General features: G+C 63.7%; 42 protein-coding genes and 5 tRNA genes (2 of these 47 cut by a window edge). 17 read left to right on the plus strand and 30 right to left on the minus strand.

The features are described from left to right. The 9 genes from S6FBBBH3_RS09100 to tig all read right to left on the minus strand — a co-directional run. Nucleotides 1-924: the 5' portion of a SurA N-terminal domain-containing protein gene (locus tag S6FBBBH3_RS09100; protein ID WP_120177447.1), read on the minus strand. The gene continues 978 nt to the left of window position 1, outside the view; the window shows 924 of its 1,902 coding nt (coding positions 1-924); the start codon lies at nucleotides 922-924; its stop codon lies beyond the left edge, outside the window. A 137-nt stretch (nucleotides 925-1,061) separates the two neighbouring features. Continuing rightward, nucleotides 1,062-1,138 (minus strand) — tRNA-Asp (locus S6FBBBH3_RS09105). Between the two features lie 108 nt (nucleotides 1,139-1,246). Then, nucleotides 1,247-1,323 (minus strand) — tRNA-Asp (locus S6FBBBH3_RS09110). Nucleotides 1,324-1,524: 201 nt separating this feature from the next. Beyond that, nucleotides 1,525-1,601, minus strand: a tRNA-Asp gene (locus S6FBBBH3_RS09115). Nucleotides 1,602-1,709: 108 nt separating this feature from the next. After that, nucleotides 1,710-1,785: transfer RNA gene (locus S6FBBBH3_RS09120), tRNA-Val, on the minus strand. 241 nt (nucleotides 1,786-2,026) lie between these two features. Beyond that, nucleotides 2,027-4,516 (minus strand): endopeptidase La, encoded by a 2,490-nt coding sequence (gene lon, locus S6FBBBH3_RS09125; RefSeq protein WP_232008779.1) that lies wholly within the window; start codon nucleotides 4,514-4,516, stop codon nucleotides 2,027-2,029. 185 nt (nucleotides 4,517-4,701) lie between these two features. Continuing rightward, nucleotides 4,702-6,027, minus strand: a complete 1,326-nt coding sequence (gene clpX, locus S6FBBBH3_RS09130; RefSeq protein WP_120177448.1) for an ATP-dependent Clp protease ATP-binding subunit ClpX — start codon at nucleotides 6,025-6,027, stop codon at nucleotides 4,702-4,704. Nucleotides 6,028-6,046: 19 nt separating this feature from the next. Next, on the minus strand, nucleotides 6,047-6,631 hold the full coding sequence (gene clpP / locus S6FBBBH3_RS09135; RefSeq protein WP_120177449.1) for an ATP-dependent Clp endopeptidase proteolytic subunit ClpP: 585 nt from the start codon (nucleotides 6,629-6,631) through the stop codon (nucleotides 6,047-6,049). A gap of 384 nt (nucleotides 6,632-7,015) precedes the next feature. Further along, nucleotides 7,016-8,347, minus strand: coding sequence for a trigger factor (gene tig, locus S6FBBBH3_RS09140; RefSeq protein ID WP_120177450.1), 1,332 nt, complete (start codon nucleotides 8,345-8,347; stop codon nucleotides 7,016-7,018). Between the two features lie 488 nt (nucleotides 8,348-8,835). Between tig and S6FBBBH3_RS09145 the strand changes: the two genes are divergently transcribed. From S6FBBBH3_RS09145 to S6FBBBH3_RS09155, 3 genes are all read left to right on the plus strand, one after another. Further along, on the plus strand, nucleotides 8,836-9,396 hold the full coding sequence (locus S6FBBBH3_RS09145) for a hypothetical protein (RefSeq protein WP_120177451.1): 561 nt from the start codon (nucleotides 8,836-8,838) through the stop codon (nucleotides 9,394-9,396). A 66-nt stretch (nucleotides 9,397-9,462) separates the two neighbouring features. After that, nucleotides 9,463-9,547, plus strand: a tRNA-Leu gene (locus S6FBBBH3_RS09150). A 202-nt stretch (nucleotides 9,548-9,749) separates the two neighbouring features. Beyond that, entirely contained in the window at nucleotides 9,750-10,241 is a 492-nt protein-coding gene (locus S6FBBBH3_RS09155) for a Panacea domain-containing protein (protein WP_120177452.1), read from the plus strand. Between the two features lie 732 nt (nucleotides 10,242-10,973). Here the strand turns inward: S6FBBBH3_RS09155 and S6FBBBH3_RS09160 are convergent. The 6 genes from S6FBBBH3_RS09160 to S6FBBBH3_RS11385 form a co-directional block, all read right to left on the minus strand. Then, nucleotides 10,974-12,041, minus strand: coding sequence for an urease accessory protein UreE (locus S6FBBBH3_RS09160; RefSeq protein WP_232008780.1), 1,068 nt, complete (start codon nucleotides 12,039-12,041; stop codon nucleotides 10,974-10,976). Nucleotides 12,042-12,193: 152 nt separating this feature from the next. Next, entirely contained in the window at nucleotides 12,194-13,723 is a 1,530-nt protein-coding gene (purF, locus tag S6FBBBH3_RS09165) for an amidophosphoribosyltransferase (protein ID WP_120177453.1), read from the minus strand. A gap of 190 nt (nucleotides 13,724-13,913) precedes the next feature. Then, entirely contained in the window at nucleotides 13,914-14,456 is a 543-nt protein-coding gene (locus S6FBBBH3_RS09170) for a CvpA family protein (RefSeq protein WP_120177454.1), read from the minus strand. A gap of 293 nt (nucleotides 14,457-14,749) precedes the next feature. Continuing rightward, nucleotides 14,750-16,261: an SPOR domain-containing protein gene (locus S6FBBBH3_RS09175; RefSeq protein ID WP_120177455.1), complete on the minus strand. Its 1,512-nt coding sequence runs from the start codon at nucleotides 16,259-16,261 to the stop codon at nucleotides 14,750-14,752. 146 nt (nucleotides 16,262-16,407) lie between these two features. After that, a complete protein-coding gene (gene folC / locus S6FBBBH3_RS09180) occupies nucleotides 16,408-17,724 on the minus strand; it encodes a bifunctional tetrahydrofolate synthase/dihydrofolate synthase (protein WP_120177456.1) in 1,317 nt (438 codons plus the stop codon). A 250-nt stretch (nucleotides 17,725-17,974) separates the two neighbouring features. Beyond that, nucleotides 17,975-18,232, minus strand: a complete 258-nt coding sequence (locus S6FBBBH3_RS11385) for a hypothetical protein (protein ID WP_331813069.1) — start codon at nucleotides 18,230-18,232, stop codon at nucleotides 17,975-17,977. Nucleotides 18,233-18,276: 44 nt separating this feature from the next. Between S6FBBBH3_RS11385 and S6FBBBH3_RS09185 the strand changes: the two genes are divergently transcribed. Together S6FBBBH3_RS09185 and S6FBBBH3_RS09190 are read left to right on the plus strand one after the other, a co-directional pair. After that, on the plus strand, nucleotides 18,277-19,287 hold the full coding sequence (locus S6FBBBH3_RS09185) for an amidohydrolase (RefSeq protein ID WP_331813074.1): 1,011 nt from the start codon (nucleotides 18,277-18,279) through the stop codon (nucleotides 19,285-19,287). Between the two features lie 135 nt (nucleotides 19,288-19,422). Then, nucleotides 19,423-23,313, plus strand: a complete 3,891-nt coding sequence (locus S6FBBBH3_RS09190; protein WP_120177457.1) for a DEAD/DEAH box helicase — start codon at nucleotides 19,423-19,425, stop codon at nucleotides 23,311-23,313. A 131-nt stretch (nucleotides 23,314-23,444) separates the two neighbouring features. Here S6FBBBH3_RS09190 and accD read toward each other — a convergent pair whose 3' ends face one another. From accD to S6FBBBH3_RS09230, 8 genes are all read right to left on the minus strand, one after another. Beyond that, nucleotides 23,445-24,320 (minus strand): acetyl-CoA carboxylase, carboxyltransferase subunit beta, encoded by an 876-nt coding sequence (accD, locus tag S6FBBBH3_RS09195; RefSeq protein ID WP_120177458.1) that lies wholly within the window; start codon nucleotides 24,318-24,320, stop codon nucleotides 23,445-23,447. A gap of 103 nt (nucleotides 24,321-24,423) precedes the next feature. Continuing rightward, nucleotides 24,424-25,224, minus strand: a complete 801-nt coding sequence (gene truA / locus S6FBBBH3_RS09200; RefSeq protein ID WP_232008781.1) for a tRNA pseudouridine(38-40) synthase TruA — start codon at nucleotides 25,222-25,224, stop codon at nucleotides 24,424-24,426. A gap of 14 nt (nucleotides 25,225-25,238) precedes the next feature. Further along, nucleotides 25,239-27,887, minus strand: a complete 2,649-nt coding sequence (locus S6FBBBH3_RS09205; protein ID WP_120177460.1) for a FimV/HubP-related protein — start codon at nucleotides 27,885-27,887, stop codon at nucleotides 25,239-25,241. A gap of 542 nt (nucleotides 27,888-28,429) precedes the next feature. Beyond that, a complete protein-coding gene (locus S6FBBBH3_RS09210; RefSeq protein WP_120177461.1) occupies nucleotides 28,430-29,530 on the minus strand; it encodes an adenosine deaminase family protein in 1,101 nt (366 codons plus the stop codon). A gap of 217 nt (nucleotides 29,531-29,747) precedes the next feature. Next, nucleotides 29,748-30,578, minus strand: coding sequence for a formate/nitrite transporter family protein (locus S6FBBBH3_RS09215; RefSeq protein ID WP_120177462.1), 831 nt, complete (start codon nucleotides 30,576-30,578; stop codon nucleotides 29,748-29,750). A 354-nt stretch (nucleotides 30,579-30,932) separates the two neighbouring features. After that, nucleotides 30,933-32,270 (minus strand): 30S ribosomal protein S12 methylthiotransferase RimO, encoded by a 1,338-nt coding sequence (rimO, locus tag S6FBBBH3_RS09220; protein WP_120177463.1) that lies wholly within the window; start codon nucleotides 32,268-32,270, stop codon nucleotides 30,933-30,935. A gap of 80 nt (nucleotides 32,271-32,350) precedes the next feature. Further along, nucleotides 32,351-33,205 (minus strand): peptidoglycan editing factor PgeF, encoded by an 855-nt coding sequence (gene pgeF / locus S6FBBBH3_RS09225; protein WP_120177464.1) that lies wholly within the window; start codon nucleotides 33,203-33,205, stop codon nucleotides 32,351-32,353. Nucleotides 33,206-33,224: 19 nt separating this feature from the next. Then, on the minus strand, nucleotides 33,225-34,313 hold the full coding sequence (locus tag S6FBBBH3_RS09230) for an RluA family pseudouridine synthase (RefSeq protein ID WP_120177465.1): 1,089 nt from the start codon (nucleotides 34,311-34,313) through the stop codon (nucleotides 33,225-33,227). Here S6FBBBH3_RS09230 and S6FBBBH3_RS09235 point away from each other — a divergent pair. Then, entirely contained in the window at nucleotides 34,312-35,100 is a 789-nt protein-coding gene (locus tag S6FBBBH3_RS09235; protein ID WP_120177466.1) for an outer membrane protein assembly factor BamD, read from the plus strand. The two genes, S6FBBBH3_RS09230 and S6FBBBH3_RS09235, sit on opposite strands and share 2 nt — an antisense overlap. Before the next feature lie 345 nt (nucleotides 35,101-35,445). Here S6FBBBH3_RS09235 and S6FBBBH3_RS09240 read toward each other — a convergent pair whose 3' ends face one another. Both S6FBBBH3_RS09240 and S6FBBBH3_RS09245 read right to left on the minus strand, forming a co-directional pair. After that, nucleotides 35,446-36,762 (minus strand): MFS transporter, encoded by a 1,317-nt coding sequence (locus S6FBBBH3_RS09240; RefSeq protein WP_120177467.1) that lies wholly within the window; start codon nucleotides 36,760-36,762, stop codon nucleotides 35,446-35,448. Beyond that, entirely contained in the window at nucleotides 36,759-37,724 is a 966-nt protein-coding gene (locus S6FBBBH3_RS09245; RefSeq protein WP_120177468.1) for a histone deacetylase family protein, read from the minus strand. The genes S6FBBBH3_RS09240 and S6FBBBH3_RS09245 overlap by 4 nt, the downstream gene beginning before the upstream one ends. A 375-nt stretch (nucleotides 37,725-38,099) precedes the next feature. On the opposite strand from S6FBBBH3_RS09245, the gene S6FBBBH3_RS09250 reads away from it, so the two are divergent. Beyond that, nucleotides 38,100-39,272: a lytic murein transglycosylase gene (locus S6FBBBH3_RS09250; RefSeq protein WP_120177469.1), complete on the plus strand. Its 1,173-nt coding sequence runs from the start codon at nucleotides 38,100-38,102 to the stop codon at nucleotides 39,270-39,272. A 439-nt stretch (nucleotides 39,273-39,711) separates the two neighbouring features. Further along, nucleotides 39,712-40,743 (plus strand): DMT family transporter, encoded by a 1,032-nt coding sequence (locus tag S6FBBBH3_RS09255; RefSeq protein ID WP_120177470.1) that lies wholly within the window; start codon nucleotides 39,712-39,714, stop codon nucleotides 40,741-40,743. Between the two features lie 89 nt (nucleotides 40,744-40,832). On the opposite strand, the gene S6FBBBH3_RS09260 is transcribed toward S6FBBBH3_RS09255, so the two are convergent. Continuing rightward, complete coding sequence (locus tag S6FBBBH3_RS09260) at nucleotides 40,833-41,531, minus strand: fumarylacetoacetate hydrolase family protein (RefSeq protein ID WP_120177888.1); 699 nt, start codon at nucleotides 41,529-41,531, stop codon at nucleotides 40,833-40,835. 198 nt (nucleotides 41,532-41,729) lie between these two features. Here S6FBBBH3_RS09260 and pssA point away from each other — a divergent pair, with 198 nt between their 5' ends. Then, entirely contained in the window at nucleotides 41,730-42,587 is an 858-nt protein-coding gene (gene pssA, locus S6FBBBH3_RS09265; RefSeq protein ID WP_120177471.1) for a CDP-diacylglycerol--serine O-phosphatidyltransferase, read from the plus strand. Nucleotides 42,588-43,061: 474 nt separating this feature from the next. Here the strand turns inward: pssA and S6FBBBH3_RS09275 are convergent, their stop codons facing one another. The 3 genes from S6FBBBH3_RS09275 to S6FBBBH3_RS09285 form a co-directional block, all read right to left on the minus strand. Further along, a complete protein-coding gene (locus S6FBBBH3_RS09275) occupies nucleotides 43,062-43,709 on the minus strand; it encodes a phosphatidylserine decarboxylase (RefSeq protein WP_120177473.1) in 648 nt (215 codons plus the stop codon). 234 nt (nucleotides 43,710-43,943) lie between these two features. Further along, entirely contained in the window at nucleotides 43,944-44,666 is a 723-nt protein-coding gene (locus S6FBBBH3_RS09280) for a TIGR00266 family protein (protein ID WP_120177474.1), read from the minus strand. Between the two features lie 39 nt (nucleotides 44,667-44,705). Then, nucleotides 44,706-45,467: an SIMPL domain-containing protein gene (locus S6FBBBH3_RS09285; RefSeq protein ID WP_120177475.1), complete on the minus strand. Its 762-nt coding sequence runs from the start codon at nucleotides 45,465-45,467 to the stop codon at nucleotides 44,706-44,708. Between the two features lie 325 nt (nucleotides 45,468-45,792). Here S6FBBBH3_RS09285 and S6FBBBH3_RS09290 point away from each other — a divergent pair, with 325 nt between their 5' ends. The 8 genes from S6FBBBH3_RS09290 (at nucleotide 45,793) to rlmD (ending at nucleotide 55,580) form a co-directional block, all read left to right on the plus strand. Next, nucleotides 45,793-47,127, plus strand: coding sequence for a sodium-dependent transporter (locus S6FBBBH3_RS09290; protein WP_120177476.1), 1,335 nt, complete (start codon nucleotides 45,793-45,795; stop codon nucleotides 47,125-47,127). A gap of 141 nt (nucleotides 47,128-47,268) precedes the next feature. Continuing rightward, complete coding sequence (locus tag S6FBBBH3_RS09295; RefSeq protein WP_120177477.1) at nucleotides 47,269-48,606, plus strand: sodium-dependent transporter; 1,338 nt, start codon at nucleotides 47,269-47,271, stop codon at nucleotides 48,604-48,606. A gap of 163 nt (nucleotides 48,607-48,769) precedes the next feature. Continuing rightward, nucleotides 48,770-50,134, plus strand: coding sequence for a sodium-dependent transporter (locus S6FBBBH3_RS09300; protein WP_120177478.1), 1,365 nt, complete (start codon nucleotides 48,770-48,772; stop codon nucleotides 50,132-50,134). 312 nt (nucleotides 50,135-50,446) lie between these two features. Beyond that, nucleotides 50,447-51,784: a sodium-dependent transporter gene (locus S6FBBBH3_RS09305; protein WP_120177479.1), complete on the plus strand. Its 1,338-nt coding sequence runs from the start codon at nucleotides 50,447-50,449 to the stop codon at nucleotides 51,782-51,784. Between the two features lie 201 nt (nucleotides 51,785-51,985). Next, nucleotides 51,986-52,657 carry a LysE family transporter gene (locus S6FBBBH3_RS09310; protein ID WP_120177480.1) on the plus strand — a complete coding sequence of 224 codons (672 nt, stop codon included), beginning with the start codon at nucleotides 51,986-51,988 and terminating at the stop codon, nucleotides 52,655-52,657. 1 nt (nucleotide 52,658) lies between these two features. Beyond that, nucleotides 52,659-53,150 carry a hypothetical protein gene (locus S6FBBBH3_RS09315; RefSeq protein ID WP_120177481.1) on the plus strand — a complete coding sequence of 164 codons (492 nt, stop codon included), beginning with the start codon at nucleotides 52,659-52,661 and terminating at the stop codon, nucleotides 53,148-53,150. 124 nt (nucleotides 53,151-53,274) lie between these two features. Continuing rightward, nucleotides 53,275-54,087, plus strand: a complete 813-nt coding sequence (locus S6FBBBH3_RS09320) for a 4Fe-4S binding protein (protein WP_120177482.1) — start codon at nucleotides 53,275-53,277, stop codon at nucleotides 54,085-54,087. Nucleotides 54,088-54,101: 14 nt separating this feature from the next. Continuing rightward, nucleotides 54,102-55,580, plus strand: coding sequence for a 23S rRNA (uracil(1939)-C(5))-methyltransferase RlmD (gene rlmD / locus S6FBBBH3_RS09325; RefSeq protein ID WP_120177483.1), 1,479 nt, complete (start codon nucleotides 54,102-54,104; stop codon nucleotides 55,578-55,580). 90 nt (nucleotides 55,581-55,670) lie between these two features. Here the strand turns inward: rlmD and S6FBBBH3_RS09330 are convergent, their stop codons facing one another. Next, a protein-coding gene (locus S6FBBBH3_RS09330; protein ID WP_232008782.1) for an ATP-dependent DNA helicase crosses the window boundary here: on the minus strand, nucleotides 55,671-57,671 show its 3' portion. It continues 135 nt past the right edge of the window; only the last 2,001 of its 2,136 coding nucleotides appear in the window; the start codon falls outside the window, past its right edge — the gene reads right to left on this strand; it ends in the stop codon at nucleotides 55,671-55,673.

Consider the following 57,671-nt stretch of genomic DNA (forward strand, 5'->3'; position numbering starts at 1 on the left):
ATTGGCCTTGGCGAGTTCGGCGAACTTCGAGGGATCGGCCTTCGCTTCGGCAAGGAGCTTTTCGGCCGTCTTCAAGGCGGCCGCCTTGTCGTCGCCGAATTCGATCAGGATGTGGCTCGCTCGACGTTCTTCGGGCACGACCCAGCGGTTCTTGTTCTGCTCGTAGTAAGCCTTGATCTCGTCGGGATTGGGCTTCTGGTCGCGGAAGTTTTCGGGCGAGAATTCGACGTACTGAATCTTCACGTGTTCGGGCGCCATGAATTCGTCGCGGTGCGCGTCGTAATAGGCCTTCGATTCTTCGTCCTTGACGACGAGGGTATCGAGGTAGTCGGTGGCGTTCACGATGAAGGTCTGCACTTCGCGCTCTTCGGTAAGCACGTTGTGGAGTTCGCGAACGAGCGCCTTCGGCACGGGATAGGTGCCCGCAACGCCCGAAAGGAGCACTTCTTTCGACAGGTCGCGGCGGATTTCGGCGACGAACTGCGCGTCGCTCTTACCCTGGCTCTGGAGGAACCGTTCGTAGAGTTCCGTGGAGAACTTGCCGTCGACCTGAAGGGCCGCGGCGTTCTTGATGAGGTTGACGGCATCGGCTTCGGAGACGTCGACGTACTCGGCCGCAACCGTCTGCGTCACGGCGGACTCGTCCATCAGAGCGCGCACGATCGCTTCACGCGCTTCGGGCGACTCGAGCATGTTGGCGCGGAAGTTTTCCCCGAGCTGCTGGCGGAAACGCTCGAGCTGCTCGCGCTTGGCGCGGTCGAAGTCCTCGGGCGTGATCGAGGCGTCGCCCACCTTGGCGATCGAGTTGTCGGCCTGAGTCATGCGGTTGTACGAGTAGATCCCCGTCACCACGAAACTCGGAATGATCAGCACCATGGCGATGAACATCAGCCAGCGCTTGTGATTGCGAAATGCCTGAAGCATGAGTCACCCTATAGATCCCGTTTCGTCTCGCGAGGGCGAAACGGCGTCGATGATTGCGTTCTTTTTTTTCGGCCGTGCGCGTCGTACGGGCAAGAAAAAAGGCGAACCCTTCGGTTCGCCTTTCCTCAAGAATTCGTTGGCGGAGTGGACGGGACTCGAACCCGCGACCCCCGGCGTGACAGGCCGGTATTCTAACCAACTGAACTACCACTCCACGCTGTGCGCGTTTGGCAGGCTTAAACCTAAGTTCGACATTTTAGCGAACTTTGCTCGATTTCGTGGATCCGTTTGTTCACAAGGGTTTCAAACCCTCGGAAGTAGTTGGCGGAGTGGACGGGACTCGAACCCGCGACCCCCGGCGTGACAGGCCGGTATTCTAACCAACTGAACTACCACTCCATTCCACTGAGCTTTGTTTCAGCCTAGAGGACGAATTATACCGATTTCGAAAAGTTTGTCAAGTCGTCTCAACAACTTTTTTATTCGGTTCTCAAAGCAGCTCTCGTCCGGGAACGTCTTTGATGCTGTCTCGTTTCCGAGGCATATAAAAGCCGTTTAACGGGCTTTTATATGCCGACCCTTTCGGATCGACGGCGGCGTTGGCGGAGTGGACGGGACTCGAACCCGCGACCCCCGGCGTGACAGGCCGGTATTCTAACCAACTGAACTACCACTCCGCAGCACGTTTTCTTTGGCGTAATCGCCGAAGAGAAGACGAATTATACGGGAACTTCGGAGATTGTCAAGAGTCGTTGAAAATTTTTTTATCGTCTCCCGATCGATTGTGGTGGGCGCTGAGAGTCTCGAACTCCCGACCTTCGCCGTGTAAAGGCGTTGCTCTACCAACTGAGCTAAGCGCCCGTCTCCGACACCGATCGACTCGGAATCGTTCCGGTTCCGCGAGTCGGAGAAGTCCGAATCGCAGAGCGGGGAACTTTACCATAACCCGATCGAATTTGCCAAACCCGACACTCGAAAAAAAATCGGAGCGGCCCCGAGGGGTCGCTCCGATGATTTCGACGCGGAATAGTTCGCTGCGGGACCGGTTCATCGAAGGGCCCTCGGGCCCTCAGGCCATCGGGCGAGGCGGTCCCCGCTGCCTTTACGCGGGCTGCGCCGACGCGGGAGCGGATTCGACGCTCGCGGGGGCGGGCGGAACCGCACCCTGAGCCTCGGGCTTCTTGTCGGTCGCCGCGGCCGTCGCGTTCGCCGCGAGCGGTTCGGGCATCCGCACGAGCGCTTCCTTCAGCACGTCGTCGATTGTCTTCACGTAGACGACCTTCAGATCCTTCAGCACGTCTTCGCCGATTTCCTTCATGTCCTTGCGGTTTTCGTCGGGGACGAGCACCGTGCGAACGCCGCCGCGGGCGGCCGCGAGGAGCTTTTCCTTCAGGCCGCCGATGGCGGTAACGCGACCGCGCAGGGTGATTTCACCCGTCATGGCGACGTCGCTGCGCACGGGGATGCCCGTGAGCGAGGACACCATGGCAGTCGTGATCGCCGCACCGGCCGAAGGACCGTCCTTCGGGGTCGCGCCTTCGGGGAAGTGCACGTGCCAGTCGGTCGAGTAGAAGACGTCGCTCGGGATGCCGAACGAGGCCGCACGCGAACGCACGACGGAGCGCGCCGCTTCGACGCTTTCCTTCATGACGTCGCCGAGGCTGCCCGTACGGATCACGTTGCCCTTGCCCGGGAACGTGACGACTTCGACGTTCAGAATGTCGCCGCCCACGCTCGACCACGCAAGACCGTTCACGTACCCCACGGCGGGAGCGCGTTCGGCTTCGGTGATATCGTACTGACGGATGCCGAGGTACTTCTCGACCGCCTTGTCGTCGACGACGATCGGCAGTTCGGGCTTCCCTTCCTTCTTTTCGAGTTCCTCAAGGAGGATCTTGCGAAGGATGCGACCGATCGTACGTTCGAGCTGGCGCACGCCCGCTTCGCGCGTGTAGTAGCGGATCACCTCAAGGATCGCCGAGCGCTCGATGCGCACTTCGTCCTCTTTGATGCCGCAGGCGCGCATCTGCTTGCCGACGAGGTGCTGTTCGGCAATGTGCACCTTCTCGTCTTCCGTGTAGCCTTCGAGGTCGATCACTTCCATACGATCGAGCAACGCCGGCGGAATGTTGTACGAATTCGAGGTCGCCACGAAGAAGACGTCCGAGAGGTCGAACGGCAGCTCGACGTAGTGGTCTTCGAACGAATTGTTCTGTTCGGGGTCGAGCACTTCGAGAAGCGCCGAATTGGGGTCGCCGCGCACGCCGCCCGAAATCTTGTCGATTTCGTCAAGGAGGAAGAGCGGATTGCGAACGCCCGCCTTCATGAGGTGCTTGATGACCTGCCCCGGCATCGCGCCCACGTACGTACGGCGATGACCGCGGATTTCCGCTTCGTCGGCGATGCCGCCGAGCGCCATGCGAACGTAGTTGCGGTTCGTCGCGCGCGCGATCGAACGACCGAGCGAGGTTTTGCCCACACCCGGACCGCCCACGAGGCAGAGAATCGGCGCCTTCATCTTGTCCTGGCGCTTCTGAACGGCCAGGTACTCGAGAATGCGTTCCTTCACCTTCTTGAGACCCCAGTGGTCCTCGTCGAGGACCTGACGGGCGTGCTCGATGTCGGAGTTGACTTCGCACTTCTTCGTCCACGGCAAGTCGAGAAGCGTGTCGACGTAGCCGCGCACCACGGCCGCTTCGGCCGCCGTGGGCGACATGCCCTTCAGACGACGCACTTCTTCGAGCGCCGCCTTTTGCACCTCGGCGGGGAGCTTTGCTTCGCGCACCTTCTTTTCGAGCGCGGCCGTGTCGTCGGGACCGTCCTCGTCCTCGGACATGCCGAGTTCCTTGCGGATGGCCTTCATCTGCTCGTTGAGGTAGTACTCGCGCTGATTGCGGTCCATCTGATCCTTGACGCGCATCTGGATGCGGCGGTCGATCTGACCGCTTTGCTGCAGGCGCTGCATGAGCTCAAGCAACATGTCGAAGCGCTTGAAGGGATCGATTTCGCGAATGAAGGCGATGCGCTCCTCGGTCGAGAGCGGAAGCACGGCCGCTGCGAGGTCGCAGCAGAGCACGGGATCCGACTCTTTCTCGATGGCTTCGAACACTTCGGCCGGAACCTTGCGGTCGCCCGAGAGGAAGTGGCGCACGCCGCTCACGAGCGACACGCGGAAGGGCGCGAGCTCGTTTTCGGGGGCGTCGAGCGTCGGAATGTCCTCAACGACCGCTTCGTAGTAATCCTTGTCGGGATCTTCCGAACCGGGGAGGACAAGGGACTTGAGCGAGCAGCGCGTCAAACCGCGCACGAGCCCCTTCACGGAGCCGTCGGGCAGGCGCAGAAGCTGCGTGATTTCACCCACGACGCCCACGTCCCAAAGGTCTTCGGCCTTCGGTTCGTCGACTTCTTTCTGGCGTTGCGTGAGCAGGACCACCTTGGCGTCCGTTTCCTTCAGCGCGGCCTGAGCGGCCGACACCGAAACCGGTCGCGACATGAAGACGGTGGTCATCGTATTGGGCCCCACCACCATGTCGCGAAGCGGCACCACGGGCAGACGCTGCGGTGTTCCCGGGGAATTGAACTTGTTGGTCAAAGTTGTAGTTCCTAAAGAATTCTGTCGGTACGTCTTATATGGGGACGGCTCCGCGGGTTTTCAATGCGAAACCGCCCGCACGACGAAATCGGCGCCGATGGGGCGAAGCCCGGCCTCCGAAAGCCGGGCGTCGGGCGCAGGCCAGTCCCCGCGAAAGGTCGCCCCGGGCGTCCGGTCGGGCACCGTCAGGCGGAAGGCGCCTGCGTGCCGCGACGGAAGATTTCGGGCTTCGCCGTCTTGCGAACGGCGTCCTTCGTCACGATCACGCGCTCGACGGGCTCTTCGGAGCCGGGGAGTTCGAACATCGTATCGAGAAGGATGTCCTCCAGAATCGAGCGAAGACCGCGGGCGCCGGTCTTGCGTTCGATCGCGCGGCGGGCGATTTCCTGCAAGGCGTCGGCCGTGAATTCGAGCTCGATCCCTTCCATCTTGAAGAGCGCCTGGAACTGACGCACGATGGCGTTTTTGGGCTCCGTCAGGATGCGGATGAGGGCCTGTTCGTCGAGGCTGTTGAGGCACGTGATGACGGGCAGACGGCCGACGAGTTCGGGGATCAGGCCGAAACGCACGAAGTCCGAGGCTTCGACCTTCGAGAAGATGTCGGTCGCTTCGCGTTCGCGCTTCCCGTGCACGGTACCGCCGAAGCCGATCGTGCTCTTTTGCGTGCGCTGCTCGATGATGCGTTCCATCCCGTCGAAGGCGCCCCCGCAGATGAAGAGAATCTGCGTCGTGTCGACTTCGATCATCGGGCGGTTCGGGTGCTTGCGCCCGCCCGCTTCGGGCATGCGCGCCACCGTCCCTTCGATGAGTTTCAGAAGCGCCTGCTGCACGCCCTCGCCCGAGACGTCGCGCGTGATCGAGGGGTTCTCGCTCTTGCGGGCGATCTTGTCGATTTCGTCGAGGTAGATGATGCCGCGCTGAGCCTTTTCGATGTCGCCGTCCGCGGCCTGAACGAGGCGCGCGACGATGTTTTCGACGTCTTCGCCCACGTAACCGGCTTCGGTGAGGGTCGTCGCGTCCGCGATCGCAAAGGGCACGTCAAGCGCGCGCGCCAGCGTCTGCGCGAGGAGCGTCTTCCCGGAGCCCGTCGGCCCCACGACGAGAACGTTCGACTTCTGAAGTTCGACTTCGCGGTCCTTTGCGGCCGCGTCGCCCTTTTCGTCGAGCGCCTTCAGACGCTTGTAGTGGTTGTAGACCGCAACGGAGAGCGTGCGCTTCGCGTGCTCCTGACCGATCACGTACTTTTCGAGGTGTTCGTAAAGTTCCTTCGGGGTCGGGAGCTTCTTGGGTTCGGCCGCGGGCGTCTCGGGCGTTTCGGCCCCGGCCCCGGCTTCGGGCGCGGAAGCGGCCGCCGCTTCGCCCGCCGACTTCGCGCGCGATTCGACGACCTTCATCATGTTGCGCACGCAACGGTCGCAGAGGTACGTGTCGGGACCGACACCGAGAAGCGTTTGGCAGGCACTCTTCGGGCGACCGCAGCACGAGCACGTCAGTTCTTTCTTGCTATCCATGGTGAACCGGGCGTCCTTCTTACGGACGCTTCGTCAAAATTTCGTCGATGAGGCCGTATTCGAGCGCTTCCTGGGCCGACATGAAGTTGTCGCGGTCCGTGTCGCGCACGAGATCTTCGTAGCTCTTTCCGGTGAATTCGGCCATGAGCTCGTTCATCTGGCGCTTGATGAGAAGCAGCTGGCGGGCGCGGATTTCCACGTCGCTCGCCTGGCCTTCGGCGCCGCCGAGCGGCTGGTGAATCATGATGCGCGAATGCGGCAGCGCGTAGCGCTTGCCCTTTTCGCCCGCCGCAAGGAGGAAGGCCCCCATCGAAGCGGCCATCCCGAGGCAGATCGTATTGACCTTGGGACGAATGAAGCGCATCGTGTCGAAAATCGCCATCCCGGCGGACACCGACCCGCCGGGGCTGTTGATGTAGAGCGAAATGTCCTTGTCGGGATCTTCGCTTTCAAGGAAAAGGAGCTGCGCGACGATGAGCGACGCCGACTGATCGTTCACGTCCGTGTTGAGAAAGACGATGCGGTCGCGCAGAAGGCGCGAGTAAATGTCGAAGCTGCGTTCGCCGCGGCCGGAATTTTCAATAACGATGGGTACGAGTGACATCGCGACCTCTGTTGATTCTTGGGGGTGTGCGACACGAGCCCCGAAGGCTCGGTTTCGCTCCTCGTTTGTTCGGAAAAGGCGCCGCGCATCCGCCCGAGGGCGGTTCGGGGCGCAAAGTGCGTCCATTATCGCGGAGAATTCGTTCCTCTGCTCGGTGGGGCGTTCGGCTTCGACGCGTTCCGTACGAATGCGCGAAGAAAGCGGCACGATCGTGTGCTCCCTTCGGTCCGCGCTCGGCGCGTTCGAGCGACTTTTTCAAAACGACAAAGGAGAGGTCCCCGCAGCGGGAAGCCTCTCCTCTTCGCTCCGAATCTTCGGGGCCGGGCGAACCCGAGCCCGAAGTCGGCAGGCGCACCCCGCCCGAAAGCGGGGCGTCCGAGAGCCTTAGAACTGGCTCTTCATCACGTCTTCGAAAGCGACCTGCTTCGTTTCGGTCTTGGCGTGAGCGAGAACCCATTCAACGAGCTTTTCTTCGAAGATCTGCGCGCCGAAGTTCTGGCGGGCGTTGGCGTTCTTCAGAGCGAAGTCGACGAATTCGGCCGGGTTTTCGTAGGAAACGGCGAAACGTTCGGCACGGGCCTTGATTTCTTCGTCCGTCACTTCGAACTTGGCTTCTTCCTGGACCTTGTCGGCGAAGAGACCGAGGCGGATGCGACGTTCGGCCTGTTCCTTGAAGAGGTCGGCGGGCGGGAGGCTCTTCATCTTCTTGACGTCGAGACCGCGGGCTTCGAGGTCGCGCAGGCTCTGCTGCAGGAGGTTCTGTTCTTCGTTGGCGACGAGGTCGGCGGGCAGACGGAAGGTGAGGACCTTCGCGACGGCTTCCATCACGCGAGCCTTCGTTTCGTTTTCGACGCGAGCCGAAACTTCACGGGCGAGGTTCGTCTTGATTTCGGCGCGCAGCGCTTCGACGCCGCCTTCGACGCCGAGGGACTTCGCGAATTCTTCGTCAACTTCCGGGTACTTCGGTTCGGCGACTTCGGTCACCTTGACTTCGAATTCGGCGGTCTTGCCGTTGAGGCTCTGGAGACCGTAGTTTTCCGGGAAGGTGAGCGGGAAGGTCTTTTCTTCGCCGGCCTTCATGCCCTTGACGGCTTCTTCGAATTCGGGGAGCATGCGGCCTTCGCCGAGAACGAAGACGTGGCCTTCGGCCGTGCCGCCCTGGAAGGCGGTGCCGTCGATCTTGCCGACGAAGTCGAGCGTGACGCGGTCTTCGTCCTGAGCGGCGCGATCACAGGCGGTGTATTCGGCACGCTGCTTGATCATCGTCTTGATCGTGGCGTCGACGGATTCGTCCGTCACTTCGCATTCGAACTTGGTGAGTTCAACCTGCGAGAGGTCGGGCAGATCGAATTCGGGGAAGACTTCGAACGTGGCGACGAAGTGCATTTCGTTTTCGTCGTTTTCCGTGCCCGGCTTGATGGCGATGCGGGGAGTACCGGCCACCTTGAGACCGGATTCGCGGGAAGCGTCGACCCAGGCCTGGGAGACGAGCTCGTTGATGGCTTCGTCAAAAGCCTGCATGCCGTACATGGCACGAACCTGCTTCATCGGAACATGGCCCTTGCGGAAGCCCGGCATGCGGACGTTCTTGGCCTGCTTCACAAGCTTGCGTTCGGCGAGTTCGTTGGCGGCGGAGGTCGCAATCGTGAGTTCGAGGGTACGCTCGAGGGGATTGACTTCGACCTGTTCGACGGCCTGTTCATTCGTTTCAGTCATCGCTATTTCTTCGCAAAAAGATCCTGGCCGGTCGGCCGGATGCGTGATGGGAAAAAGTCCGCCGACACCACCCTGGCGTCCGGCGAGAATCCGGTAGTTCCGCCCGGCTTGCGCCCGGGGCGGCGCGCCGACGCTCCGAAAAGCGTCGCGCGAGTTCGTCCGCCCGAAACCCGCACGCGGGCGGCAGACGAATCGAAGCATTGCATTATAACGGAGTCCTCCCGCCACTGCACTTCGCGGCCTCGCTCCGAGGGCCGACCGTCCCGACGGAAATCAGGAAGTTGCGTGCGTTTTTCCGTCTTTGCCCGCACGGCAGTCCCTTCGAAGAAAACGACCCGCGTTCGATCGGTAACACTTCCCGAGTCCGCCATGTATGACAAGGGGGCGTTGCCTTGGTAAACTGCATTCCCCGATGCGACGCGACGGATTTCGCGCCGCACCGCACCCGGCCTTCCGCTCCCGAATCACGACTCGGTTTCCGTTTTTCCATGACGCCTCATTTCATCCGCACGGGGAATTGCGCCCGTCTTCTCGTTGCCGCCCTCTTCATCGGAACCCTCGCGGGCTGCGCCGTTCCCCCGCCCGCCCAAACCGAGGAAGCCCCCGCCTCCGAACCCGACCCCGTCGTCAACGAGCAGGAACACCGCGCCCTTGACGCGCTTTCGGACCGTTTCGAGGCCGTGGGCGTTCGGATGCGCGCCATTTGCGTCTCGCCCGAAAACCGGGCCTACTTCAACAAAACCGCCTGTCTTCCCTCGGGCATCACCGAAGAGATGACGAAGGACACGAGTCGCATCACGAAAGCTCAGAAGCGCGCGGCCGAACAGGTCTTCAAGGCGACGCACGAGCTCAACGAAGAAACGCGCGACCTCATGCTCAAGTCCGGAATCCCGAGCTACATGGACGACGCAATCGAATCGCGCCGCACGATCGACCCCGCCATCAAGGACCTCCAGAACCGGCTCCTCTCGGGGAAAATCACCTGGGGCGAATACAACCGCGAGCGTCGCGAGCTTGCGGCCCGCAGCGCCGAGAGCCATCACGAATGATTCGCCTCACATCCGACGGGAGGAAACGCGGCGGCGCCGAATCCGCTAGAATTACCCTCCTCCCGTGCGGGAGTGGCGAAATTGGTAGACGCACCAGGTTTAGGTCCTGACGCCTTCAGGCGTGCCGGTTCGAGTCCGGCCTTCCGCACCACAATACATATATCCGCTATCGACGACCATAATCCACAACAAGATGTTGTGCGTCTTGACAGTCGGCAACAATCGCTCTCTGCAAAATCACTGCACGACTACTGCACGCAGCGGATGCGGATCGACTCCCGCCTCGGGCACGGCAACACAGCGTTCGCGCGAGCATCGGAACGCACCCATTTCTTTCGTAACGGGAGGCGTTGATGAAGAGTACAGCACTCGCTCCCCATGACAGCCTCCGCGTGATGGCCTATCTCATTCGGCGATGCCGTCGGCTGGGGATCGAAGTCGACGCAACGAAGCTCCAAAAACTCATGTACTGCTGCTACGGCGTGTGCCTGGCGATTCTCGACCACCGTCTCTGCGACGAAAGTCCGGAAGCGTGGCAGTACGGTCCGGTTTTTCCGCGAACGCTTCGGCAGTTGAAGCTCAACGGCGTCGATTTCGTCGAGACCGCATTTGAGGACCCTGCGCTCGAAACGGCGCTGCCCGAGGACGTCGTGCAGGCCGTCGATCAGACACTGACGCACTTCGGAAAACTCTCCGCCGCACAACTTTCGGTGTGGTCCCATAGTCCGGGTTCCCCGTGGAGTCTCGCTTCCGACGACGGAGCGCATCTTTACGATCAAATCCCCGACGCCACCATCCGAACCTATTTCGCAAGCAACGTCGTCACGGTCAACGCCGAAGCTTGACTTCGGTATTTGAAGCACCATGCTCGCATGGGTTTGGTAGCCGAGCCAGGCGCTAACGATGGGAACGAAGCCGCCGGGATGGGGGCCCAAAAGTCCGGAAAGCTCGACCGTTCCAGGCTCTGTAGTCTCGTCACACCAGTCTCCTCCGAAGGCATGTGTATATTGATTGCCTAACAGAAACCGTACCACCAAATGCCGAGAGGATTAAAACACGTAGCGAACGATCAAAAGAATCAGGATGGCGTAAATAATTACGCCCCAGCAAAACGACATCGTTCCCACAAAAGTTTTAATTAAGCGACCGAACATCGTGCCACCTTTGCAGTCTGACGCATAGCGCCCTAGAACCATTTTACCCGCGTAGGTAAAATGGTCGGCCTAAGGCCTCCGAGCAATCGGTAGCCTCATCAACGTCGAAGATCATTTTAACAACGTTGTTAAAATGATCGGCCAACGGTGGGAACGAAGCCGCCGGGATGAGGCGCCAAATTCGAAAAGCTCGACTGATCCAGGCTCTGTAGTCCCGTCACACCTGGCTGTCGGGCTTTTCTTTTGCCGTTGGCCGAACTGCCGCAAAGGAAGCGGGAATTTTCGGATTCGACCGCAACTTAAGGTCGCAAAAAAGCCTCGACATCGCATCGGATCGTCGAGGCTTTGCTTTTCGTCGAAGCCCAGGCGGAGGACGACGCCTCCGCCGATTTCAACTCGGGACTTCGACGGATGCGCGGCGCCTTACTTCTTGCAGCAGCAGTCGCCTTCCTGCTTCTGGGCGTTGGCTTCGTTGCCGCAGCAGCATTCGCCCTCGCCATGGTGGTGGCCTTCGCCGCCACAGCAGCATTCACCTTCACCGTGGTGGTGGCCGTGACCGCCGCAACCGCACTCGCCTTCGCCGTGGTGATGGCCGTGGCCGCCGCAACCGCATTCGCCTTCACCGTGGTGGTGATGGCCGTGACCGCCGCAGCCGCATTCGCCTTCACCGTGGTGATGGCCGTGACCGCCGCAGCCGCATTCGCCTTCACCGTGGTGGTGGCCGTGGCCGCCGCAACCGCACTCGCCTTCGCCGTGGTGATGGCCGTGGCCGCCGCAACCGCACTCGCCTTCACCGTGGTGGTGGCCGTGGCCGCCGCAACCGCACTCGCCTTCGCCGTGGTGATGGCCGTGGCCGCCGCAACCGCACTCGCCTTCACCGTGGTGGTGGCCGTGGCCGCCGCAACCGCACTCGCCTTCACCGTGGTGGTGATGGCCGTGACCGCCGCAACCGCATTCGCCTTCACCGTGGTGGTGATGGCCGTGACCGCCGCAGCCGCATTCTTCTTCACCGTGATGGTGATGATGGCCGTGGCCGCCGCCGCAACAGCAGCCGCCTTCGTGACGAACGAGACGGATCGGGTCGAACGGGGCTTCTTCTTCCGCGACTTCGAGACCGATCATGCCGAGCATCTTCGCGAGGTTCGGCAGCGGGAGAACCGCAAAGCCGTTTTCGGCGTCGGCGATGCGCACGCCGCGATTGATCAGCGCGGCGGCGGCTTCACGCATGACGTTGATGTCGCCCGTCACGTGAAGGATCGGTTCGACGGCCGGACGAACCACCCAGAGGGCGCCCGTTTCGTCGATGAACACGTCGTTCACTTCGAGCGGGCGGCGTTCTTCAACGGCCACCGTAACGTCGCCGAGTTCGGTCGAGATGACGTCGGGCCATTCGGCACGTTCGGCGGAGGTGAGAAGAAGCGCGTGGGCGCGTTCGAGAAGAACCTGAGCGGGAGCAGCCTCGGGGGGCAGGAGCTTCGTAAGGGTCGTCATGTGAATGAAACCTCTGAATGAGAGTTCGCCCCGGCAAGGCCGGGGCGAACTCGATAAAGACTGAAGTGGACCTATTTTACCCGTCGAATCTCGAACGGGAAGAGGTCGGAAACAGCCTTTTACGGCGTAGTGCGTAGGGATTAGTACCCCTATCAGGCGAGGGTCGACTTCCCTTCTCCGGCCTCGTCGCCCTCTTCATCGGGGGCGGGCTTTGCGACGGGAGCATTGCGCGCGGCGTCGAGTCGGGCGAGGTATTCGTCCGTGATGTCGCCCGTCACATAGACGCCGTCGAAGCACGAGCAGTCAAAGCGCGGCACGTCGGGGTTCATGTCGTGCAGAGCCCCCTTCAGGCCTTCGAGCGTCTGGTAGACGACGGCGTCGGCGCCGATCGCTTCCGCCACGGCCGCTTCGTCCTTGCCGTCGCCGCAGAGGAGTTCGCTCTTCGTGGGCATGTCGATCCCGTAGACGTTCGGGAACATCACGCGCGGAGCCGACGAGGCGACGAAGACCTTCTTCGCGCCCGATTCGCGGGCCATGCGCACGATTTCGCGCATGGTCGTGCCGCGCACGATCGAGTCGTCGACGAGGAGGAGGTTCTTCCCTTCGAATTCGACGGGCATCGCGTTGAGCTTCTGACGGACGCTCTTCTTGCGCACGGCCTGGCCGGGCATGATGAAGGTGCGACCGACGTAGCGGTTCTTGATGAAGCCTTCGCGGTAGGGGATGCCGAGTTCCTGCGCGAGCTGCTGGGCGCACGGACGGGAGCTGTCCGGAATCGGCATCACGACGTCGATTTCCGAGAGGTCGAGCTTTTCGCGAACGGTCTTCGCGAGGTATTCGCCGAGCTTCAAGCGCGCGCCGTAGACGTTGATGCCGTCGATCGTGGAGTCGGGACGGGCGAAGTAGACGAATTCGAAGGCGCAGGGGTTGAGTTCGGCGTGTTCGGCGCACTGACGAACGGAGACGTTCCCCTTGAGGTCGATCCAGATCGCTTCGCCCGGCGCGATGTCGCGTTCGACCTTGAACCCGAGACCGATCATCGTCACGGATTCCGAGCTCACCATGTGTTCGATCGAGCCGTCTTCGGCCACGTTCGTGCCGTAGCAAAGCGGACGGATGCCGTGCGGGTCGCGGAAGGCGAGAAGGCCCTTGCCGGCAATGACGGCGCAGCACCCGTAGGAGCCGCGCACGCGACGGTGCACGGCCGCAACGGCTTCGAACACGCCTTCGGCGTCGAGGCTCTTCGTCTGCGTGACGCGCGAGATTTCCGTGGCGAGCACGTTGAGGAGCACTTCGGAGTCGCTCGTCGTGTTGATGTGACGACGATCCGTTTCGTAGAGTTCCTGCGTGAGTTCGGCGGCGTTCGTGAGGTTGCCGTTGTGCGCGAACATGATCCCGTAGGGAGCGTTCACGTAGAAGGGCTGGGATTCCTGGTTGGAGCTTGCGCACCCCTGGGTCGGGTAGCGCACCTGACCGATCCCGATATTGCCCGTGAGGTCGCGCATGTTGCGCGTGCGAAACACGTCGCGCACGAGCCCCATGGCCTTGTACATGTGAAAGTGAAGTCCGTCGAGCGTGGCAATGCCCGCCGCGTCCTGACCGCGATGTTGCAGGAGGTGCAACGCATCGTAGATGCGCTGGTTCACCGGTTCCCGGGACATCATGGCAACGATACCGCACATAGTCGTGATCCTTGAAGAGGGAGAACTTCCCCGCACGTGAAGGGGTGCGCGGGAAGCTGGATTAACGAAAAGCGAAAAATAAAAAGACTCCGAAATTTTTTCGGAGGTTCGAAACTTTGTTCGGTCCCCAAACGACCGATGGGCCGTGAGGTCGTGCGGTCGCGCACGCCCGTGAGGCCCATCCGTAATGTCAGAGTCCGAGCTCCTTCAATTTGTCGGTCATCTCAACGGCGACCCGCCCAGCGGGCGTTCTCATCGAGGCGATGCCCTCGGGGAGGTACGGCATCGACCAGTCGATCACCGTTTCCGCGGGCGCGATGAGGATCGACTGTCGCCACATCCGGCTCGCGCGCACGTCGTCGATCATGCCGAAGACGAAAACCGCCGCACACACCGCCACGATCCCGCGGGTGAGACCGAAGACGGCGCCGAGCACCCGGTCTTCGAACGTCACTTCCGCCACTTCGAGCATCTTGCGCATGAGCGTGCCGAGAAGCCCGAACGCAAAGAGCACCGCCACCACGATGCCGGCGCCGGCAATCAGCACGCGGGGAATCGTTCCGAGGCTCTCCAACGGAATGCGATCCGCGAGTTCGGCCGAGAAATTGAGGGCGAGCAGAATGCCGACGATCCAACCGGCTACGGCGAGCGTTTCCCGGACGACGCCGCGAACGACGCCGACGATGGTGGAAAGAAAGAGAAGCGCCAGAATGATCCAGTCGATTTCCGTCATGGGAGGGCGGGGAGAAAGGTGGGCGGGTCGGGGCGGGGGAGCGCGGGAACCGAGGGCTCTCAGTGCTCCGTACGATCCGACACGAAAGGGATCCGAAAAAGTGCGCTTATTCTAGCGAAATTGCGCATAGACGGGCGTCTTTGAGGAGAGCTTTGCGTCGGGCGCAAGCTTCGCGCGCAAGGTTCCCGAAGTCGGTGCGGCACCGACAAAACGGGCCGCCCGTCATGACGCCCGAAGGGCGTCGGGAGGGAGGCCCGTTTGAAGTAAGAGCGAAGCGACAACGCTTCCGCGCTTTATTGCTGGCCGACCATCGGCTTCTGAGCGATGCCGTTCAGAACGATCGTCCCCTTGGCGCCTTCGGCTTCGCGCGCGTCCTTGAAGAGACCGACGCGAACGCGCCAGAGGGTCGCGCCCGGTCGCTCGACCGGAACGCGGTAGGCGGGCAAACCCAGAAGCGCGAGGCGCTTCACGTACTTTTCGGCTTCAAGTTCGGAGCTCGTCGCCACGATCTGCACGTAGTAGCCCTTGCCGGTCGGGGGCGTGATGCCGACCGAGCGCACGGGCTTCTTTTCCGCCTCGGCTTCGGCCTTCGGCTCGTCCTTCGCGCCTTGAGCGGGCGCCTTGGCGTCGGGCTTCGCTTCGGGCTTTTCGGGTTTGGCCGCGGACTTTGCGGGCTTTGCGGGCACTTCGGGCTTCGCGTCGACCTTGGCGGGCGGCGTAACGGGGGCGGTAACGGGCGCCGTTTCGGCGGGCGTTTCCGCGGGGGCCGTACTCGGCACCACGTCGGGCACGTCGAGCGGAGTCGACTCCGTCGGCACGGGCGGAATTTCCGTTTGCATCGGAAGCTCGTCGTAGCTCGATTCGCTGTCGAGCACGAAAGGCGCCGCCACGACCACCGCCATCAGGAGGGCCGCGGCCCCGACGAGGCGATGACGCGTGCGACGACGGGCGGCGAGCTCTTCGTCGGAGGGCACTTCAACCTGAACCATCTTCGTGCGCTTCGGCGCGACGGCCTTGTCGCGCGGCACGGGCTTAGCGATCGGGGTCTGCGCTTCCACGTCGGCGCTCTTCGCGGCGGAGGCCGCAGCCGTGAAACCGCGGGACTGAGCCGCATCGGAGGCGCTCGGCGCCGCGCGGAAGGATTCGACCGCGGGGGAGGCGGGAGCCGCAGAGGGAGCGGACGGAGCCGCAGGCGCAACGGGAGAAACGGGCGGAACCGAAGCCGCGGACGCCGCAAAACCCGCGGACGCGGTGTTCGTGCCGGTCGTGTGGCTCGTGTTGTTGCTCATACCGGCAGCCCCGAAGGAGGCGCCGAAGCCCGTACCCGCAAAGGACGAACCGGAAGCGGAGCCCGCCGTCGAAGGAGCGGTCGGAGCGGCGCTCGAAGCGGCACTCGCGGGGAACGGGGACGCACCCGTCGAGAGCGCGGCGGGCGTTCCGGGCATAGCGGGCGACGAAGGAGACGAGAAGGTCTGCCAGGGGTTCACGCTCGCCGCATCGGCCGTACCGGTCGTGGGCGCCGAGGGCATGCTCGGAATATTGAAGGGATTGGCCGCGCCGGGGGCCGTCGGAGAAGCCGGAACCGTCGGAGCGGTAAAAGCGCTCGCCACGGAGGGCGCGGCGCCCGAGATCGCGTCGACGCCCGCTTCGGGGGCGTTCGGACGGGGACTCATCCCCTCGCCGCTCGGCTGCCCGAGCACGGGCTCCTTCGGTTCGTCGAACGCATCAAGCTCGGCGCGACCGGGTTCGATGCGTTCGCCCTGCGTTTCGGACGTCTGCTTGCGAAAGCGATTGAAGAAGGACATCTCGGAATCCTCGTGCGGCTTTTTTTTGGGGGCTCTATGGGTTTTGTCGGACGTTGAGGGCGGCGCCCCCGAAGGCGTCCCGGTAGTCGGGTCTCGGGCATCCTCGTTCGGTGCCCGTCGGGGGGGGGGGGGGGGGGCCGTCGATCTCAGCGCCGAACGCCTTCGCGCGCGAGCACTTCGAGAGCCGCCGTGACGGTCACAAAGGAGCCGAACACGATGATTCTAACAGTGCGATTTCCCGCGCGAGCGCCGATTTGTAAGGCTTCGTGCCGAGCCGCGGCAAGCGCTTTCTCGACGCTCTCATACGTGCGGATGCGGTCGCTCTCGACCCCGGCTTCGCGCATCGCGCCCGAAAGCTCCTCGGCGCTTGCCGCACGCGGCCCCGTGAGGCTCGCGACGAACCATGCGTCGAAGGACGAGCGCAAAATCTCGGCCACCCGTCGCATGTCCTTGTCGTGCAGCATCCCGAAAACGGCAAGCGTCGTCTCGCCCTCGCGGCGCGTGAGGTCGATGTTGCGCCGGAGCACTTCGGCCGCCTGCGGGTTGTGACCCACGTCGAGAATCGTGCGGCAGGGGGTGTCGGTCACGTGCTCGAACCGGGCCGTGATGCGAACGTTCGTGAGGCCCGCTTCCACGGCGCGACGCTCGACGGGAAGCTTCTCGACAAGCGCGTCGACGATACCGAGCACGCCCGCGGCGTTCCGATACTGGTTTTCGCCTTCGAGCGCGGGCTTCGGGAGCGCATCGAACTTCAGCGTGCGACCGCGGAAGTCGAAGGTGCCGTCCTCGCGCACCTCAACCGCAAAGTCGCGCCCGACCCGGCGGAAGTCGGCCTTGATCGCTTCGGCATGGTCCGAAACCGTCGCGGGGACGTCCGCGTCGGCGCAAAGCGACGGAATTCCGGGACGGTAAATGTGCGCCTTTTCAAGCCCGATCGCTTCGCGGGTCGTCCCGAGAAAGGCCGTGTGGTCGATCCCGATCGTCGTGATGATCGCCGCCGTCGGGTCGATCACGTTGACGGCGTCAAGTCGCCCGCCGAGACCCACTTCGAGGATGACGACGTCGAGGTTCGAGCGTTGGAAGAGCTTCAGAATGCCGAGCGCCGTGAATTCGAAGTAGGAAAGCGTCATGTCGCCGCGCGCGCGTTCGACTTCTTCGAAAACTTCGGAAAGCTCTTCGTCCGTCGCTTCGCGCCCGAAGATGCGGGCCCGTTCGTTGAAGCGCAGCAGGTGCGGCGACGTGTGCATGCCCGTACGGTACCCGGCCGCGCCGTAGATGCTTTCGAGCATCGCACAGGTCGACCCCTTCCCGTTCGTGCCCGCCACCGTGACGACGGGGCACGAAAAGCGGATGTCCATCCGTCGAACCATTTCCCGCATGCGCTCAAGCCCCATGTCGATGGGTTTGGCGTGCAGGGCTTCGATATGAGCGAGCCAGTCGTCGAGCGTGGCGTACGAGGTCATGAGTGTGTGTCCCGAATGTGTATGTGATGAGTGTTCGTTTCCGTTTGGCGCGTCGTGCGCATTGTGCGGCCTTCCCGGTTTTCGCTTTCTTCGGCGCCGGGTCGAACGGCGCCGCAAAACGACTCCCTTCGCAAGGCCGACCTTCGAACGGAATTTCGCATGATAGCGCCGCACGGCATGGCCGACGAAAGTCGCCGCGCGTTTCATAATGTGTTGAAAGCCCCGCGCCCTCGGGCAGAGGCCGAAAACATCATCCAACGGAGGTTCTTTCATGCTCACCGACAAGGAAGATCTGGAAATCGTTCGCGAACTCGTCGAAACCCGCCGACGCATTCACCGCCGTCCCGAAGAAGGCTGGACCGAATTCGAAACGACGCACCTTGTGGCGGAGCGCCTTGAGGCGCTCGGCCTTCGCGTTCTGCTCGGCACCGACGTCATCCGACCCGAGGCCGTCATGGGGCGCGACCCGAAGCTCGTCGAAGAGGCCGTAAAGCGCGCCCTTGCGCACGGGGTCGAACGAAGTTTCATAGACCGCACCGGGGGCTTCACGGGCTGCGTCGGGATTCTCGAAACGGGGCCCCCGGGCCCGTCACGGCGTTTCGCTGTGACATGGACTGCGTGCTCGTCGGCGAAACGGACGCGCCCGAACATCTCCCGAACGCCGGGAGCTTTGCGTCCGAGCGGCCGGGCCTCATGCACGCATGCGGGCACGATGCGCATACGGCCGTGGGGCTTGCGCTCGCGCGCTGGGCGTCGGAGCACCGCAACGAACTCTGCGGCACGCTGAAGTTCCTCTTTCAGCCCGCCGAAGAAGGCGTTCGGGGCGGAGGCCCCATGGCGGCCTCGGGCATCGTCGACGACGTGGACCTTCTGGTAGGGGCGCATGTCGGGACCTTCTGCCGACTCGGCGAAATCGGGATTTGCGAAGGCGGGTTCCTCGCGACGACGAAGCTCGACGTGCATTTCACGGGCGTGCCGTCGCACGCCGGGGCCGACCCCGAAAAAGGTCGCAGCGCCCTCATGGCGGCCTGCGCCGCCGCCATGATGTTCCAGGGCATTCCGCGCAGCGGCGAAGGCGACACGCGCATTTCGGTCGGGCGACTCGTCGCGGGCGAAGGCCGCAACGTCACGCCCGTGCACGCGACCATGCAGCTCGAAGTGCGCGGGGCTACGGCCGCCGTGAACGACTACATGACCGAGAACGTGTATCGGATCGTCGACGGGATCAAAGCCGCCTACGACGTCGAAGCGCGCGTGGAAAAAGCGGGCGAAGCGACAACGCTGCCCGTGTCGCCCGCGCTCCTCGACCGGCTCGAGCGGCTTGCGGGCACGATTCCGGGCGTCAAGGTCGAGCGCATTTCCCGCCCCTCGGGCAGCGAAGACTGCACGATGCTCATGCGCCGCGTGATCGAACACGGGGGCGAAGCCGCATACGTCCTTTACGGCGCGAACCAGAAGGGGCACCACCGGGCGGACTTCGACATCGAGGACGAAAAGTCGCTTCCGATCGCGTTCGAATTCCTGCGTGCATTCCTCGCCGACGCGAACGGCGTGCGCGGGTGATCTCTGCCGACCTTTGCGCGGGATGTCCGTATGGCGTCCCGCGTCGGGTCTTCTCCGGACCGACCCCCGCCCGTCGGGCCGCGCTTTGCTACCATCCCGTGATCCGAACTGCTTTCCCACGACAAGGATCCGACCATGGCAGCACGCAAAGTTTTCGGCACGACCTGGTGGGGTCAGGCCTGGCTCAACGCCCTTCAGGCCATCGACCACGCCAACCGACTCCCCCGCGGACGCACGTATTGGAATACGGGTCGGGTCGAGCGGCTCGGTTTCGCTTCGGACGGCTCGGGTCGCATCGAAGCGCTCGTTCAGGGGAATGCCTACTACCCCTACGAAGTTTCCGTATCGATGGCGCCCCTGCCCGCCGCGGCCGTGAAGCGCCTCGTCGACCACGTGGCGCGCGACCCGAACCTCATTTCGGCGCTTCTCGAAGGGGAACTCCCCGAAGGGATCGCACGCGCCGCCGAAACGCTCGGGATCGAACTCTTCCCGAAGACCTACCGCTCGCTCAACGTCTCGTGCTCGTGCCCGGACAGCGCCCGCATCTGCAAGCACGTGGCCGCCGTCATCTACGGCATGGCCGATCTGATCGACCGCGATCCTTTCCTCGTCTTCCGCCTGCGCGGGATCGACCTCGTCGACGAGCTCCGCCGTCGCGGCATCGACCTTGCGGCCGCACGCCGCACGCGCGCGCCGAGCATCTTCCGCTACCTCCAAAACGCGCTTGAGGGCGCCCCCGACCCGAAGTTCGCGGGCGACGCCTATGCCGCGCTCGACGCTCTGCGAACGCTCCCGCTCTCGGGGATCGAGCCCGCTCTCGAGAAGATCCTCGCCCTCTGGCCCGAGCGGCATCCGCTCTCGAACGTTGCGAACTTTCCCGGCTGGTGGCGTACCGTCCAGAAGAAAATCGTCCGTTCGCTCGACGTGCGTCTCACGAAGGGCTTCGTCATTCGATTCGAAGAAAGCACGGCGGACGACACCGCCCCCCGGGCGAAGAAGGGCTTGGAGACCCTCATGCCGCTTCTCGAACGCTACCCCGCCTATGAGGGTGGAGACGCCGGGGCGCTGCGCCTGAAGCTTGTCCTCACGGGCGACCGCGCCACCTTGGAAGCGCGTGCGTCGACGAACGGAAAAGACTGGTTCCCGCTCGACCGCCGGGACCTCGTCGAGCGCCTCATCGACTTCGACGACGAGACGGCGAAAACGCTTCCCCTGGAAGTCGACGCGCTGAGAAGCCTCGTCGTAGCGGCCTCGAAACTCGTCGTGCAGGGGGCGCTCGTTCCGGTCCTGGCCGCTGCCGAAAGCAATATTGAGATCGACGATGGCATTGCCGAACCCGTACCCGTTTTCTACTGGGCGCCCGCGCTCCGGTCGGGCGACGTTGCGGCCCTGTTCGAAGCGGCCGTCGCGCCGCTCGTGCCGCTTGCGGAAACGCTTTTCGACGTGAAAACGCTCCGAGACCTCAAAGCGGACGGGGAAGAGGCCGGCAAAGAAAGCGGCGAGGGGGCTGAAAAGACCGACGAGGCCGACGAGGCTGACGAAAAGACCGCAGAAAAGCGCGCGGAACCCCGCTCGGGCACGATCCGAAAAGCCGCGCTTCTCGCGCTTTCCTGGGCCGCGACCGCGCTCGTCGCGCGCGAAGCCGAGCGTCTGCACTTCACGCCCGAGGACATCGCGCAGGCCCATCTTCTCGGCGTCGACCTTCGTGAGGTGGCCGTTCCCGACCCCGAAGCGGTCGACACGCTTTGCGCTCGCTACTTCCGCCCCTTCCTCATGGCGGACGCCTTCCCGTGGCGCCCGGTACTCACCGTGCGTTCCGGCACCGAGGACGTGACGGTGAATTTCGGGATTCTGCCGCGCGAAAGCCGCACACCCGTGCGTCTCTCCGTGCTCCTGCGCGACAAGGAATGGGCGTCGGAGCGCTTTGCCGCCTTGGGTGTACTCAAAACGCTCGAGCGCGTCGCCCCCGAAATCGCGTCGATTCGCGCCACTTCGGGCGACCCCGCGCACATCGCGCTCGAAGACCTGAAGTCCTTTCTCTTCGAAGCGGCGCCGCAGCTGCGGCTCCTCGGGGTCGTATTGCGGCTCCCGGAGTCGCTACGCAAGATGCTCAAACCACGTCTTGTCGCGCGCTTGGCCGATCCGGGCGAGAAAGCGGGCGCTTCGGGCCTTCTCGGCAAAGAGGCGCTTGCGGAATTCGAGTGGCGCGTGGCGGTCGGGAACGACCTCCTCACGCTCGAAGACCTGCGGCGCCTCATGCAGGATTCGAGCGGGATCGTGAAGTGGAAGGACGACTACGTCTACCTCGACCCCGCCGAACTCGAACGCATCGCCCGAACGCTTGAAGCCGAGCGCGAACCCTCGTACCTCGAAAAGATGCGCGGCCTTTTGACGGGCGAAATGGCGGGCGCCGAAGTGGTGGCGTCCCCCGAAATTCTGAAGCGCCTCGAAACGCTCACGGCAGTCGAATCGATCGAACCCCCGAAGGGGCTCCGAGCCGAGTTGCGCCCCTATCAGGAGCGCGGCTACGCGTGGCTCGTCAAAAACCTCAAGCTCGGTCTCGGCTCCCTCATCGCCGACGACATGGGGCTCGGGAAAACGCTCCAGGTGATTGCCGCCCTCACCTACCTCAAGGAGTCCGGGGAGCTTGCCAAGGAAAAGGCCCTCGTCGTCCTTCCGACGACCCTCATCACGAACTGGACGCGCGAACTCGCGAAGTTTTCGCCCGATCTCACCGTGGGGGTTTACCACGGTTCGGACCGTGCGTTGCCGCCCGCGAATGCCCTTCCCGACGTGACCCTCACGAGCTACGGGCTCCTCCGACGCGACGCCGAAGTGCTCGGCGCCCGACGCTGGCGACTCCTCGTTCTCGACGAAGCGCAGGCCGTCAAAAACACGACCTCCGCCCAGACCGCGGCCGTGAAGCAGTTGAAAGCCCGCCAGGTGCTCGCGATGTCGGGGACGCCCGTCGAAAACCGACTCTCCGAATACTGGTCGATTTTCTCGACCGTGCAGCCGCGTCTGCTCGGCACGCTCAAGGACTTCCGCGAAACATTCGCGCGCCCCATCGAAACGGACCACGACCCGAAGGCGGCCGAAGCCCTGAAGCGCCTCACCGCGCCCTTCATGCTGCGGCGGCTTAAGAGCGACAAGTCGATCATCGCGGACCTGCCGGAAAAGAACGTCCTCGACTACTTCACGAACCTCACGACCGAACAGGCGGCCCTCTACGCGCAGACGTTGGAGCGCCTCATGGGCGAACTCGCCGAGCTCGAAGCCCGGGCGAGCGCCTCGCCCGACGTCGAACTTACGAACGAAATCGTCGAGAACGTCTTCGAAACGGACGATCCGACCATGCCCGCCGAAACGTCCTCCCAATCGGACATCCGCGCGAAGCGCCGCGGGCTCGTTTTGCGCCTCATCACCGCCCTGAAGCAAATCTGCAACTCGCCCTCGCAGTACCTGAAGACGGACGAGCCCCGTCCCGATTCGGGCAAGGCCGCCGCGCTCCTGGAACTTCTCGCCCGCTGCCGCGACGCGGACCGCAAGGTGCTCGTCTTCACGCAGTTCCGCGAAATGGGCGAGCGGCTTCAGAACTGGATCGAGGCCGCCACGGGCGAGCGCCCCGACTTCCTCCACGGGGGCGTGAACCTCAAGGAGCGCTCCGCCATGGTGGACCGCTTCCAGACGGACCGCTCCGTGCGCGTTCTGATCGTTTCCTTGAAGGCGGGCGGCACGGGCCTCAACCTCACGGCCGCGTCCGCCGTCATCCACTACGACCTCTGGTGGAATCCGGCCGTGGAAAACCAGGCCACGGACCGCGCCTACCGCATCGGGCAGCGCCGCGACGTGCTCGTCTATCGCTTCGTGACCGCGGGCACCTTCGAAGAGAAGATCAACGCGATGCTCATGCAAAAGCGCGAGCTCGCCGACCTCACGGTCTCGACGGGCGAAGCGTGGATCGGCGACATGAAGAAGGAGGAAATCGAAGCGATCTTCCGCCTGTCGTCCGAAACGGAACGCTGAGGAGCGCTGAAACGCGGAGAAAGCGCGTGCGACACGCCGGGGCCCGAAGCCTCGGCGCCGACCGTCCGAATGCAGAAAAGCCCCGGGAAGCGATGCCTTCCGGGGCTTTTTCGTGAGGTTTGAGCCGAGACTCAGACGCCGTTCACGGGCTGCTTCTTCATGAGGAGTTGCGTGATCACGGAGATGCGCGAACGCATGTCGCGGCGGTCGACGATGAGGTCGATCTGGCCCTTCTTGAGAAGGAATTCCGAGCGCTGGAAGCCTTCGGGGAGCTTTTCGCGCACCGTCTGCTCGATGACGCGGGGACCGGCAAAGCCGACAAGCGCCTTGGGTTCCGCGATGACCACGTCGCCCATGAAGGCAAACGAGGCGGAAACGCCGCCCAGGGTCGGGTCGGTGAGAACCGAGACGAAGGGAAGGCCCGCACGGGAAAGACGCGTCACGGCGGCGGTGGTCTTCGCCATCTGCATGAGCGAGACGAGACCTTCCTGCATGCGCGCGCCGCCCGAAGCGGCAAAGCAGACGAAGGGGGCGTTGCGACGGATCGCCTCGTCGACGCCGCGCGAGAAGCGTTCGCCGACGACGCTGCCCATGGAGCCCGCCATGAACTTGAATTCGAACGCGGCCGCCACCATCGGTTCGCGGCGCAGTTCGCCCGACATCACGATGAGGGCGTCGGTTTCGCCCGTGGCGTTGCGCGCCTGTTCGTGGCGCTTCACGTAGGGCTTGCTGTCGACGAAGCCGAGCGGATCCTTCGCGCGGATTTCGCCGCCCACTTCCACCGCCGTACCCGGGTCGAGAAATGCGAGAAGACGCGCACGCGCACCGATGCGGTGATGGTAGCCGCACTTCGGGCAGACCATGAGACTGCGGTCGAGCTCCTCGGTGTAGAGCACCTGATCGCACCCGGGGCACTTCGTCCAGACGCCTTCGGGAATGGGACTCGGTTTCTTCGAGGAATCGTCTTCGCGCTTGATCTTGGGAAGAATGTGGTTGATCCAGCTCATCGTTCGTATTGCTGTGGGAGTGGAGGTCGGCCAATTATAGGGCGGCCGACCTCGGGAAAACCGCCCTGCGGGCGCTCGATCGAGACGGATTAGTCCGAAGAGGTTACGGCCGATTCTCGAAGACCGTTCGTCCGAAGGGGCCGCCCGTCTCGCGCGGGAGATCGTGTTCGGGGTACCCGACCCCCGTGAGGTAAAGGCCCGAAGGGCTGAAGGTGGGGGCCGCGACCGAACGGTTTTTCGCTTCGAGCACCTCTTTGATCCAGAGGGGGTCTTCGCGCCCCGTACCGACGTAAATCAAAGCGCCCACGATGTTGCGCACCATGTGCTGCAGGAACGCGTTCGCTTCGATTTTGACGCCCACGAGCGAGCCCACGCGCGCGACTTCGAGGCGCGTTACGGTGCGCACGGGCGTTGCCGCCTGGCACTCGGCCGCACGGAAACTCGTGAAGTCGTGTTCGCCCAGAAGGTACCGGGCCCCTTCGCGCATGCGCGCTTCGTCGAGCGGCCGGAACACCCACCCCGTTCGCCCTTCGAAGACGGGCGAACGCACGGGGTCGTTCAGGATCCAGTACTCGTACGTCCGGGAGCGCGCCGTGAAGCGGGCGTGAAAGTCGTCCGGCACCGGGCGCGCCCAGCGCACCGCCACGCTGCGCGGCAGGTACGTGTTGAGGGCGCGCACCCAGCTTTGCATCGGGCGGTCGATCTCGGTCGAGAGACTCACGACCTGATGCGTCGCATGCACGCCCGCGTCCGTGCGTCCCGCACAGATCGTGGGCGTTTCCACGCGCAGGAATTCGAAAATCGCCCGCTCGAGCGCTTCCTGCACCGAGGGTCGATCGGGCTGAACCTGCCAGCCGTTGAAAGCACTGCCGTCGTACTCGACTCCGAGAGCCAGCGTCGTCACTCGAATTCCTCCCTTCAGGCCTTGCCGATGCGTTCTTCGAGGAATTCGGCGCGCGCCTTCTGTTCGGGCGTGCCGTGCTTTTTGACTTCGACGAGGAGTTCGCGCGCTTCCTGAAGGGCGCCCAAACCGACGAAGCTGTTCGCAAGCTTCAGTTTCGCTTCGATCGACTTGCCGAGCGCTTCTTCCTTCGCGTTGGGCGCGGGCGCCTTGGGAGCGGCGGGCACCGAACTCTTGGGCTCCGCGGAGCGGCGGGAGCGCCGGGTCGACGTGCGGCTCTTCGCGGGCGCGGCGGCGGGCGCCGGAATATCTTCGACGCTTTGCGCCGCGGCCTTCGCGATCGCTTCGATGCGCGCTTCGGATTCGGGCGGCAGAGCTCCGCCCGTAAGCGAGGGCGGAACGGCCGAAGCGGGACGCAGGACGGGCTTTTGCAGGATGTCGCGCTCCGTTTCGACTTCGACGACGAGGGTCGACCCTTCGGCGTCGGCCGCCTTTTCGTCCTTCGCGCTTGCTTCGGGCTTTTCAGCCTTTTCGGCTTCAACCGTCTTTTCGCTTCCGACGGGCTCCGGCATCAGGGGCGGAATGTAGTCGTTCGTCGGCAGTTCTTCTTCCGTCACGACCACGGTCGGGCGGGCGTCCGCGTGCGGGAGCGTGAGATCGATCTTCGACACGGCCTCTTCGATCGCCGCTTCGCTCACGGTCGCGCGCATCGCTTCTTCGTCAACGGGGGGAAGCTCGTCGCTCTTCGGATCGAGCCAGGGCTGCTCGGCCGTACGCGCTTCGATCTTCTTGCGATCCTCTTCCATCTGCGCTTCGGTGAAGGCGATCGACCCCGCGCCCATGGCGCCCGCGGTCGTGCCGTTTTTCACGGCTTCGCCGACCGTGGCCTCCACGGCCTTGAGCTGCGCGGCGCTCGTCGGGGCGACCTTCTTTTGAAGTTGAACGGTCTGCGGACCCTTCGAGCCGCAGCCCTCGGACGAGCACGAGCCGCCCGCAGCGCTCGCGCCGTCGGAATCCTTGCCGTTCTTGCGACCGCGCAAGAGGAAAAGGAGCACGAGCACGATCGCCGCAAGGAGGTACCAGGCGGGATGCACGGCGGAAAGGGTCGAGAGGAAGTCCTGCTTGTCGGCGGCTTCTTCGGTGTTCGTCGCACTCGCCTTCGAGGCGTCTTCGGGAGCGTCCTTCGTCGTGTCCTTCGACGTATCCGACGAAGCGGCATCGGGTGCAGCCGCCGTCGAAGTCGACGCAGCCTGCTCGGTCGGCGCGGCGGTTTCGGTCGAAGATTGAGTCGACGGTTCCGCAGAGGTTGCGGCGGCGGAATCGACGGGGGCCGAGGTTTCCGGAGCCGTCGACGCGTTTGCGCTCGTCCCTTCGGTCGGGGTGACCGGGGCCGTGGACGACGTCGTGCCCGAGCCGCCCTCGCCCGTCGTCTTCACGGGGAAGGTTTCTTCGCTCGGGGCGCCTTCGGTGAGCGACTTCGAGAGCGTGCCGCCGTGAAGCACCGCGGGGCGCCCGGCATTGACGTCGCCCTGGAGTTCGCGTTGAAGAGCGAGTTTGGCCTTGTACTCTTCGAAGACCTGACGACCGGCTTCGGCGATTTCAAGGGCGGAGCCGCCCGCATCGCGCTTTGCGTTCTGAGCGGCGCCCACCGCGGCCGCGCATTCGCGCGAGACCATCTGGGCTTCCGCAAGATTGCGAGTCGACAGGGGAATCGCCTCCGTGGGCCCGCGCATGCGGCGGAAGGCCTCTTCGGGGTCGATCGCAAAGACCGCGTCTTCCGAGGGCGGAACGAGCGTTTCGCCGACGACGAGCAGATTGAGGTCGCCCTGCGTGAAGGCCTTGGGGTTCGCCTCGAGGAAGCCCACGGCGAGCTGCTCCATGGTCGCCCCTTCGTAGCGCGGCCAGTAGAGTTTCGCGATCGACCAGAAGGTCATGTCCTGACGAATCGGGAAGGTGCCGTGGGCGTCGAAGCCGTTGAGCGCCACGTACTCGCGCACGACGCGGGGGCCGTAGCGGCCCTTCTTGCGGGGCTTCGGAGCGGCGGTTTTTTCGGTCTTCTCCGCCTTGACGGCGTTGTCGGCCTTCGGTTCGCTCGAGGATGCGGTCGAAGAGGAGGCAGCCGCAGGCGCTTCGGAAGAAGCGGAAGCCGCGCTCGAAGCGCTCAAGCCGTTCGAAGCATTCGACACCGTCGCATCGGGCGTCGCCAGGGGCACGAGCGCGCCGCCCAAGTGCGTCGACTCGGCGACGGGTTCGACCCAGAGCCCCTCGGGGCCCGAAACGATTTCGTACCGACGAAGCGTCACCGCCCCGCCCGCGTTCAATTCGATCAGAAGCGGAAAGCGCCCCTCGGGAACGGCGTCGCCCGCCACGCGAACGCGCACGCCCCCGGGGTTCGCGTCGCGCGTGAGTCGCAGCGACCCCGCCGCTTCGGGCGGTTCGATCCCTTCGCGCTCGTACGTCGCCGCGGGCGCGATGCGCACGAGCAGCGGCGAGACGCTGAAGTCGACGTCGTGAATTTCGAGAACGGCGTCGAAAGGCTCCCCGGGAGCGCTTTCGACCTTGAGGTCGCCGAGCGAAACGGCGCCCGCGGCGGAAGCGAGGAATGCGGCAAGCGCGGCGGCGAGCGCGGCGCGGCAGGTCGGCACGGTGGTCTTCTTGGAGTGCATGACGAAGGGAGTCGACGCGACAAAGCGGGGGCGCTCGCGCGGGCGACTCGTAGACTTGGGAAAGTCCTCAGATGATACCGCACCGCCTCCGCGTCCGAAAACGGGCAACGACCCGAGGACCCCGATTCCGCCTGAGAAAACGCCCGTTTACCGGACAAAAAGCCGGATTCCCGCTCGCTTTTTCGCGGTTGTCGCGCGCGAGCACGCCGCTTCCCCGTCGCCCTCTCCTTCCGAATCGAAGGAGTCGCGCGACGCCTTAGGGAAAACACGCTTCCCCGCGAATACGACACGGCGTACCATGAACTCACAGAAGCACTCCTTCAGATCGCGAAGTTCGATCTTGGTTCTTTAGAAGCCGCATTTAAGGAGTGCTTCTTCTTTCTTCCAACGGTCGATGCGTCGGCCGGTTCCTTCGCGAGGAAGCCGAAAAAGCCCGATCGGTCGGGCCGAGCGTCCGAAGAAGGAAAAAGCGCCCGAGGGCCTCCGAGCCGATCGGGCGCTTTCTTTTTCAAGCGGTCAGTCGATCATTCGATCAGAGTCGATCAATCGAGCGCGGGGAGCTTTGCCGCGAGCGCGTCGAATTCGGGGAGCCAGAGCTCGCGCCAGCGGGCCTTTTCCTCGTCCGACACCCAGGCCGACTCGATGCTCGCTTCGAGCATTTCGCGCAGGTCCGCAAGCGAAAAGCCCAGGTACTCGAACATGATGCGCCAGCTCTCGGCGATGTTCACGTGGTGCATCGTCGGGTCGTCGGAATTCGGGAAGAGTTTGAGGCCTGCGGCCTTCATGGCGCGGATCGGGTGGCGTTCGGCCCACTCGTCGTCCGTGAAGGTGCGAAGGTAATAGGAGTTCGTCGGCACCACGGCAAACGTCATGCCGCGATCGCAGGCGCGGCGCATGAGTTCGGGGTTGTCCGTGATGGTGTAGCCGTGATCGATCCGTTCGGCACCCAGGAGATCCATCGACGTTTCCACGTTGCGCCAGTGTTCGCCGAATTCGCCCGCGTGGAGCGTGATGTGAAAGCCCGCCTGCTTCGCCATGAAGAAGGCCTTCCAGAAGTTTTCCGGCTCGTGATTCGTTTCGCGGTAGTCGATCCCGAGGCCGATCACTTCGGGTTCGCGGTGTGCGCACATGGCTTCGACGAGTTCGACCGCATCTTCGGGGAGCGCTTCGCGGTCGACGGCGGGAACGAGACGCCCGACGATGCCGTAGCGGCCTTCGCCTTCGCGCAAACCTTCGACGATCGCGCTCTGGGCGGCTTCGTAGCTCATCGCGTGCTTGAGACCAGTCCAGTTCCAGAAGAGTTCGATGTAGCGCACGCCGTGCGAGGCGGCCGCTTCGAGGTGCTCGAGCGTGATGCGCTTGAGCATCGCGGGCTTCGTGAGGATGTGCGCTTCAAGCGCGCGGAAGATTCGAAGAACACCCACGGGCTTTTCGCCGCGCGTGAAGAATTCGTCGATCTCGGCCTGCGTCACGGGCGCGTTCGATTCGCGCACGAGGTCTTCGAACGTTTCCTTGCGGATCGTGCCGAGCAGGTGGCAGTGCAGCTCGGCCTTGGGGAAGGTTTCGAAGAATTCGAGCCATTCGGGCGTCAAACGGCGTTGGAAGGGACTGTCGGGAACGAACCCGGGATTGGTGGCACGCATGAAAACTCCGTTGTGAAGGGATCGTACAACGTACTTGGCGGAGCCGTCGGACACGTCGCGCGGACGTTGTCCGGGAGGGGGCTCGAAAGTACGTAAACCTTGCGCGCATTGTAGTCTTTTCCGCACGGGAAAGAGTGTGCGAAAAATGTCAGCAAGGAGGGCCGCATGTTGCTCCCCGCCCCCCCTCGGGCGCCCTCCCCGCGCGAGACGAAACGCTTCAGTCGGCGGACTTTCGCATGTAAGCGGCACGGTAAAGAAGAGCCAGCGCAACGCCCGCAAGCGTGTTGCCGAGCGTTGCGGCCGTCAGGTTTTTCGCAACCGCAGCCCAGGTGAGAAGCCCCAGATCCAGCCCCTCGACCGTGAGACCGCCCGCTTTCAGCATCATCGCAAGGGGCAGGAAGTAGAGGTTCGCGATGCAGTGCTCGAACCCGAGCGCGACGAACGCGGCCACCGGCAGCATGACGCCCGCCACGCGGTCGATCACGGTACGGCCCGCGTACGCGACCCACACCCCGAGGCAGACAAGGAGGTTGCAGAGGATGCCTTTGACGAAAATAACGCTCCAGTCGGCCGAGACTTTCGCGATCGCGATCCCGTACATGCCGCGCGCCAAGGGCCCCGTTTCCGCGATGTGCGATCCGTAGACGAGGAGCGCCACCGTGACGGCGCCCGCGGCGTTCCCGAGCCAGACGAGCACCCAGTTTTTGAGAACGGCCTGCCAGCGAATGCGCCCGTCGACCGCGCCCGCGGCGATCATGGTGTTGCCGGTGTAGAGTTCCGCGCCGGCGACGACAACGAGCGAAAGCCCGAGCGAAAAGACCGCGCCGCCCATGAACTTTTGAATCGCGTAGGGAAGCGCCGCGTCGGAGGAGAAGAGCGTGCAAAAGAGCCCGCCCAACGCGATGTAGACCCCCGCCAGGAAGGTGAGCGGCCACTGCTTTGCGAGCGGGATCGAGGTTTTCGTCACCGAAAGCGAAAGCACCTTTTCGGTGACTTCGGCGGGCGTGAGCGCATCGGGACGGTGGGAATCGAACGAATTCGAGGCCATGGAAGTTTCTCCTAAAAACGAGTCGGGAAAGCGGTCTTCGCACCGTCCGAAGCGTTCGGGAGAGGACGGGTGAAAACGGGAAAAACGGCGCTTTCCGGACGTGTCGCGGGGAGAGTTGTCTTCATGAACCTCGAAGGGAGGCTATTCTAGCGGACCGTTCGGTCGGAAACGACCGAAAACACGAAAGCAATCGATCTACGTCGTCGGGAGGACGCAGGCTAAGAAATTCACCCTACGAAAAAAAACGGCGCGCCCTCCCGACGGAGAAGCGCGCCGCTTGCAGTGGGGTCGACACCGACCGAGGGCTTTGAAAGACATTCAAAGCCGTTCGCCCGACCCGATCCCCGCACGCGATCACTCTTCGATTTTGCCGATCAGATCGTGCTCTTCGTTCGCGGTGATGCGCACCTTGACGATGTCGCCCGGCTCCAGATGGCGGGGCGTCGTCACGTAGCACACGCCGTCGATCTCAGGGGCGTCCGCCTTCGTGCGACCGATCGCCACGCCGTCCTCGTCCTCGGGCTCGTCGATGATCACCTCTTCGACGCGACCGATCTTTTCGGCGAGCTTTTCGCGGGAGATTTCGGCCTGCACTTCCATGAAGCGGCGACGACGCTCTTCGCGTTCTTCGTCGGGGAGAAGCCCCGGGATCTCGTTCGCGGCGGCGCCTTCGACGGGCGAATAGGCGAAGCACCCGACGCGGTCCAAGCGCGCTTCGCGCAGGAAGTCGAGCAGGTACTCGAATTCTTCCTCCGTTTCACCGGGGAAGCCCGCGATGAAGGTCGAGCGGATCGTGATGTCGGGGCAGGCCGCACGCCACGCGGCGATGCGTTCGAGGTTCTTTTCCGCGGAGGCGGGACGCTTCATCGCTTTGAGAACGCGCGGGTGCGCGTGCTGGAAGGGCACGTCGAGGTACGGAAGGATCAAACCTTCGGCCATAAGGGGCACCACGGCGTCCACCGACGGATAGGGGTAGACGTAGTGGAGACGCGTCCAGAGACCGAGCTGACCGAGTTCGCTGCAGAGCTCGAGCAAGCGCGTCTTCACGGGGCGCCCGCCCGCAAAGTCGAGACGGTAGTTGCGGTCGAGCCCGTAGGCGGCCGTATCCTGACTGATGACGAGGAGCTCCTTGACGCCCGCCTTCTTGAGGTTTTCCGCTTCGCGCAGAATATCCCCGATCGGACGGCTCGAGAGCGTGCCGCGCAGCTTCGGAATGATGCAGAAGGTGCAGTGGTGGTTGCACCCTTCGCTGATCTTCAGGTACGCGTAGTGCTTGGGCGTGAGGCGGCAGCCCGCGGCAGGCACGAGGTCGTCCCACGGATCGTGCGGGCGCGGCAGGTGGGCTTCCACCATCGCCATCACCTGATCGACCGAGTCGGGACCCGTGACGCCGAGCACCTTCGGGAGGCGCTTGGCGATGTAGTTCGAGCCGTCGGCTTCGACGCGTCCGCCGAGGCACCCGCAAACGATCACGCGACCGTTTTCCTTGAGCGCTTCCGTGATCGCTTCGATGCTTTCTTCGATGGCTTCGTTCACGAAGCCGCACGTGTTGACGATCACCAGATCGGCGTCCTTGTACGTCTGACCGATGCGATAGCCGCGGGCGCGAAGTTCCGTAACAATCCGCTCGGTATCGACGAGAGCCTTCGGGCAACCGAGCGAAACGAAGCCGACAACGGGAATCTTTTTCATAAGTCACTGTCGGGCGCTTCGGGCCGTGAGGCCAAAGCGCCCTTTTCTATCGTTGATGGAAATGGGGGTCTTGGGAGGCGTCAGGAGGCGGGCGCCGCTTCGGCGCTCTCGGTACCTTCGGCGGGCTTCAGCCAGATCATCGCCGCGTGACGGCCCGACTTTTCACCGTCGCGCCGGAAGCTGTAGAAGCGTTCGGCGTTCGCGTAGGTCGAAAGACCGCAGTCGACGATGTCCGCTTCGGCGAGGCCCGAGGCTTCGAGCGCGCTCGCGGCCAATTGCGCGAGGTCCGCGAGATAGCGGCCGTTTTCTTTTTTCACGAAAGCGCCGTCAAGCACCTCGGCGGGCAGCAGTTCGGCCATGGCATCGCGAACGTCTTCGCCCACTTCGAAGTCGAGCGCTCCGATGCGCGGCCCGAGCCAGGCCGCAAGGCGCGCGCTCGGGTCTTGGAGCCGCTCGCGCATGAGGGCGACGGTCTTCTGAAGGATCCCTGCCGCGAGGCTCCGCCAGCCCGCGTGCACCGCCGCAACGATGCGCCCCTTGTCGTCCGACAAAAGCACCGGGAGGCAGTCCGCCACCATCACGGTGCAGACGACGCCCGGCGTCATCGTCCAGGAGGCGTCCGCGGCCGGGGGCTCCTTCGCACCCTGCCAGTCGTCCGCGTGCACGATCGTCGTGCCGTGGACCTGTTCGAGCCAGACGGGATCCGACGGTACGAGCTGCGCGACGATGTCGCGGTTCATGCGCACGCACGCGCCGAAGTCGCCCGTGTGCGGCGCGACGTTGAGGCCCATGACGCCGCGGGCGTCGCCCCAGGGGCCGCTCGAGACGCCGCCTTCGCGGCAGGTAAAGAGCGCGTCCGTCGTCGCGGAGACGCGTTCGCGCCAACTCGCCGCGGGTTGCAGGATGTCGAGTCCGGGTTTGTAGAGTTCAGCCATGACGTTCTCGCTTAAAGACTCAGATCTGGGGAAGGATGTCGCGTTCGAACACCGTGACGGGCCGATCCCAGGGACCGAAATAGAGTTCGTTCATGAGTTCGATCATGTCGTCTTCGGGCGGCACGAACCACTCCATCGTTTCGCCCGTCTTCGGGTGGATAAGCCCGAGGCGCGAGGCGTGGAGCGCCTGACGGTGAAAGTCGAGCGCGTTTTCCATCTTGACGGCGATCCCCGGGGCGCGGCCGCGGTAGACCTGGTCGCCCACAAGCGGCAGATCCTCGCCCGTGAGGTGCACGCGAATCTGGTGCGTGCGCCCCGTATCGAGGCGACACGCGACCCACGAGACGGGAATCCCTTCGAATTCGGACCAGCCGACCGTGCGGGCGCGGGTGCGGGCGTACTTCGCGCGAACGCCCGTCGACCCGGGGAAGCCCTTCATGCGGGTGCGATTGCGAGGATCGCGCCCGATCGGCACTTCGACCGTGAATTCGGGGGCGGCCGTCCCGATCGTGATCGCCCAGTATTCGCGCTTCACGGTGCGCTCCTGTAGCTGACGCACGAGGTTCGTCTGCGCGGCAAGCGTGCGCGCCACCACCATGAGACCCGTCGTGTCGCGGTCGAGTCGGTGCACGATCCCCGCGCGGGGCACTTCCTTCAATTCCGGATAGTGCCAAAGAAGGCCGTTCAGCAGCGTCCCGTCGGGGTTGCCCGCACCGGGATGCACGACGAGACCCGCGGGCTTGTTGATGACGATGATCGTGTCGTCCTCGTAGACCGTTTCGAATTCGACGTCTTCCTGGGGCGTGAAGGCGAGCGCCTCGTCGAGACGGGGCTCTTCGAGAAGCTGAATCTCGTCGCCTTCGGCCACTTTGGCGCGCACTTTTTCGCACACGACGCCGTTCACTTCGACCGAGCCCGACTCGATGAGCTTTTGCAGTCGCGCGCGGGAAACGTCGGGCATCAGGCCCGCGAGAACCTTGTCAAGGCGCTCGCCCCAGACACCTTCCACGGTGAATGAAGGTAAATTCTCGTCGTCGGCCGCATCATCGGCCGGAAACCCCTCGGTATAATCACCGCATTCTTTTTCGTCGGCTGCCAAGTCTCTCATGAAATTCCTCTTTCCTATTAAGCGTCTTTTGCTTCGTTCCGCCGCGCTCGTAACGGTGACGCTCGCCACCGCTTCCTGCTCGTGGCTCCAGAGTCTCGACACCGACCCCACGATCGACTGGTCGGCCGACAAGCTCTATACGGAAGCCCGTACCGCGCTCGATGATAGCAACTGGACTCAGGCGAAGGACTACTACCAGAAGCTCGAAGCGCGCTTCCCCTTCGGTCAGTACGCGCAGCAGGCTCAGATCGAGCTCATCTACGCGAACTGGAAGGACGGCGACGCGCCCGGGGCCGTGCAGGCCGCGGATCGATTCCTGCGCTCGTACCCGAACCATCCGAACAGCGACTACGTCATGTATCTGAAGGCGCTCGCGACGCTCAACGAAACGGACAGCTGGTTCAACATCCTTGCCGCCGAAGATCTGGCGGAACGCGACGCCAACGCTTCGCGCGAAGCGTTCGACATCTTCAAAGAGCTGACGCTGCGTTTCCCGGAAAGCCGCTTCGCTCCCGAAGCGCGTCGCCGCATGCACGCCCTCGTCCTGGCTCAGGCCGAGCACGAACTGAAAACCGCGCAATATTACTACGTTCGCCATGCTTACGTGGCCGCGATCGAACGCGCGCAGCGCGTCGTGCGCGAATTTCAGAATACGCCGATGCGCGACGACGCTCTCGAGTTGATCGCCGCGTGCTACGACGAACTCAAGATGACGGACCTCGCCGCGGACACGCGCCGCATCATCGAGGCGAACAAGGGCAAGGTTCGCAAGGAACCCGCCCGCTAACGAACGACGCGACGTCGTCTTCAAATTAACGAAGGGAGTCCCGAAGTGGGGCTCCCTTTTTTCTTGCCCTTCACGTGCGGCGAGCGTCGCCGACGCCGCGATTGACGGAACACACGGGCGCCGCACGACGATGCCGCTCGGGCGGCTTTGCGATCGGATCCTCGAAGTTTGCGGCTTGGAGCCGTTGTCGGCCCTCGAAACGGAAGCGAGCCTGAGGCGCAAGCTCCGGATGCCGTTTCCTTTATCGAAGGCGATCACGCGCGAGCCGTGATCCGCTGAACATTGAAAAAAAACGGGAACCACAAGGGGTTCCCGTTTTTCGTTTGAAGTTGCCGTCTCGGCTTCTCAGTCGGCGGCTTCCGCCGCGCGGCGGCCTCGATCGAGGTTGAGAGGCATCAGCGCAAGGAGCGCCGCAGCGAAGAAGAGCCCCGTCACGGCAATCGCCATGCGGTGGTCGTTCCCCGTCATCCACGTGACCGCCCCGTAGGAGAGCGGTCCCACGATCGCCGCCACCCAGAGGGCCATGTTCCAGAAGCTGTAGAACTCCGCAAGGCGCGCCTTCGGGGCGAGTACGCCCACCATCGCGCGACCGGCCGACTGCGAGGAACCCATGGCCAGACCCGCGAGGTTCGCGGCCGCCCAGAACATGCCGCGCGTTTCCGCAAGGCACGCCACAACGATCATCGCAAGCCACACGAGAAGCGTGATCGCCAACGCGCGCTTGTGGCCGATCGCGTCCTGAACGTACCCGAAGAGAAACGCCCCGATCGCCGCCGTGATGTTGACGAGGAACACCATGAAGATCGTGTCGGCGGTTTCAAAGCCCATCACGGCCGAGGCGTAGACGGCCGAAAGCGTGATGACGACCGAGACGCCGCACTGGTAGAGAAAGCCGCAAAGCGCCAGGGTCGCGAAGTCGCGGTAGCGCGGGAGCGCCTTGAGGGTGCGCGTCACTTCACGGAAACTTTCCGCAACGGCACCGGTGATCGTCCCCGAGGAGTCCGTAGAAGAACCCGCATTCACGCGCGGCACGGACCGCTCCTTGAGCCAGAGAAAGAGCGGGGTCGAGGCGAGCGCAAAAACGAAAGCCGTGATGAGCATGGTGCCCGCCACGCACTGATCGAACGTGAGCCCGAAGGATTCCCCCTGCGTCACGACGAGAAGCGACGCGCCGAGCGTCACGAGCCCCCCGCAGTAGCCGAAGGCCCAGCCCCAGCCCGACACCTTGCCGAGCGAGGACTCGGGCGCGATCTCGGGCAGAAAGGCCGAATTGAGCGTTTCGCCCACGTTGTAGGCGAGGTTCGAGAGGACGATCATGAGGGAGGCCCACACGATCGTGCCCGGTCCCGCAAACGCCAATCCCGCGGTCGCGGCGATGCAGAGGACGGTCATCGCGAAGAGCCACTTCTTCTTTTCCGCCCGAGCGTCCGCCACGGCACCGATCACGGGCATCGCAAGGAGGCTCGCCGCATTCGAGAGCGCGATCACGCACGTCCAAACAAAGGTCGCCCAGTCGGCGTCGCCCGCCACGACCGAGACGAAATACGCGTTGAAGACCGCCGTCAGCACGACGGTCGTGTAGCCCGAATTGGCAAAGTCGAATGCGGCCCAGGCCCAGACCTCCCGGGGACGCACCCCGGGCTTCAAAAGTTCGGCTCTCACGTTCGGTTTCTCCCGAGCATCTGCAAATGTACGAGGACGCTGCGCGCCAGACTGCGAAGGCTGTAGCCGCCTTCGAGAACGCTCACCAAGCGCCCGTCGCAAAGCGCCTCGGAGGCGTCGACGAGGCGCCTCGTGAGGTAGGCGTAGTCGACTTCGGAAAATTTGAGCTGCGCCATCGTCTCTTCGGTATGGGCGTCAAAGCCCGAGGAGAGAAAAATCATCTGCGGGCGGAAGGCTTCGAGTTTCGGCAGCCACAGTCCCTCGACGATTTCGCGCAGGGTCGTGCCGTCGGCGCCCGCCGCGAGCGGGGTCGCGACAACGTTCGACGGGGTCGGAACGATCCGTCGATCGGGAAAAAGCGGCCACTGAAAGAGCGAGAAAAACCGCACGGACGGATTTTCGGCCACGATCTCTTCGGTGCCGTCCCCGTGATGGACGTCGAAGTCGATCACGGCGACGCGCTCCAGACGGCGGCGCCGCAGCGCGTAGAGCGCTCCCACCGCCACGTTGTTCACGAAACAGAAGCCCGAGGCGCGGGCGCGGCCCGCGTGGTGTCCGGGCGGACGCACGGCGCAAAAGACGTTGCGCACCGTGCGCTCCAAAAGGGCGTCGACCGCTTCGACGACGGCACCCGCCGAGCACATCGCCGCGCGGTACGTGTCGGCGCCGACCCGCATGTCAGGCATCGAAAAGCGGGCGAGCGCCTCCGGGTCGCCCGCCGAGGCGCGCTCGAGCCGATCGAGGTACTCGGGATCGTGGGCAAGCTCGACCGTCGTACGTTCCGCAGGGCCGCAAAGACGCCGGTCCACCCGTTCGTCGAGTCCGCCGACGAGCATCCGGCTTTCGATCGCATCGATGCGGGCGGCCGCTTCCGGAGCGCCGTCGAGGGGATTGGGCGCGAGCGCGAGTTCATGCGTGAAGTAGCCCGTCGGGAGCGTTCGCCAATCGTCGTTTGTCGTCATGAAGTATGTTGGGGGCGAGCCTCGCAAAGTCGATGCGGGCGCGCCTTCTCGTGTGTTGGATTGCCGAAAGCCTAGCATAAGCACGCTGAAGTGCTCGTTCGTGCCTTCGCGCGGGTAACGCCCGAAGACGGACTCCGACACTCGGATACATCTCGCCCGTGCCCGTCCCCCGAAGAACCCCGCTTCGCCCGCTACAATCGAGCGGTCCCCGTATTCCCGATACGCCCCGTTGCGTCGTCGCACGACGGACTCGGGCGGGGAAGACGCCGGTTGCGGCCGGACGTCCGACAAAATGCCCGTCCATTACGACTTACGATAGGAGTCGGCACCCGCCTTCGCGCGACACCGCACGAAGCCCCGGGGCCGATCGCTGCCATGAACCGACCTCTTTCGCTCGCGCTCGCCGCGCTTTGCGCCGCTGCCGCTTTCGGCGGCTCCCTTGCAACCGCCGCCGCGGCCGAACCGACCGCGCAGGCCACATCGACCGCTCCTGCCGCCCGCGCCAAGGCGCCCTCGGCCTCCGACTACGTCGAGCGTCCCGAGGTGCTCGCCTATCTGAAGGAAGTCTCCGACAAAAAGGGCATTCCTTTCGAATGGCTCAAAGACGAAGTGGCCGTCGCCCGCTATTCGCCGCTCACGGAAAAGTACATGACGCCGCGCCCGAACGCGAACAAGAAGACGACGCCCGATCGGAATTTCGCGCTTTATAAGCGCAACCTCATCAACGAAGAGCGCATCTCCCGCGGGGTCGACTTCATGAACCGCAACCGCGAAGTGCTCGAGCGCATCGAGAAGGAAACGGGCGTGAGCCCCTACGCGGTGACCGCGATCATCGGGATCGAATCGATTTACGGACGCAACATGGGGCGATTCCGCGTGCTTGACGCCCTCATGACGCTTTCCTTCGACTACACGCGCCGCGCGAAGTACTACCGCTCGGAACTGACGAGCTTCCTCGAATTCTGCTGGAATCAGCAGGTCTCGCCCGTCTCGGTCCAGGGGTCCTTTGCGGGTGCGGTGGGTCTCGGGCAGTTCATGCCGGCGTCGCTGAACGCCTACGGCCGCGACGGGGACGGGGACGGCCATATCGACATCGTCAACAACGAAGCCGACGGCATCGCTTCGGTCGCAAACTTCCTCAAGATCCACGGCTGGGCCCGCGGGGAGCGGCCGCTTTATCGCGTGAGCGCCACGGAAGAAATCTTCAAGGCGACGAAGTCGGGCGGCATCAAGCCCCACACGACCGTGGGGGCGCTTCTCAAGGCGGGCGTGAAGCCCCTCGAAGCGTGGGAATTGCGTGAAAACGAAGCGGCGCTTCTCGTCGACCTTCCCTGGATCCTCAAGGACAACACGAAGGGGGTCGACTACTACCTCGGGACGCCCTCCTTCTCCGCGATCCTCCACTACAACCGCAGCTACTTCTATGCGGCGGCCGTCTCGCAGCTTGCCGACGAAATCGAACGCCGCCGCACGGCCTCGACCCGAAGCGAAGCCGAGGCGCCCGAGCAGACCGCTGCGGTCGCGACGGAAGCAAAGAGCGCGTCCTGATCCGCTGCGACACCCCAAAACATACGTAAATTTACGTATGCTCCATTGAAAAGGTCGGGCCCGTTCCCGACCTTTTCGCGTTTTACCAAGACTTTTTTACGTTTTTCGTACTTTCCCTTATAGGCCTCTACCTAACTGCTTGTTAACATGAGGCCGCCTGAGAAGGAAAGGTATGAGAGACCCGGTTGGAGGAGCCTGCCGGGTCGGGATCGAAGGCCCTCTTCGACCGCCTCGTCCTCGATCTTTCGGGTCGTTTCGAGGGGCCAGGCTCTTCGGGACGGCTGACTCGGTCTTCATGACCAGCCGAGCGCCCGCGGGGCCGCGGCGAAGATCCGGTCAGCACTCAGACGATGGGAAAAACGCTCCCCTTTCACACAACCCATCGCTTGTGTCGGCCGTCGGGTGAAAGACGACGGTCACTCCCGGTGAAAATTTATCCATGCTGACGGGTGTTCTTCTCGGCGTTGCGGCCGGAGCGCTCTGGGGCCTCATCTACATCGCGCCCCTCCTCGTTCCGGACTACAACCCCGTGCTTGTCGCTCTCGGGCGCTTCATCGCGTTCGGGATCGTTTCTCTTCCCTGCCTTTGGTTCCTTCGCAAAGACATCGCGCGATTCAGTCGTGCCGACGTCTTCGAAGCGTTCCGACTTCCCTTTTTCGGGAACGTCATTTTCTATTCGCTCCTCACCATTTGCATTCGCCTTGCGGGCGCACCGCTTGCGGGCATGTTCATGGCCGTGATTCCCGTGCTCGTGGCGATCGTCTCGAACGTTCGCTATGCCAAAGAAGGTCACGGCATCGCCTGGAGCCGGATTCTGCCGCCGCTGGCCGTCATCTTCGCGGGCCTCGTGATCGCGAACTGGTCCGAATTCGAACTCATCAAGGGGGCGTCCGCCGCAGGGGGCGAAAACTTCTGGATCGGCGTGGGCTTCGGCTTGGCTGCGGTTTTTGCCTGGACGTGGTTCTCGATCTACAACGGCGAATGGCTTCTCAACCATCCCGAGCACAGCCCGAGCGCCTGGACGGCTTTGCAGGGCGTCACGGTTCTCCCCGTCGTTCTCGTTGCGTTTGCGGTCCTTGCCTGGCCCTTCGGCTTCATGGATACGACCGTTTCCTTCATGGGGCCCGAACCCGTCACGTTCCTTCTCGTTGCGCTCATGGTGGGCTTTCTCTGCTCGTGGGTGGCGATGCTCGCCTGGAACAAGATGAGCCAGTTGTTGCCGTCGGCCCTCGGCGGTCAGCTGATCGTCTTCGAATCGGTCTTCGCCGTCATCTACGCGCTCATTTACCGCGGCGAACCGCCCACGGTTTCCATGGTGCTCGGGTTCCTCATCCTCATGGCGGGCGTACTCGGGTCGCTGCACGTCTTCCGTCAGCCGCTTGACGAAAAGCCCGTTTCGGACAAAAAGCGCCTCGAAGCGCGTTACGCGAAGCCGCGCCGCGCCGATGCGCCCGCGTGCGGCGGGTCGTAAGCGGGTCGTAAGCGAGTCCCCGCTCATTGAAAAACCGCCTTTTCCCGTCGGGAAAGGGCGGTTTTCTTTTGCGGTTTTTCGGCGCTCCGTCAGGCCTTCTTCGGGTCGACCAACTCGACCTTGATCTGACCCACGCCGTTCACGCCGCCCTCAAGACGGTCGCCCGCACGGCAGGGGCCGTTCCCCGCGGGCGTACCCGTGAAGACGATGTCGCCCGGAGCGAGCGTCCAGGTCTTCGAAATTTCGGCGATCACCTCGAAGGGCGAGCGCAGCATCTGATCGGTACGACCCGACTGACGCTTCTGGTTGTTCACGTAGAGCCAGATGTCGGCGGGGGCGGGCAAGGGCGTACGGTGCTTCGGGCGCACGTGCGAAACGGGGGCCGACCCTTCGAACACCTTCGCGGCCTCCCAGGGGCCGTTCGGAACTTTCTTCTCGGGGCGCGTGAAATCGATCCCGACGCACCAGCCCCAGACCGCCTCTTCGGCCTCTTCGGGCGTGAGGTTGCGGCCGCCCTTCGAGAGGCAGGCCACGAGCTCGATTTCGTGCACGATCGATTCGGACCCTTCGGGCATCGGCACCGTGAGGACCGCCCCGTCTTCGACCGGCGTCACGCCGTCGGCGGGCTTCATGAAAACGAGCGCCTCCTCGAGCGTTTCGGGCTTCGGCGTTCCGGGGGCGGCGTAGTTTTTGGCGATGCCGTAAACGCGACGAACGGGGAAATATTCATAACGCTCGTCCTGAACCGGAATCACGGCCTGGGCGGGCGGAGCGAAGAGAAAAGGCATGTCGAATCCTTCGGGTTTGCGATATGCCGACATTTTAGGTGAGTTCCGAAGCGCCGCCGACCGTTTTCCCTTTGCCGTCTTTGCCGCTACAATGCCTCAACGCCGAGCCGTACGCCTCGTGCCCGAGAGGCCGTCGACCCGAAGTCTTCTTGTTCCGGCTGCGCGACCCCGTGGGGCCCGCACCACACCAGGATACCCATGACACAGAATTCCGCGAACAACGTTCCGCACCGCAAGAGCCTTGCCGAAATCAGTCACAGCCGCATCGAGGCCGTGAAGTCGAAGGGCATCTACGTGCTGCCGAACGCCTTTACCGCGGCGGCGCTCTTTGCCGCCTTCTACGGCATCATCCAGGCGATGAACGGCAACTTTTCGGCGGCCGCCATTGCCGTCTTTTTCTCCATGCTCTTTGACGGCATGGACGGGCGCGTCGCGCGTCTCACGCACACGCAGTCCGAGTTCGGCGTTCAGATGGACAGTCTCGCCGACGCGGTGAGTTTCGGGGTGGCCCCCGCGCTCATCGTCTACGAACACTCGCTCCTGCAGCTCGGCAAGCTCGGCTGGGCGTGCGCGTTCATCTACGCCCTGTGCGCCATCCTGCGACTCGCGCGCTTCAACTGCAACGTCGGGGTCGTGAGCAAGAACTACTTCCAGGGGCTCCCGTCGCCGGCGGCTGCGGCCCTCGTCTGCGGCTTCGTGTGGCTTGCGGTTGAAAACAAGCTCCCCGACTGGCTCGTTGCCTACCAGAGCGAAATCGCCTTCGTCGTAACGCTCTACGCGGGCCTCACGATGGTCTGCAACGCGCCCTTCTTCTCGGGGAAGAGCTACGCCGTCGTGAAGACGATCCCCTTCTGGTTCATCGTCGTTTTCGCGCTCGCCTTCATCGTGATTTCGAGCAACCCCTCGCTCTCGATCTTCGTGCTCTTTTGCTGCTACGCCCTTTCGGGCTTCGTGCACGTCTTCTGGTGCTGGTGGAAGGGCCGTCCCAATCCGATCGAAGCCGACCTGATGGCGCAACAGCAGGCACTTGAGGAAGAGGAACGGGCCGAAGCCTAAGCGACGCCCGACGAATCGGATCGGACCGATCCCAAAAGCGAGGGGCGACGACTGTCGCGCCTCGCTTTTTTTCGTGCCGCCGCGCGAGCCCCGTCGGGGATTGAGCCAAGGAAAAGGCGGTCGCACGGGATCGAGGCCCGAAAGCGTCCGAGGTCGACGAACGCAACGACGGACGGAACGGTCGACGTCGGCAAGCGGCGAGCGAAGAACGTACGAGTCCGGCCCGATCGGGGTCGGATCGTGTCGGAAGGGCGCTCCGGCGCGCGGCGGGCTTTCGGGAAGAAGGTCGGGGAGCTGGCGGAAGAACCGTTCGCGGCCCGGACGAATCGGACGAATCGGACGGACCGGGCGAACCGCGCGCTCGAAGGGTGCAGCCGACGAAAGCGAGCGACAAACAAAAAGAGCGCCCCGTCGGGCATCGGCCCGTGGGACGCTCTTCTTTTATCGAACGGAAAGTTCGGGGTGCGTCAGGCGTTAGAGACGCGCGATGGTCGACATCACACCCGTCACCTTTTCGCCGATCGTCACCTTGATTTCGGCGTCAAGCGGCAGGTACACGTCGACGCGCGAACCGAAGCGAATGAAGCCGTAACGCTCGCCGCGGGCGAGCGTGCGGCCGACGGTCGCGTGGCAGATGATGCGGCGCGCAACGAGGCCCGCGACCTGAACGAACGTGACGCGGCGGCCGTCTTCCATGCGCACCGTCACGGCGTTGCGCTCGTTGTCGGTCGAAGCCTTGTCAAGATCGGCGTTGAGGAAGAGCCCGGGCGTGTATTGAATCGCTTCGATCGTCCCCGCGACGGGCGCCTTCTGGCTGTGGACGTTGAAGACATTCATGAAGATCGAAATCATCTGCGCTTCTTCGCCCGTCATCGGGTCGACGGCGCGCTGCACCTTGCAGACCCGACCGTCGACGGGGCTCACCACCGCACGGGGATCTTCGGGGAGTTCGCGGGCCGGATCGCGGAAGAACTGCGTCGAGAAGACGAGCAGGATGAAGGCGATCGTGGCGAGGAAGTCCCAGTCGAGGAACCAAAAGACGAGCGTCGCGGCGAGCAGGCCGCCGAGAATGGGCCAACCTTCGCGGGCGAGGAAGGGATGCGGGTAAATGCGGGAATTCAAGGCTGTATCCTCGTAGGTCTTCGGAGCTCGAAAAAAAAGCACGGTACCGTGCCGGCGGCTCCATTTTAAACGGACGGGAATGCGGGCGCGACGACGCCGGGTATCGAAGCCCCCGGTCTTACGGAGGCGCCCTCGGCGCGGCCGCCCGAAGCGGGAAAAAGGCCCGTAAGTGTAACGAAAAGCGGCCGGGCTTTTCAAGCTCGGCCGCTCTCACTGCGGGGACTCCGCGAGGCGTCAGGCTTCGTCGTTTTTCGCCGCCTTTTCGGTCGGACGATTCGAGAACACCCAATCGAGGAACCCGCCCTTGTTGCGCGAGCAAACAAGAACGCGACCGCTCCCCTTGAATTTGATCAGAATCCCTTCGCCCGTCGTTTGCGAGTTGACGAGCTTGCCGAGAAGGCCCGAGCGCGAGGTGTTGATCGTAAGTTCGTCTTCAAGGGACGCATCCCACGCGACCACGTGCCCGTTGTCGACCGTCATGGGGCGGTCGGGGCGCACTTCGATTTCGCGGATCGACCCGAAGCCCGAGAGCGCGATCCGGCCCGAGCCTTCCGTTTCCATGACGAAAAAGCCCCCGTTGTCGCCGAAAAGCGCGCGGCCGACGCTTTGCATCCGGGTCGTGAGTTCGACGCCTTCGGTCGACGCGAGGAACGCACCGTCCGAGAGTCGGTACTGTCGCTCGCCCACGTCGAGGATGCGGATGTCGCCGGGAAGGTTCGGCGCGAGCAACACTTCGCCCGGACCCTCTTCGGCCTCGATGCGCTGTTGAAAGAACGTTTCGTCGTTCATGAGTTTGCGCGCGATCGACTTCATGAAGCCGCCCTTCGGGCGGCCCTTGAGCGACAACGCGCGGTCCATCGCGACCATCGCGTTCGATTCGGCGAGCACGACGTCGCCTTTGTCGAGCGTCACGCGCAAAATGGGATCGATCGATCCGTCGGTTTCAAAGCGCACCATGGAAAACTCCTCGTTCGGGAAACTGACTTGAAAACCGCCTCAATTCGGGCGGATGCGCACCTGCATCGTCACGCGAAGCGTCACGTCGCTCGTCCCGGCGGAAACGGCGGGAGCGGGAGCGGCCGACTTCAGAGCGACGTCGTTTGCGGCGCGCGCCGCCGCATAGTAGCGCACCGACGGGGCGTTGCCCGAGCCCACCGTAAGCTGCTCGACCGCCACGTTCTCTTCGCCGAGGCCGAGCGCCTTCGCGGCGATGACGGCGCGCGACGAAGCGTCCGCGATCGCTTCGGCGAGAAGCTCGTCGTTCGTGCGGCGCTGCACGTCTTTGCTCACGCCGAAGGCAATGCCGTCGTAGCCCATGGTCTTCCCGGCCGCTTCGAGGATCTTCGAGACTTCGGTCACGTCCTTCACTTTGACGCGAATCGTCTGTCGGGCGCCCCAGGCGCCGATCGTCGGGGTTTCCCCCTCTTTGGCGCGGGTATAGACGGGCCAGGTTGAAAAGTCGTTCGTTTCGGCGACCGCCTTCGGACCGAACGCCTTCAGGGCGTCGAGCACGGCGTTCGCGGCGGCGACCACTTCGTTCGTCGCCGTACCGACGTCGTTTTTCACGCGCTCGACCGAGAAGGTGAGCGTCGCTTCGTCGTTGACGAGCGTGCGGCTCGCTTCGCCCTGAAGCGAAAAGAGGGCGCCCGCCTGGGCCACCTGCGGCGCGGCGATCGCGCCGCTCGAAAGCGTGCCGAGTGCGAGAGCACTCGCGGCCGCAACGGCCGCCATCGAAGCGCGCAGGTTCGTGTTCGTCATGGTTCCTCCTTTTTTCAATGTGTTCGCAAGAACTTTCGGGAAAGGGCGCCGCGCGCCCTTCTCGTCGTCCTTATTAGATCAAGTTTTCACAACAAATTCCCTTCGGGTTTGTTTCAGCCCGCGAGACTTGCACGGGGAAATGCAACGAAACGTTCGATCCGAAACACCCCTCGAAGAGGTCCCCGATCGAAAACGAGAGGCCCGAGAAGCGCTTTTTGCGCGACTTCGACCGAAAATCCGTCGGGAAAACGGTTTCGGACGGTTACAATCGGTAGTTTGGAGCTTTTCTTTCCGCATCCGAATCGAAACCGTCAACACCGCACGTATGTCCAACAACACGCAATGGGGCTCGCGCCTCGGATTCATTCTCGCGAGCGCGGGCTCGGCCATCGGGCTCGGCGCCATCTGGAAATTCCCCTTCTGGGCGGGAGCTAACGGCGGCGGCGCATTCATCATTCCCTACGTTCTCTTCACCTTCACGATCGGCGTTGCGCTCGCCGCGGCCGAAATCGCAATCGGCCGGCACGGGCGCGGCTCGGTGGTCTCCGCCCTCCGAAAGACGGGCGGGAAGTCCTTTGCGGTGTTGGGGGGCTTTTCGGTTCTGACCGCCTACGTCATTCTTTCCTACTACTCGGTCGTGGGCGGCTGGTGCTTTGCGTACCTCGTCGAGTCGGTGACGGGCTCGATCGCCCTCTCGGACGCGAACGACCTCAAGGAGCACTTCGGCACGCTCGTCACGGACGGCGCGAGCAACGTCGGCTGGCACCTCGCGTTTTTGTCGCTCACGTGCGCGACGGTGGTCTTCGGGATTCAGCGCGGGATCGAACGCGTCTCCAAATTCCTGATGCCGACCCTTTTCGTACTCATGCTCGCGATCATCGCGCGCTGCCTGATGCTCCCCGGTGCCTCGGCCGGCATCGCGTACCTCTTCGACTTCAGTTGGGAGGACGTGACGAGCACGGCCGTTTTGAACGCGATGGGCTTTACCTTCTTCTCGCTGTCGCTCGGTGCGGGGATTCTCGTTACCTACGGCTCCTACCTCTCGAAGGAGACCTGCATCCCGAACGCCTCCCTCTGGGTGGCGGTTCTCGCCGTGCAGGCGTCGCTCCTCGCGGGCCTCATGATCATGCCCGCCGTCTTTGCGTTCGGGCTCGAACCCGATGCGGGCCCGGGGCTTGTTTTCATCACGGTGCCTCTCATCTTCTCGCACCTTCCCGCGGGGGACCTCTTTGCGCTTCTCTTTTACGTGTGCCTTCTCGTTGCGGCGCTCACCTCGTCCGTGTCGCTTCTTGAGGTGGTCGTTGCGTTTTTGCAGAACGAGTGGCACCTCACCCGCGCGATCTCGGTCGTGCTGTGCTGGGTGACGCTTTTCGTCCTCGGCGCCTTTTCGGCGCTTTCCTTCGGCGTGTGGTCGAACCTTCAGTTTTTCGGCCGGACGATTTTCGACCTGCTCGACTTCGTGTGCACGAACGTGCTCATGCCCGTTGGGGGCTTGACGATCGCGGTGCTCGCGGGCTGGAAAGCGTGGCCCGCGGTGCGCGACGAACTCACCTCGGCGCACTCTTACGGACCCGCAACCCTCAAATTTCTGCGCGCTTCGATCGCGGTACTTGCGCCAATTCTCGTACTCGTTGCGATCTATCAGGGACTTTTCTCGTAAACATCGATCGCTCGAGTACTTATACCGTGCGTTTTCGCCCATTTCGCGCGCTCCGCCCCCTACAATGGCTCGAAGGTCGGCCGAAAGAGGCCGCCTTCGGACCTCTTTTCTTTTTTCAACCCCTCAGTCGAAATCCACACCATGTCGCTCGAAGAACGCAAAACCTGGACGAGCCGCATCGGCTTCGTGCTGGCGAGTGCCGGCGCGGCCGTCGGTCTCGGAGCCATCTGGAAGTTCCCCTACATGGCCGGGACGAACGGAGGCTCGGTCTTTCTCTTTCCCTATGTGCTCCTTACCTTCACGGTGGGGCTCGTGCTGCTCGTTGCGGAAATCGCCCTCGGGCGCACGGGCCGCGGCGGCATCGTCACGGCCTATCGCCGTCTCGGCGGTCCGATTTTCGTACCGGCCGGATATTTGGGCGTTCTGACGGGCTTTCTGGTCCTCTGCTTCTATTCCGCCATCGGCGGCTGGACGATCGCGTACTTCTGCGAAGCGCTGACGGGAACGGGTCTCATCACCGACCAGAGTCAGCTCGGAGCGCACTTTGAAGAGCTCACGGCGAATCCCGTCACGGCACTCGGCTTTCAGTGGCTCTTTTTGCTCATCAACGGCCTCATTGTCGCGCTTGACGTGACGAAGGGGATCGAGCGCGTGAGCAAAGTCCTCATGCCGCTTCTTTTCGTGATGATGCTCGTTCTCATCGTGCGCGGCCTCATGCTCCCCGGAGCCATGGCAGGCGTCGAATTCCTCTTCAAGTTCGACCCCGAAGCCTTCACGCTCGACGGGCTCCTCGCAGCCATGGGCTTCACGTTCTTTTCGCTGTGCGTCGGGTGCGGCTGCATGCTCACCTACGGGTCGTATCTCGATCGCAAGACGAACCTTCTCTCGGGCTGCCTCTGGATTGCGTTCCTCGGCGTCGTCGCAAGCCTTCTCGGCGGCCTCATGATCATGCCGAGCGTCTTCGCGTTCGGGCTCGATCCGACTGCGGGTCCGGGGCTCACCTTCATCACGATGCCCGCCGTCTTCGCGCAAATTCCCTTCGGGCAGATCTTCGCGATCATGTTCTACCTCTGCATCGTGGTGGCGGCGATTACGTCGTCCGTTTCGATGATCGAGATTCTGGTGGCGTTTTTGGTCGACGAGAAGAAGCTTTCGCGCCCGAGCGCGTCGGTGCTCTCGACCGTTGCTCTGGCGGTGGTCGGGGCGCTCCCGTGCCTGTCCTTCGGCATGCTTTCCGACGTGAAATTCTTCAACCGGAATTTCTTCGACCTCTTCGACTTTTTCACGAGCAACCTGTCGCTCCCGGTCGGGGGCCTCGTGATTCTGGTCCTTGCGGGCTGGTGGTGCTGGCCCAAGGTCTCGCAGGACATCGCGGGCGACGTGCCGCGCTCGAACCGCTGGTTCCTGTGGTTGCGCGTGATGATGCTCGTCGTCTCGCCGCTTCTCGTTCTCGCGGTGCTCGTTTCGGGCCTTATGTAAACCGGAAGAACCCTCGGGTGTCGATGTCTCCGACGCCCGAACAGTCCCGGGAGCCTCAAGCTGCTTCGTTTTGCGGCTCCCGAACTCAACACCCTCCAACGAAGCGGACGGCCCCTCGGCGTCCGCTTTTTCCATCGACACAACGCAAATTCGGAGAAAAGTTATGGACGCATCCCCCTCTGCGTCGAGATCCGTATGGACCTCGCGCCTCGGTTTCATCCTTGCAAGCGCAGGCTCGGCCGTCGGCCTCGGAGCCATTTGGAAGTTCCCCTATATGGCGGGCACGAACGGCGGGTCCGTTTTTCTCCTTCCCTACGTCTTTTTTACGCTCACGATCGGGCTTGCGCTCCTGATCGGCGAAATGGCGATGGGCCGAAGCGCCAAGGGGGGCGCCGCCACGGCGTATGCGAAGCTTGCGGGCCGCGCCTGGGCGCCCTTCGGCTTGATTTCGGTCGCGACGGGCTACTTCGTTCTCGCCTTTTACTCCGTGGTGGGCGGCTGGTGCGTCTACTACCTCGCGCAGGCCGTGGTCGGGAACGGCGCCGTCACGGACCCGAGCGCCATGCGTTCCGCTTTCGAAACCTTTTCCTCGGCGGGGACGCTCCCCGTTCTCTGTCACGTCGTTTTCCTGTCTGCGACGGCCGGAGTCGTTCTCTGCGGCGTTGAAAAGGGGATCGAGCGCGTGAGCAAAGTCCTCATGCCGCTTCTTTTCATCCTCATGTGCGTGCTGATCGTGCGCGGTTTGACGCTCCCCGGGGCATTCGACGGCGTGCGCTTTCTCTTTACACCCGATCCTTCCGCCTTTACGGGCGAAGCGCTTTTGAACGCGATGGGCTTTGCATTCTTCTCGCTTTCCGTCGGTTCGGGCTCGATGATGAACTACGGGAGCTACCTCTCCTCGCGCGTCAACATTCCCACGTCGACCGCCTGGGTGGTGTTCCTCGCGATCCTCTCGTCGATCCTCGGCGGCCTCATGATCATGCCGGCCGTTTTCGCCTTCGGCTTGTCGCCCGATGCGGGTCCGGGGCTCACCTTCGCGACGATGCCCGCCGTCTTCGGGCAACTCCCGATGGGGGACCTCTTTGCGGTGGCCTTCTATCTGTGCCTTTTCGTTGCCGCCCTCACCTCGGCCATTTCGATTTTTGAAATGTCCTCGCAGTACCTCGTCGACGAATGGAACTTCACGCGTCGCAACGCCGTCCTGCTCGTGGGAACGACCCTCGGCATCCTCGGGATCCTCTCGGCCCTTTCGTTCGGCCCCTTGAAGGACGTGACCCTCTTCGGGAAGACCTTCTTCGACCTCTTCGACTACGCGACCTCCAACATCGGCATGCCGATCGGCTGCCTCGGGATCGCGCTCGCGGCGGGCTGGGCCGCCTGGCCGAAGATCGAAGCGGAGCTCCGTACGGGTGCTGAAGCGGGCTTCTGGCGCTCGGCGGGCTTTCTTACCTTCCTGCGCGTCGTGATGGTGGTCTTCTCTCCGATCGTCATCCTCGTCGTCACCGCGAAGGCCATCGGTCTTTTCTAAGGCGGAAATTTCCCTCATTTACCGCACCTATCCGCTCCGATCCGCACAAAACCGCTAATCGCTATCGCTTAGGGGTCGGATCGGGCGGAAAGGTACACTCATTGTAGGGAGTTCGCTTCGAGCACTCGGCGAACTCCCTTTTCCTGCCCCGACTCCTCCAGTTTTCCCGCGGTTTTTCTCCGTTCGACATTCCCGACGCGTCGACGGGGAGCTCTCTTCGGGCGTGCTTCGACCGACGCCCGCCGCGCGAAACGCTTCGACCCGGCGGATCCGGGGCTCGACGACAAACCACACTTATTGAGGAAACACTTCATGTCTGATACTGCGAGTACGGCCGGCTGGGGGTCGCGCCTCGGTTTCATCCTCGCGAGCGCGGGTTCCGCGGTCGGTCTCGGGGCCATTTGGAAGTTCCCCTACATGGCGGGAACGAACGGCGGCTCCGTCTTCATGCTTCCCTACATCTTTTTCACGCTCACCGTGGGCGTGGCGCTCCTTATCGCGGAATTCGCCATGGGTCGCGCGGGCCGTCGCGGTGCGGTGGGAAGCCTCAACAAAGTCTGCGGCAAGCCCTGGGGGTTTTTCGGCGGCGTCGGGGTCTTTACGGTCTTTTTGATCCTTTCCTTCTATTCGACGGTGGGCGGCTGGTGCATCAAGTACACGATCGACGCCCTCACGGGTGACGGGATCATCGCCGACGCCGCGAAGCTCGGCGACTACTTCGGCGCCTTCGTCTCGAACGGGCCGCTTTCCTACGCCTATCTGCTCGTCTTCCTGCTCTTTACGGCTTTCGTCGTCCTGCGCGGCATCGAAGAAGGGATCGAACGCATCGCCAAGGTGCTCATGCCTTCGCTCTTTATCCTGATGCTCGTTCTGATCGTGCGCGGCGTGACCCTTCCCGGAGGCTGGAACGGGGTCGAGTACCTCTTCATGCCCCGTTGGGAAGACTTCAATGCGACGGCGCTTTTCAACGCGATGGGCTTTTGCTTCTTCTCGCTCTCGCTCGGCGCCGGCACGATGATCACGTACGGCTCGTACCTCAATCCGAAGGCGGACCTCCCGTCCTCGGTCGGTTGGGTGGCGTTTCTCGGGATTCTCTCCTCGATCCTCGGCGGCCTCATGGTGATGCCGGCCGTCTTCGCCTTCAACCTCGACCCGACCGCGGGCCCGGGGCTCACCTTCGTGACGATGCCCGCCGTCTTCGCGCAGATGCCCTTCGGTCAGATCTTCGCGATTTTCTTCTACGTGTGCCTTCTCGTCGCGGCCATCACGTCGTCGGTTTCGATGATGGAAGCGTGCGTGTCGCTTCTCAACCAGGAACTCATGCTCTCGCGTCGCAGCGCGATCGTCGCGACGACGCTCGGTGCGGCCGTGGTGGGGCTCGGTGCGACGCTTTCCTTCGGCGCCTGGAGCGATGTGACCTTCTTCGGGAAGAACATCTTCGATTTGCTTGACTACGTCACGTCGAACGTCGGGATGCCGCTTTCGACCTTCGGTATCGCGATCGCGGCCGCCTGGGTGGCGTGGAAGACGACCTCGGCCGAACTGCAGACGGCCCGTACGCTCTCGCCCGGCCTTCTGAAGCTCATGCGCTTTTTGATCGGCTTTTTCTCGCCCATCTTCGTGCTGATCGTCGCGCTCGGGAGCCTCTGAGCACCCGACGCGTGAATCCGCCCGCCGTGGGCCGCTTCTCGGGCGGGATCACCCGGTGATCTTCCCTTGACTTCGCCCCCGAGCCCGCGGCCCGGGGGCGAATCGCATCGGAACGGGCAAGGCCCGATTCCCCCATGCTCACTCTTTCAAAAGGAGACGGCGGCTCGCCCGAAACGCTGGCACGAGCCCGCCGGTACGGTTATGAGTGCGTTCTTTCTCAAAATTTTCGTTGTTCATCTCCTCGCTCTGATGCTCCCGGGGCCCGACTTCTTTTTCGTGACCCGCACGGCCATGAGCTCCTCGCGCGCCGCGGCGCTCTCGGGCGTTCTCGGCATCACGGCGGGTTGCTGCGTGTGGGCGACCTTGTCGCTTGCGGGCATTCATCTCCTCTTTGAAGCAGCTCCCATACTCGAAAACCTCCTCATGACGGCGGGCGGCCTCTACCTCACGTGGATGGGCGCGGGACTGCTACGGGGACTCTTGCGCAAGAAGTCGGCCGAAGCCGAAGCGGCACTGGAGACTTCCGATACGTCCGACAAGGCCGATTCCTCGCGCCGTCGCGAACGTACGCCCTTTCTTTTCGGCCTCTTCACGAACCTTGCGAATCCGAAAGCCGTCATCTACTTCGCGAGCGTCTTTGCGTCCTTTGCGTCCGCGGGGCTCGACCCCGCACAAAAGGGCGCGGTGCTCGCCCTCGTGTTGGCGGAAACTTTTGCGTGGTTCGCGTTCGTCGCACTTGTTTTCGGGTTGCCGAGACTGCAACTCGGCTACCGCCGCGCGGCCCGAGCGATCGACGGTGCGGCGGGGGTCGTCTTCCTCCTCTTCGGGCTCGGGCTCCTCAGGGATGCGGCGGGCATCGTGACGGGATTCTGATATGACGCCGGCCCTTGATCCCGTCGATTCGCACGTCGCCTCCTCGGACGGCTCCGCCGCCGCGATGTTCGAGCGCACGCTCGCCTACGAGTGGCGTGCGCACAGGTGCTTCTGGATCGCGCTCGGACTCGGAGGGCTGATCCTTGCCCTCGGGCACGCGCTCGCGGCCCCATTTCTCTCGGATTCGCTTTCGGTTTCGAATTCCGACGCCGTCCTCCGCTTCGGGTTTCTCGCGGCCCGCAACGCGGGGACGGTGTTGCTCCTCGGCGTGCTCCTTCGCGGCGCGGCGGCCGCGGCCGCCGCCCGAGCGGTGCGAGCGCGCTATCGGGCGCTCGAACGAACGCTCGACCTTTCGCCCGACAAGCGCCGCGACGAGGAGCGACGCCTCTCTGCGGCGCTTCGCGGGCGGCTCCTCGGGATGCTCCCCGCGATCGGTCTCGGCGCGCTCGGAGTCTTCGCGGAATCGTTGGCGAACCTCGTCGTCGGCTTCTGACGAGAGGGGGCGCTTTGAAAAGCCTCGGGGCCGATCCCGCGCGCCGCCCGTACAATAGGAACCCGACGGGAATCCGACCTTATTCCCGTTTTTCCCCCGTTTTTCTCTTCGAAGGAGCTTCGCCGTGACCCCCGAGCGCATTTCGATTCTTTACTTCTCCCCGACGGGCGGCACGCGCCGCGTCGCCCGCATGCTTCTTGCGGCCTTGCGTTCCTCGAGAATTCCGCTTGAGGAAATCAATCTCACGCCCTTCGAAGCGCGTCGCAAGCGCCGCACGTTCGGCCCCGGGGACCTCGTTTTCGTCTTCGTTCCCTCCTACTACGGGCGCGTCGCGCTTCCGATGCAAAACCTCAACGCCCTCTCGGGCGAAGGGGCCCTCGCCGTTCCCGTGGCGGTCTACGGCAACCGCGCATACGACGACACCCTGCGGGAGCTCTCGGGCATTCTCAACGCTCGGGGCTTCGTGACGACCGCGGCCGCCGCCTTCATCGCGCAGCACAGCCAGTGTCCCGAACTCGGTGCGGGGCGTCCCGATGCAAACGACCGCGCGCGGATCGAAGCCTTTGCACGCGACGTGCTCGTTAAGCTCGATGCCGCTACGGGCAACGACCCCGGCACGCTTGCGATTACGCTTCCCGGGGACGAAAACGCGCCCCTTCGTCCCTACCTGCCGACCCCGGCCGCGCCCGTTCTCGCTCACCCCGAGCGGTGCCGTCACTGCGGCGAATGTACCGCGCACTGTCCGCAGGACATCATCGATCCGCTCTCCTTTGCGGTGACGGAACCCGACGAATGCATTCTTTGCCGCGCCTGCATGGCCGCTTGCCCCGAGGGCGCGCGCGACCTCCCCGAGCCCGTGCGCTCCGCCGTCGCCCAACGCATGGCGGCGATTCGCGACGCGAACCTCGCGCGCAAGGAACCTTCCGTTTTCCTTTGATCCCCTGAACTTTCGTGAAAAAAACGCATCGCGCCCCCGAACGTCGTCAATTCGACGAGACGCTTCTCGTGACCGGTCTGCATCCTTCGGGAGCGGGCCTTGCCCGCTCCGAGCACGGCCCCGCCGTGCTCGTTGCAGGCGCTCTTCCCGGCGACCGCGTCGCCGCACGCTGGACCGAACCCGCTCCGGGCGGGCGCTTCGGTCTGGCGGACGCCTTCGAAATCCTCGAAGAAAGCGAGCACCGCGTCGACCCCGAATATCCCCGCTGCGCGCTCGCGGGGCGTTGCGGCGGGTGTCCCCTCGCACGGATCGACTACGCGACCGAGCTTGAGCTCAAAACGAAGGCGCTCGTCGCCGATACGCTCGCAGAAGCGGGGTTCGAGGCCGCACGGGTTCTCCGCCCCGCGCTCGGGCACGACGTCGGGAAACGCGCGGGCTTTCGCAACAAAGCGATTCTCTACCCGGTCGATCTCACGGAGAGCGGTACGACCGAACGCCGTTTCGGCTTTTTCGAAGCGCGCTCCCACCGCGTGGTGCCCGCGGAAGACTGCCCGCAGTCGCCCGACTGGATGAAGCGTACGGCCCGCGCCCTGGCGCGAGCGACGCTCTCGGCGGAGCTCGAGCTCTACGACGAAACCTCGGGAACGGGTGCGCTGCGCGCCCTCTTGATGCGGGACGGCGCCCGATTCGGTTCGATCGAACCCTCGTCCGACGTTCGGGGTCTGGCCGTTCTCGTCGTGAACGACTTTCCGCCCGAGGGGTCGGCCGAATTCGAACGGATCGCACGCACGCTGGTTTCCGCCATGCCCGAAGGCGTGTCGCTTGTCGCACACCGCAACGCGCGCCCGGGGAACGCGCTCCTTTCGTTCGAACCCGGCGCTTCGACCGTGCTCTGCGGACGGGGGGCGGTCGACGCGGACCTTCTCGGCCTCACCTTCGAGGTTCGTCCCGAAACCTTTCTTCAGGTGAACAGTCTTCAGACGCCCGTTCTCTACGATGCGGCACTTGACGCCTTGCATCTCTCGCCCGGGGACGCGGTCTTGGACCTCTATTGCGGGGTGGGCACGATCAGTTCGGTCCTTGCGCGCGCGGTCGGCCCCGAAGGCCGGGTGACAGGGGTCGAGCTCGTCGAAGCGTCGGTCGAAGCGGCTCGCGCGAACGCGAAACGCAACAATCTTGCGAACGTACGCTTCGAAGCTGGTCCCGTCGAAACGGTGCTGCCGCGGCTCGCGCTTGAGCGCGCGCCCACCAAAGCCGTGCTCGATCCCGCTTACAAAGGATTGGCGGACTCGGTGCCGGCCGTTCTTGCGAAGCTTCCGATCACGGACTTGGTCTACGTGTCGTGCAACCCCAAGACGCTCGTACGCGACGTGAAGCGCCTTGCGGCCTTCGGGTTCGAACTCGAATCCGTCACGCCCGTCGACCTTTTCCCCGGGGCCTTTCATCTCGAAGCCGTGGCCGTCCTTCGACGGCCGGGGGACGCAGGCTCCTGACGGCAACCCGAGGGGCCGGCCTTGGAGGCCCGCGCAGAGGAACGAAAATCGCCCGAGCGGCTCGGCCGGCTCGGGCGTTTTCTTGCGGGCTTAGTGGTACAGCCCCTCGTAGTAGGCGGTCGGGTTTAGGAAGAATTCGATCGCCTTTTCCGCACGACGCGTTCGGTAGAAGTCGGGCAGGCTCTTGAGAATCCGCTTCCCGTAGGGCTTGTCCGCCACGCGGCTGTCGCAGAGCATCAAGACCCCGCGGTCCGTTTCCGAACGGATGAGACGCCCCGCGCCCTGCTTCAGGGCGATGATCGCCTCGGGAAGCGAATATTCGAAGAAGGGATTCCCGCCCGAAGCGCGGATCGCATCGCATCGCGCCGTCGTGATCGGATCGTCGGGCGGAGCGAAGGGAATTTTGTCGATGACGACAAGCGACAACGCATCGCCGCGCACGTCGACGCCTTCCCAGAAACTCATGGAGCCCACGAGAATCGCGTTTCCGCGACGACGGAATTCTTCGATGAGCGTTGCGCGCGGCATCTCGCCCTGAACGAGCAGCGGCCAGGGGCTGCGGTTCGCCTTCAACTTGGCTTCGAGGAGGTCGGCCGCGCGATTCACGGCCGCAAGCGACGTGCAAAGCACGAACGTCCGACCGCCCGCCGCGTTGATGAGGGGCCACGCGGCCTCGACCACGCGTCCCGCGTGCTCCAGCGTGTTGTTCGCGGGGGCGGGGAGGTTCGGGAGGTAAAAGCACCCCTGCTCCCAATAAACGAAGGGACTCTCCCAGCTGTGCGCAGCCGTCTCGGGCGGAAGCCCCACCTCCATGAGATAGTGCTTGAAGTTACCGGCAGCCGAAAGCGTCGCGGACGTAAAGACCCAGGCACCCCCTTCGGCTTCGCGCATTTCGCGGAATTCGTTCGAAAAGGAGAGCGGCGTTTCGTTGAAACGCACGCCGTTTTGGAGCACCTCGACCCAGCGGATCATGCCTTTCGAGGGGCCGTTCGCGGGAGCGTCCGTCGCGGGTTCGCTGTCGGGGCCGGGCGCCGGATTTTCCGACTCGGCTTTCGCACTGCGCTGCGCTTTTTCGGCCTTTTCCGCTTTTTTCAAGAATTTCTGCCAGCGCTCGCACTCCGCGTAGACCGTCTTCCAGTATTCGTAGAGCGTGTCGACTTCGTCGTTGCGGCCCTTGTTCGCTTCGAAAGCGTTCCCTAGACGCTCGAAAGCCTTCACCGCTTCGTTGAGCGGGGCGCGGAGTTCGTGGAAGCGTTCGATGTTTTGAACGGACTTTCGGTCGCCTTCGACGAGCCCGATTTCCATCACCGCCAGGCGCAGATCGTAAACGTGCTTCACGACGTCGTCGTAGAGGTTCGACCACTTCGCGCCGTCGCGCAGGTACGCTTCGCCGTACTGGCGCGCTTCCGAAGCAATGTCCTGGAGCTGATAGGTGGAGAACTTCGTTCCGAAGAAGTCCGAGGCGATCTGCGGGAGCTGATGCGCTTCGTCGAAGACCGTAAGCTGCGCGGCGGGCAGCATCCCGTCGATCTTGTTCGCGGCCTGCCGCTTCATCGCCATCGACGAGAGGTAGAGGTGATGGTTGACGACGACGATCTGGCTCTCCAACGCTTTTTCGCGCGCGAGCTTCACGAAGCATTCTTCGTAGTAGGGGCAGCGTTCCGACCCGAGGCAATTCTCCCGGGTACTCGTCACGTAGGGCCAGAGTCGGTCCGTTTCGGGGACGTCGGTGAGTTCCGCCTTGTCGCCCGTTTTCGTGATTTCAGCAAAGCGTTCGATCTTGCGAAGCTTCTCGTAGGAATCCCGCTCGGGCAAAAGTCCCTCGTCGCGCACGCGCTTCAAGCGGTGCAGGCACACGTAGTTCGAACGCCCCTTGAGTACCGCGGCGCGCACGTTGAGGCCGAGCGCGCGAGAGAGAATCGGGATGTCCTTTTTGAAGAGCTGATCCTGAAGCGGTTTGCCCGCCGTCGAAATGATGACGGTCGCGCCCGAGAGGAGCGCCGGCGTCAGATACGCAAACGTTTTCCCCGTCCCCGTACCCGCTTCGGCAACGAGCGTGCTTTTCTTCTCGAGCGCCTCGGCTGCGGCCAG

It is taken from the genome of Sutterella megalosphaeroides (genome assembly GCF_003609995.1).
GTDB classification, from domain to species: domain Bacteria; phylum Pseudomonadota; class Gammaproteobacteria; order Burkholderiales; family Burkholderiaceae_F; genus Sutterella; species Sutterella megalosphaeroides.

Excerpts from the sequence above, each read along its gene's own strand:
- S6FBBBH3_RS09210 (WP_120177461.1), bottom strand. The coding sequence starts at position 29,530 with ATGCGTGCCACCAATCCCGGGTTCGTTCCCGACAGTCCCTTCCAACGC.
- S6FBBBH3_RS09295 (WP_120177477.1), top strand. The coding sequence starts at position 47,269 with ATGTCGCTCGAAGAACGCAAAACCTGGACGAGCCGCATCGGCTTCGTG.
- S6FBBBH3_RS09300 (WP_120177478.1), top strand. The coding sequence starts at position 48,770 with ATGGACGCATCCCCCTCTGCGTCGAGATCCGTATGGACCTCGCGCCTC.
- S6FBBBH3_RS09170 (WP_120177454.1), bottom strand. The coding sequence starts at position 14,456 with ATGACGGAAATCGACTGGATCATTCTGGCGCTTCTCTTTCTTTCCACC.
- S6FBBBH3_RS09190 (WP_120177457.1), top strand. The coding sequence starts at position 19,423 with ATGGCAGCACGCAAAGTTTTCGGCACGACCTGGTGGGGTCAGGCCTGG.
- S6FBBBH3_RS09315 (WP_120177481.1), top strand. The coding sequence starts at position 52,659 with ATGACGCCGGCCCTTGATCCCGTCGATTCGCACGTCGCCTCCTCGGAC.
- S6FBBBH3_RS09255 (WP_120177470.1), top strand. The coding sequence starts at position 39,712 with ATGCTGACGGGTGTTCTTCTCGGCGTTGCGGCCGGAGCGCTCTGGGGC.
- S6FBBBH3_RS09155 (WP_120177452.1), top strand. The coding sequence starts at position 9,750 with ATGAAGAGTACAGCACTCGCTCCCCATGACAGCCTCCGCGTGATGGCC.
- rimO (WP_120177463.1), bottom strand. The coding sequence starts at position 32,270 with ATGAAAAAGATTCCCGTTGTCGGCTTCGTTTCGCTCGGTTGCCCGAAG.
- S6FBBBH3_RS09175 (WP_120177455.1), bottom strand. The coding sequence starts at position 16,261 with ATGTCCTTCTTCAATCGCTTTCGCAAGCAGACGTCCGAAACGCAGGGC.
- S6FBBBH3_RS09285 (WP_120177475.1), bottom strand. The coding sequence starts at position 45,467 with ATGACGAACACGAACCTGCGCGCTTCGATGGCGGCCGTTGCGGCCGCG.
- S6FBBBH3_RS09280 (WP_120177474.1), bottom strand. The coding sequence starts at position 44,666 with ATGGTGCGCTTTGAAACCGACGGATCGATCGATCCCATTTTGCGCGTG.
- pssA (WP_120177471.1), top strand. The coding sequence starts at position 41,730 with ATGACACAGAATTCCGCGAACAACGTTCCGCACCGCAAGAGCCTTGCC.
- S6FBBBH3_RS09205 (WP_120177460.1), bottom strand. The coding sequence starts at position 27,887 with ATGCACTCCAAGAAGACCACCGTGCCGACCTGCCGCGCCGCGCTCGCC.
- S6FBBBH3_RS09230 (WP_120177465.1), bottom strand. The coding sequence starts at position 34,313 with ATGAGAGACTTGGCAGCCGACGAAAAAGAATGCGGTGATTATACCGAG.
- S6FBBBH3_RS09305 (WP_120177479.1), top strand. The coding sequence starts at position 50,447 with ATGTCTGATACTGCGAGTACGGCCGGCTGGGGGTCGCGCCTCGGTTTC.
- folC (WP_120177456.1), bottom strand. The coding sequence starts at position 17,724 with ATGACCTCGTACGCCACGCTCGACGACTGGCTCGCTCATATCGAAGCC.
- S6FBBBH3_RS09290 (WP_120177476.1), top strand. The coding sequence starts at position 45,793 with ATGTCCAACAACACGCAATGGGGCTCGCGCCTCGGATTCATTCTCGCG.
- clpP (WP_120177449.1), bottom strand. The coding sequence starts at position 6,631 with ATGTCACTCGTACCCATCGTTATTGAAAATTCCGGCCGCGGCGAACGC.
- S6FBBBH3_RS09260 (WP_120177888.1), bottom strand. The coding sequence starts at position 41,531 with ATGCCTTTTCTCTTCGCTCCGCCCGCCCAGGCCGTGATTCCGGTTCAG.
- S6FBBBH3_RS09145 (WP_120177451.1), top strand. The coding sequence starts at position 8,836 with ATGACGCCTCATTTCATCCGCACGGGGAATTGCGCCCGTCTTCTCGTT.
- S6FBBBH3_RS09215 (WP_120177462.1), bottom strand. The coding sequence starts at position 30,578 with ATGGCCTCGAATTCGTTCGATTCCCACCGTCCCGATGCGCTCACGCCC.
- pgeF (WP_120177464.1), bottom strand. The coding sequence starts at position 33,205 with ATGGCTGAACTCTACAAACCCGGACTCGACATCCTGCAACCCGCGGCG.
- purF (WP_120177453.1), bottom strand. The coding sequence starts at position 13,723 with ATGTGCGGTATCGTTGCCATGATGTCCCGGGAACCGGTGAACCAGCGC.
- accD (WP_120177458.1), bottom strand. The coding sequence starts at position 24,320 with ATGAGCTGGATCAACCACATTCTTCCCAAGATCAAGCGCGAAGACGAT.
- S6FBBBH3_RS09235 (WP_120177466.1), top strand. The coding sequence starts at position 34,312 with ATGAAATTCCTCTTTCCTATTAAGCGTCTTTTGCTTCGTTCCGCCGCG.
- S6FBBBH3_RS09160 (WP_232008780.1), bottom strand. The coding sequence starts at position 12,041 with ATGACGACCCTTACGAAGCTCCTGCCCCCCGAGGCTGCTCCCGCTCAG.
- clpX (WP_120177448.1), bottom strand. The coding sequence starts at position 6,027 with ATGGATAGCAAGAAAGAACTGACGTGCTCGTGCTGCGGTCGCCCGAAG.
- S6FBBBH3_RS09250 (WP_120177469.1), top strand. The coding sequence starts at position 38,100 with ATGAACCGACCTCTTTCGCTCGCGCTCGCCGCGCTTTGCGCCGCTGCC.
- S6FBBBH3_RS09310 (WP_120177480.1), top strand. The coding sequence starts at position 51,986 with ATGAGTGCGTTCTTTCTCAAAATTTTCGTTGTTCATCTCCTCGCTCTG.
- tig (WP_120177450.1), bottom strand. The coding sequence starts at position 8,347 with ATGACTGAAACGAATGAACAGGCCGTCGAACAGGTCGAAGTCAATCCC.
- S6FBBBH3_RS09245 (WP_120177468.1), bottom strand. The coding sequence starts at position 37,724 with ATGACGACAAACGACGATTGGCGAACGCTCCCGACGGGCTACTTCACG.